Here is a 47,122-nt window from a genome sequence, read left to right on the forward strand (position 1 = left end):
CGTTAGCTCAGTTGGTAGAGCAGTTGACTTTTAATCAATTGGTCGCTGGTTCGAATCCAGCACGGCCCACCAATTCAGAGAAAAGCGCCTTTAGGCGCTTTTTTCGCATCTGTACTTCGGTAACCCTTTCCCCTCCCCTACTCCAGCTTAAACATCGGCACCACTTTATTGTGCAGCGCCGGGTTATCGCTTTCATCCTTCAGGTTCACGCCCGATAATTTGCGCTGAAACGATTGTTCGAGCAGCCATGCCAGCTTAAAAGCCGCCTGCGGATAGTTCAGTCCTTCCGGGCGCACATTCGAAATACAATTGCGTTCCGATTCCAGCCTTTTGGTGTGCGGCCCCCAGGTCATGTAAATCCCGAGACTGTCCGGTGAAGATAAACCCGGACGTTCTCCAATCAGAATCGCCACCGCTCTGGCTTTCATTGCCTGCGCGATGTCATCGCCCAGCGCGACCCGCGACTGATGTGCCAGCACCACCGGTCCTAATTTCAGCTCAAGGGTACGCAGATACGGCAATAACGCTGCAATCAGCGGCACAGCCTGCCGGTGAACAGCTTTTGATGACAACCCGTCGGCAATCACCAGTACCACGTCGGCGGGCTCCGCCGTCAGCCGCTGCAAAGCCTGACGGCTATTTTCGGACAATCTGCGCCCGAGATCTGGCCGGCACAGATACGTTGCCCTGTCAGGCGCAGCGCTGGCGACAGTCAGGGTTTCCAGTCCCAGTGCAAATAATTCCGGCTTGAGCGACTGGCTATCGAACGGCTGATGCACCGCGTCCCGCGCCTGCGCGTGAGCCAGACCAAAACGCAGCAGTTCATCCGTCGGCAGGCTCGAACCGGTTCGTCCCAGCGCAATACGTGCGGCGGTAAACTGGCGCAATGTCTCCCACGGGTTGTTATGCACCAGCGGCGATAACCCCTGCTCTTTTTCTTTCTTCATCAGCGCAGACCTCAGTTGAGTTGCGGTAACTGGCGCAGTAAAGGATGCGATGCGCGGGTATCCTGCAACGCGCCCTGCGGATCGATTATTTTCATTTTCTCCAGCCAGACGGCAAATTCCGGCGCATGTTTCAGCCCGAGTAATTCGCGGATGTACAGCGCGTCATGGAAAGAGGTGCTCTGATAGTTAAGCATGATGTCATCAGCGCCCGGCACGCCAATCAGGAACGTCAGCCCGGCGGCGCCCAGCAGCGTCAGCAAAGTGTCCATATCGTCCTGATCGGCTTCGGCGTGGTTGGTGTAACACACATCGCAGCCGAGCGGCACGCCCAGCAATTTTCCGCAGAAATGGTCTTCCAGACCGGCGCGGATAATTTGTTTGCCGTCATACAGATATTCCGGCCCGATAAAACCGACCACGGTGTTAATCAGCAACGGGGAAAAATGGCGGGCGATGGCGTAGGCACGCGCCTCGCAGGTTTGCTGATCGACCCCGAAATGCGCATTGGCGGATAAACAGCTACCCTGCCCGGTTTCGAAATACATCACGTTGTCACCCAGCGTTCCGCGTTTCAGGCTGAGCGCCGCCTGTTGCGCTTCCGCCAGCAGCGCCAGATTAATGCCGAAACCGCTGTTCGCCGCTTCCGTTCCCGCTATCGACTGAAAGACCAGATCGACCGGTGCGCCGCGCTCCACCAGTTTGATGGTATTGGTGACGTGCGTCAGTACGCAGGATTGCGTCGGGATCTCGAATCGCGAAATGATGTCATCAAGCATGTAATTGAGATTTTCCAGCAACGGCAAACTGTCACTGGCGGGATTGATACCAATCACCGCGTCGCCGGAGCCGTAAAGCAAACCGTCGAGCATGCTGGCCGCAATGCCCTGCAAATTATCGGTAGGATGATTGGGTTGCAGCCGCACGCTCATGTGACCCGGCAGCCCGAGGGTATTGCGGAATTTGGTGATCACCCGGCATTTTTTTGCCACCAAGATCAGGTCCTGATTGCGCATCAGCTTACTGACAGCCGCCGCCATTTCCGGCGTAATGCCCTTTGCCACGGCGGCCAGCGTGAAGCTGTCGGTTTTTTCACTGAGCAGCCAGTCACGGAAATCGCCCACGGTCAGATGGGAAATCGCGGCAAACGCCGTGACGTCGTGCGTATCAATAATCAGCCGGGTGACTTCATCCTCTTCATAAGGCACCAGCAGTTGTTGCAGGAACGTCTTGAGCGGAACCTCCGCCAGCGCCATTTTTGCCGCCATACGCTCTTCCGCGCTGGCGGCCGCCACTTCGGCCAGATAATCCCCCGACCGTGCGGGGGACGCTTTTGCCATCAGTTCGCGTAAATCCGCAAACTGATAGCGGCGGTGGCTCAATGTCGTCTGAAACATAGCACTCCTTAGCAGGCCGGATTATTTGCCATTTTTGGCCGGACCCGGCTGTAGCCCGCGTAATTGCAGATCTTCAGCGGCATCAGCGCGAGCCTGATGGGTCAGGCGGAACCAGGCGTAAGCCAGCAACATCATGGCGGCGAAGATCATAAACAATAAGGTGTTGTAGTAGATCATAGCGATAAGACAGACTACCGCCAGCACCAGCGCCAGTGCTGGCGCAAAAGGATAGAGTGGCGCACGGAACGGACGGATCAGGTTCGGTTCGCTGCGACGCAGTTTGAACAGCGCCGCCATCGAAATGATATACATCACAATCGCGCCAAACACCGACATTGTCACGATATTCGCCGTCAGCGGTTGCCCGCCAATTACAATCAGGGAATCAGAGAAAATCGCTGCAATGCCGACAATACCACCGGCAATAATGCCCAGATGCGGCGTCTGGAAACGCGCATTCACGCTCGACAGGCGTTTAGGCAGATAACCCGCCCGCGCCAGCGCAAAAATCTGCCGTGAATAACCCATGATGATGCCGTGGAATGACGCGATCAGGCCGAACAGCCCCAGCCAGACCAGCATGTGTAACCAGCCACTGTTGCTGCCGACAATCAGTTTCATCGCCTGCGGTAACGGGTCGTTGATGTTCGAAAGTTTGGTCCAGTCGCCCACGCCACCGGCAAACAGCATGACGCCCAGCGCGAGAACTGTCAGGGTCAGGATCCCGCCGATAAACGCTTTCGGAATGGTACGCTGCGGATCCTTGGCTTCTTCTGCGGCCATCGACGCGCCTTCAATTGCCAGAAAGAACCAGATGGCAAAAGGAATGGCGGCGAAAATGCCGGAGAATGCCGCCGGGCTGAAGGTATCGCTGCCCGCCCAGCCGCCGTGTACAAAGTTCGATATCTCAAAACCCGGTGCAACGACGCCCATAAAGACCAGCAATTCGAATATTGCCAGTAACGTCACCAGCAATTCGAACGTTGCCGCAATGCTGACGCCCAGTATGTTGAGCACCATAAAGACAATGTACGCGCCGACCGCCACCCATTTCGGTTCAATCGCCGGAAACTGCACGTTGAGATAGGCCCCAATCGCCATGGCTATCGCGGGCGGCGCAAAAACAAATTCCACCAGCGTGGCAAATCCGGCGACAAAACCGCCCGTCGGGCCGAATGCGCGGTAAGCGTAAGCGAAAGGCCCGCCCGCATGCGGAATCGATGTGGTAAGTTCAGTGAAACTAAAGATAAAGGCGCAATACATGGCGGCAATCACCAGCGCGGTAATAAGAAATCCCAGCGTGCCCGCCTGCGCCCAGCCGTAACTCCAGCCAAAATATTCGCCGGAAATAACCAGCCCGACGGCAATGCCCCAAAGTTTAAAACTGCCCAGCGTACGCTTTAAAACAGGTGTGACTTTCGTGGTTTGCATATGTGATCCCCTGCCCGGTGATAATGCAATTATTGTTCGAAGAGTATTTCAGCTGTTTTGCCCGCAGGGGATATTGCAAAGGCTGTACCACTTAAGAAAGGCAGAGCCGGCGCGGCCTGTAGCCTGGCCACGGGGCGGCTTGCTTCATTTTGGCGCGCCGAAGTAAAGGGCATTGCCCGAAACGGTGCGTGGGAAAATGTCATCCACAGACGCTACAATTTGAGCTCAACAAAACGGGAGGTTTCGCGTGACGGAAATGGAACAACAAATTACAACCTGGCTGGCAGAGGAGCCGCTGCACCTGAAAGCACTTTTGCAGGTCAGGGAGCTGGAACTCAATGATGCGTGGCTGGCGGCGGGATTCATCCGCAATCTGGTCTGGGACCGGCTGCATGGCCACGCGCAAGCCACGCCGCTCAATGACATCGACGTGGTGTATTTCAATCGCGAGGATTGCAGCGCGCAGGCTGACGAACGCTACGAACAGCGTCTGATGAAAGATTCGCCCGAATTACCCTGGTCGGTGAAAAATCAGGCGCGGATGCATGAGCGTCACGGGCACGCGCCCTATTCTTCCAGCGCAGAAGCGATGAGTCATTGGGTGGAAGTGGAAACCGCCATCGGCGCGAGAATTAACGCCGACGGGCAAATTGAACTGATCGCGCCTTTAGGGCTGGAAGCGCTGTTTGCCTTTATTATCACGCCGAATCCGCGCCACGCCATCCCTTCTGTTTTCGCGCAACGCGTGAATGACAAAGGCTGGCTGGCGTTATGGCCGGAGCTGAGAGTGCAAGAAATGCGTTAACACTGTAAGGAATATGAAAACTCAGTAAAGCCGGGCTGATGGCTGCCGATACCTGTTAAGCACTCTTACGTGCAAAATTTTATGGCAGCACCGTTATGACAACACAGTGAGGTATTATGACTACTATCAGCGCCACCAGCAGTTCGGTGAGCTCGGCGTCCACCAGTGACTCCGGCAGCTCAAGCCAGATTGCTCAGTTAACCAAACAGATTGCGAAGCTGACTGAACAGGTTAAAAACCTGAGCAGCTCAGGCGGCAGCACTGAAGATGTTCAGCAACAACAGGAACTTCTGCAACAACAGATCGAATTGCTGCAACAGCAAATTGCGCAAATCGAACAGCAGCAAGCTCAGAAAGCGCTTCAGCAGCAACAGCAGCAACAAGCCGCCGCTGAAACGAAGAAAGAAGGCGTGAACAAACCGTCCGACACGAACGCCATCGATATCTACGTCTGATCGCAGTAAATATCCAAACAGCCAGCAAGACGTCAGAAGCTGTAAACGCCCTGCTGGCTGCGTTTTTCCCTCAGTAAATCCGCCTGTTCTTTCACGACTTGCCAGATGGCCTGCGCCGCCGGCGAGAGCGAACGGTTTTTGCGTTTCACCAGCATCAGTACGCGGTTAATTTCCGGCACCAGCGGTTTTATGACCAGACGGCTGCCTTCTGGCATCGGCAGCGCCAGTGCGGGCAACACGCTGATTCCAATGCCTGCTTCAACCATCGGGAATAACGTGGCCGGATGACCAATTTCCTGCACGATTTCCGCCTTCACTTTCTGCGCTTTCAGCGCGCCGTCGATGAGTATCCGGCTACCTGAAGCGTAGTCCTGCAACACCAGTTTGCAACCGTTAAGCGACGGCCAGCCGACAGCCGTTTGTACGGCAAAAGGATGATCCTCGCGGCACAACAGCAAAAAAGGCTCATGCAAGATCGGCTCACAGTCGAGATCCGTGCTCTCACCAGGGTCGATCACAATGCCGAAATCCACTTCCGCATTTCTCACACTGCTCAGCACCAGCTGCTGCGCCTGGTCGCGCAGCAAAATGCGAATATCGGGATATTGTGCCTGCCCGCTGGAGATACATTGCGGCATCAGTTGCGCGGAAATGGTCTGGCTGGAGGCGATTCTGACGCGGCCATTGTGCTGTGTTCCGAAGCTCCGGGTATCGAGCAGCATTGCGTGCAGTTCATCGAGCAACGGCTCCACCCGCTTTGACAAACTCAGCCCCGCGCTGGTCAGCACAACTTCCCGCGTTGTGCGGTCCAGCAACCGGACGCCCATTTCGGCTTCCAGCTCTTTCATACTGTGGCTGACGGCAGACTGTGAAAGACCGATCGCTTCCCCTGCCCGGCTGAAACTGCCATAGCGCGCTACCGCAACAAAAACCCGAAGCTGTCTGAGAGAGTAATTCATGAATTTTCCACATCAATGCATTAAATAAATCAATTTTTTAATTGTATCGCAAGCGCCCAAAATAGCGGAATTCCATTACGACTTTTCAGAGAATCTGCATGCGCTTCTTACCCGATCGTTTCACCTTAACGCTGATCGCCACCGTTTTACTCGCCACATTCTTTCCTGCCAGCGGGATGTTTGTCGCCTTTTTCAACAATCTGACTATTTTCGCCATCGGCTTGTTGTTCTTTATGCACGGCGCCAAGCTGTCGCGCGCAGCCATTTTTCAGGGCAGCAATAACTGGCGGCTGCATTTGTGGGTGATGTTCAGCACCTTCATTCTGTTCCCGATCCTCGGCCTGCTGTTCCAGTGGTGGCATCCGGTCGATGTCAGCCCGCAGATTTACAGCGGATTTGTGTATCTGTGTATTTTGCCGGCGACCGTTCAGTCAGCTATCGCATTTACCTCTCTGGCGGGCGGAAACGTCGCGGCGGCGGTGTGCAGCGCGTCGGCGTCCAGCCTGCTGGGGATATTTGTATCGCCGCTGCTGGTCAGTTTGCTGATGCACGTTCAGGGCGAAACCGGTAATGGTCTGGCGCAGGTCGGGCATATCGTTCTGCAACTGCTGGTGCCGTTTATTGCCGGGCATTTGCTGCGTCCGCTGATCGGTGGCTTTGTGGAACGTCACCGTAAGATAATCGGTAAAACCGACCAGACGTCGATCCTTCTGGTGGTGTACTCCGCGTTCAGTGAAGCCGTCACGCAGGGGATCTGGCATCAGGTGGGTCTCGGTTCGCTGCTGTTTATCGTGGTATTCAGTCTGGTGCTGCTGGCCATTATTCTGGTGATCAATACCTACGCCGCACGCTGGCTGGGGTTCAGTAAACCGGATGAAATTACCATTGTGTTCTGCGGTTCCAAAAAGAGCCTGGCGAACGGTATTCCGATGGCCAATATCCTCTTCCCGGTCAGTGCGATTGGCATGATGGTTCTGCCGCTGATGATTTTCCATCAGGTGCAACTGATGACCTGCGCGGTGCTGGCGAAACGCTATCAGAGAAAGCAAAAGGAAGTGGCGCTCAGACAGGCGCAGGTGGCGGAGTAATGGCAAAAAAAAGGCGCTGAAATCAGCGCCTTTAGCATCAGCATGAAACGTTGTTATTCGTCCGTACCGCCCAAGCCCGGCCCGTTACGGCGCAGCGGATTAATCAGGCTTTGCAGCCCTTCGCTTTTAATCGCCAACGTCAGTTGCATCAGCTCGCCGAGTTTCCCCTCCGGAAATTCATCTTTGCGGGCGAACCACAGCAGATATTCCTCAGGCAAATCAATCATCACCCTTCCGGCATATTTGCCAAAAGGCATCACTGTATTGGCGATTTTAATCAGATCTTCTTTTTCCATTTTAGTCGCCCAGCAGGCGGATCATCTCCGCTTCGTCGATGACTTCGATGCCAAGTTCCTGCGCTTTCGCCAGTTTTGATCCCGCCGCTTCACCGGCGATCACCAGATCGGTTTTCTTCGACACGCTGCCGGACACTTTTGCCCCCAGCGCAGTCAGACGATCTTTCGCTTCATCGCGCGACAAAATGGACAACGATCCTGTCAGCACCACGGTTTTACCGGCAAACGGACTGTCGATTTCTTCCGGCACAATCACCTGCACTTCCGGCCAGTGAATGTTGATTTCGGGGCTTAACAGCTCATCAATCACCTGCTGGTTATGCTCTTCCGACAGGAAATTCACCACGTGTTTTGCGACCACTTCACCGACATCCTGTACGGTTTTCAGCGATTCAATATCTGCAGCCCGCAAGGCTTCCACCGAACCGTAATGCGCTGCCAGATTGGCCGCCGTGGCTTCGCCGACTTCACGAATACCGAGCGCGTAGAGGAATCGCCCCAGCGTAGTTTCTTTGGCTTTTTCCAGCGCATTCACTACATTTTGGGCAGATTTAGGCCCCATGCGATCCAGCCCGGTGAGCTTTCCTGCGGTCAGACGAAACAGATCCGCCGGGTTTTTGACGTACTCTTTTTCCACCAGCTGATCGATAATTTTGTCGCCCATACCGTCAACGTCCAGCGCGCGGCGGGAAACGAAATGCTTCAGCGCCTCTTTGCGCTGCGCGCCACAAATCAGGCCAGCGGTACAACGCGCTACGGCTTCGCCTTCGACACGCTCAACGTCTGAATGACAGACCGGGCAATGCGTTGGGAAAACCACTTCACGGGCATCCTCAGGACGTTCATCCAGCACGACACCCACCACCTGCGGGATAACATCACCGGCACGGCGGACAATCACAGTATCGCCTATACGCAGACCCAGCCGCTCGATTTCATCCGCATTATGCAGTGTGGCGTTACTGACCATCACGCCCGCGACCAGCACCGGCTCCAGACGTGCCACCGGCGTGATTGCGCCGGTACGCCCGACCTGAAACTCCACGTCTTTCACCAGCGTAATCTGTTCCTGCGCCGGGAATTTAAACGCCGTTGCCCAGCGCGGTGCGCGCGCCACAAAGCCCAGCGTTTCCTGAATATCCAGGGAATCAATTTTGACCACCACGCCGTCGATATCAAAACCGAGCGACGGGCGATCGGCTTCAACCTGACGGTAAAACGCCAGCACATCATCGCTGCCGGTGCACACACGGACACGGTCGCTGACCGGTAATCCCCAGGCTTTGAATTGTTGCAGGCGTTCATAGTGGCTGCGTGGTAGTTCACCGCCTTCCAGCAGGCCAACACCGTAGCAGAAGAAGGTCAGCGGGCGTTTAGCCGTGATACGCGGATCGAGCTGGCGCAAAGAACCTGCCGCCGCATTACGCGGGTTCGCGAACACTTTCCCGCCGGTGCGCCGTGCTTCCTCATTCATCGCTTCAAAGCCCGGCTGCGGCATAAAGACTTCGCCACGCACTTCCAGACGCTCAGGAATATTGTCACCGTGCAGGCGCAGCGGAATGGCGCGGATAGTGCGCACATTGGCCGTGATGTTCTCGCCTGTTGTGCCGTCACCCCGCGTTGCCGCCTGCACCAGTTCGCCATTCTCATACAGCAAACTGACCGCCAGGCCGTCGAGCTTCAGCTCACAGCAGAATGTCAGCGGTTCAGCGGTTTTCAGCCGGTCCTGAACGCGTTTATAAAACGCCAGATAGCTTTCTTCATCGAAAACGTTGTCCAGCGACAGCATCGGCACACGGTGTTTCACCTGCTCGAAAGCAGATAGCGGCGCGGCGCCCACGCGCTGAGTCGGCGAGTCAGTAGTAATCAGCTCAGGATGCGCGGTTTCCAGCTCGCGCAGTTCGCGCATTAAGCGGTCATATTCGGCATCCGGCACTTCCGGGGCATCCAGAACGTGATACTGATATTCGTGATGACGCAGCTGAGTGCGTAAATGATTGATCTGTTCTTCGATAGTGGCCATGACTCACCGTGGAGATAAAAAACCCCCGGCAAGCGGGGGTTAGGGGAATGGGTGTTTCACGAACGCCAGAATCAGGCGGTCGCCTCGAGGACCTCACGGATCCGCGCTTTGTACGTTTCAAGCTTCTGCGGCGTAATCATACGACGCTCATCATCAAGCACCATCGCACCGACATCATCGGCAATACGCTGGGCTGACTGCAGCAGCAATTTGAAGTTCTGATGCGCATCGCCGTAGCAAGGCACCATCATGAACAACGTAACGCCAGGGGTGGAGAAGTCGGACATATTGTCAGGATCAAACGACCCCGGTTTGACCATATTGGCCAGACTGAACAATACCGGACCGCTGCCAGCAGGGCTGACGTGACGATGGAAAATATTCATAGCGCCAAACTGGAAGCCGGACTGAAGCACGCTGTTAAGCAACACTTCTCCGCCAATCACGCCGCCCTGATGCGCTGCAACGTGCAGAACAAGAACGGTTTCTTTCAGTTTAGCTTTCTCTGCCGGCGCTTCTTCAGCAGGCGCAAAAGGCGCTGGCTGAGGTTCTGCTTTCGCCGCCGGTGCGGCCTCGGCATGAATCTCCTGCGGTGGAACCGGCGCGTGCGGTTTTACCTCAGGGGCAAAATCAGCGACAGGTTCGCGACGCGTTGCCTCAGGTTCAGCGGCGGAATAGCCACTGAGCAACGGGTCCTCCTGCACAGCATGTTGCTGCGGGCGAACCGGTTGTTGAGGACGGGCAACAGGCGCTGGCTGCGCAGGTGGAACCTGCGGCTGACGTGGCGGTGCAGTCTGTTCCGGCTCGTCGTCATACTGACCGAAAGTCGGTTCATCCTGAGGATAAGCAGGACGCACGCGCACTTCACCCACCCCATCGACAAAATCGTCAGACGGAGATTGCTCCCGTTCTTTTTTCACACGTTTAGCTGGGCGATCACGAAAAAGCGAAGAGCGTTCTTTACGGCTGGTCCACAAACCGTGTAACAACAACGCTATTATGGCGATCGCGCCAACAACGATTAATATCAGACGCAAATCCTGCATCATTGCTATCTCTGTTGTTCTAATTCATTGCCACCACGGCAAACATTCACAATATTAACTCTATTTGCCCACGTAGATAAGTGCAAGTCTCGACTCTACTTTCTGCTAATAAATAGGGTAGTTGCACCTTTTTTTGCTGTTTTTTCAGCCAATCAACCGCTAGCCAGTGGAAAATCATACCGATATGATAGCCCATGTCATTCAACTCAGAGAGAAAATTTCGTTTATGACTTCATCGCAAACCGCCAGACAGGAAAACGGCGTGCATTATTTCAGGCAGGGCTGGACGCTCATTTCCTTACCCGGGATACGACGTTTTGTGATTTTACCGCTGGCCGTGAACGTTGTCCTGATGGGCGGCGCGTTCTGGTGGCTGTTTACCAAATTGGGAGAGTGGATCCCGGCGATGATGAGTAAAGTCCCGGCCTGGCTCAGCTGGCTGGATTATCTGGTCTGGCCGATCGTCGTGCTTTCGGTGCTGCTGGTGTTCAGCTACTTCTTCAGCACGATTGCTAACTGGATAGCCGCGCCGTTCAGCGGATTACTCGCGGAACAGCTCGAAGCGCGCCTGACCGGCAAACCGCTGCCTGACAGCGGTATCTGGGACATCATGAAAGATCTGCCGCGCATCATGAAACGCGAATGGCAGAAACTGGCGTATTATTTGCCCCGCGCCGTGCTGTTGTTTGCATTGTATTTCATTCCGGTGATTGGCCAGACCATCGCGCCGGTGCTGTGGTTCTTCTTCAGCGCGTGGATGGTGGTGATTCAGTATTGCGACTACCCGTTCGATAACCATAAAGTCAGCTTTGCCGATATGCGCCGCTCGCTCGGCAGTAACAAAATCGACAACATGCAGTTTGGATCGCTGGTCAGCCTGTTCACCATGATTCCGGTGCTGAATCTGGTGATCCTGCCCGTCGCCGTTTGCGGGGCCACTGCCATGTGGTGCGACCGTTACCGCGTGGTGTATGTAAAAAATAATATCGACGTCAATACCACGCGAAAATAGCGGCACAATCCGCACTTCAACTGTATTTTTTCCTCAACAGCCGCCTCCGTGCGGCTGTTTGCTATGCTTGACTTTTTTATCCCAAACTTATTTCTTAATAACGGATCGGTATAGCAAATACCAAAACCTTACTTCACTCGGAAAGCCGTTCGCGTATGCTTTTCTGATTCCCACTAATTTCATAGTGTTGAAAGCTTCACACCGTGAATATTTCATACAGTTAAAGGACGGGTTATGAGCAAGATCTATGAAGACAATTCATTAACAATTGGCCATACGCCACTGGTTCGCCTGAACCGTATCGGTAATGGTCGTATTCTGGCTAAGGTCGAGTCACGTAACCCGAGCTTCAGCGTGAAATGCCGCATCGGCGCGAACATGATTTGGGATGCTGAAAAACGCGGCATTCTGACCAAGGATATCGAACTGGTTGAACCGACCAGCGGGAACACCGGGATTGCGCTGGCGTACGTCGCAGCCGCGCGCGGGTATAAACTCACGCTGACCATGCCGGAAACCATGAGCGTTGAACGCCGTAAGCTGCTGAAAGCGCTGGGTGCAAACCTGGTTCTGACAGAAGGCGCGAAAGGCATGAAAGGCGCGATTGCGAAAGCCGAAGAAATTCAGGCCAGCGATCCGGATCGTTACCTCATCCTTCAGCAGTTCAGCAACCCGGCAAACCCGGCGATCCACGAACAAACCACCGGCCCGGAAATCTGGGAAGATACCGATGGCGCGGTTGACGTGCTGATTGCAGGTGTCGGCACCGGCGGCACTATCACAGGTACTGGCCGTTATCTGAAAAGTAAAAAAAGCAGCGTCACGCTGGTAGCCGTTGAGCCAACCGATTCTCCGGTAATTACTCAAACACTGAATGGCGAAGAAGTAAAACCAGGCCCGCACAAAATTCAGGGTATCGGTGCCGGTTTTATTCCGGGCAACCTGGATCTGGAACTGCTGGATCGCGTCACGCTGATCACTAATGACGAATCAATCCAGATGGCACGTCGCCTGATGGAAGAAGAAGGCATACTGGCGGGGATTTCTTCCGGTGCAGCCGTTGAAGCCGCCGTGAAATTGTCAAAAGAACCGGAATTTGCCGATAAGACTATCGTCGTTATCCTGCCATCCTCCGGCGAACGCTATCTGAGTACCGCATTGTTTGCAGATTTGTTTACGGAAAAAGAATTGCAACAATAATGCCACATCCTTAAAAGCGATTAAAAAAGCACCTTTCGGGGTGCTTTTTTGTGGGCTACGTCAAAGTTTATACCACTCCATCATTGATTTTACGCGCCAGGTTTAGTATTTAACCGGACAATTATTTCGCTGCGTGAAATTAATCGCATCCATGACGCCGCCCGCTGAATCGATTTACCGATTTGTTACATGAGGGAAAAAAACGGCATAATGGCGGAATAACAGGAAAGCTTGGATCTAGGGCAAAGTGTTTTATCGCTGAGTGCGCTATTTTCTCTTTTCTGTTGCATCTGAACCTGCCCCTGAACCATAGTCAGGCGCTAATCTCTACAGGCTAAAGTGAAGCCTATAAGCTAAACTTTAGTCCCACAACATTACTTTAATAAGTTGGGGAAACAACAATGTTCCAGCAAGAAGTTACTATTACCGCTCCTAATGGTCTGCACACTCGCCCTGCTGCACAGTTCGTGAAAGAAGCCAAAGGTTTTGCTTCTGACATCACCGTGACTTCAAACGGTAAAAGCGCCAGTGCTAAAAGCCTGTTCAAACTGCAAACTCTGGGCCTGACCCAAGGTACCGTTGTGACCCTCTCAGCTGAAGGTGAAGACGAGCAAAAAGCCGTTGAACACTTGGTAAAACTGATGGCAGAGCTCGAGTAACAACAGCCGCTCTTATATAGTTTAAACCAGTCAAGAGAAAGGTAGGGTTATGATTTCAGGCATTTTAGTATCTCCCGGTATCGCTTTCGGCAAAGCACTTCTGTTGAAAGAAGATGAAATTGTCATCAACCGGAAAAAAATCTCTCCTGATCAGGTTGATCAGGAAGTTGAACGTTTCCTTGCTGGCCGTGCGAAAGCATCAGCCCAGCTGGAAGTGATCAAGACCAAAGCCGGTGAGACCTTCGGTGAAGAGAAAGAAGCCATCTTCGAAGGCCACATCATGTTGTTGGAAGACGAAGAGCTTGAACAGGAAATCATAGCCCTCATCAAAGACGAGCACGCTTCTGCGGATGCGGCGGCTTACTCTGTCATTGAAGGTCAGGCGAAAGCCCTGGAAGAGCTTGATGATGAATACCTGAAAGAACGTGCGGCTGACGTGCGTGACATCGGTAAACGTCTTCTGCGCAACATTCTCGACATGACCATCGTTGATCTGAGCTCAATCCAGGACGAAGTTATCCTGGTAGCGACCGATCTGACGCCGTCAGAAACCGCGCAGCTGAACCTGAACAAGGTTCTGGGCTTCATTACCGATTTGGGTGGACGTACTTCTCACACCTCGATCATGGCGCGTTCCCTGGAATTACCTGCAATAGTAGGGACCAGCGACGTGACCAAACAAGTCAAAAATGATGACTATCTGATCCTCGACGCTGTAAACAATAAAATCTATGTCAACCCGACAGCAGACGTTATTGATGAGCTGAAAGCCGTTCAGAACCAATACATTTCAGAAAAAGACGAACTGACTAAACTGAAAGATTTGCCAGCGATTACGCTGGATGGTCATCAGGTTGAAGTTTGTGCCAACATCGGTACCGTGCGCGACGTCGCCGGTGCAGAGCGCAATGGCGCTGAAGGTGTCGGCCTGTATCGTACAGAATTCCTGTTCATGGACCGTGACAGCCTGCCTACCGAAGAAGAGCAATTCCAGGCATATAAAGCCGTTGCTGAAGCTATGGGCTCACAGGCAGTTATCGTACGTACCATGGACATCGGCGGTGACAAAGACCTGCCGTACATGAACCTGCCAAAAGAAGAAAACCCGTTCCTGGGCTGGCGTGCAATTCGTATCTGTCTGGACCGTAAAGAAATTCTTCACGACCAGCTGAAAGGTATTCTGCGTGCTTCTGCGTTCGGCAAACTGCGCATCATGTTCCCGATGATCATTTCTGTTGAAGAAGTGCGTGAACTGAAAGCGGAACTCGAAATGCTGAAAGCTGAGCTGCGCGAAAAAGGCCAGGCATTCGATGAAACGATCGAAGTCGGCGTGATGGTTGAAACTCCGGCTGCGGCTGTGATTGCTCATCATCTGGCGAAAGAAGTCGATTTCTTCAGTATTGGTACAAACGATCTTACTCAGTATACTTTGGCTGTGGATCGCGGTAATGAGCTGATTTCTCATCTTTACAACCCAATGTCTCCGTCAGTACTTGGTTTAATTAAGCAAGTTATTGACGCATCTCATGCTGCCGGTAAATGGACAGGGATGTGCGGCGAGCTAGCCGGTGACGAACGTGCTACACTTCTTCTATTGGGCATGGGGTTAGATGAGTTCAGCATGAGTGCTATCTCTATCCCACGCATCAAGAAAATTATTCGCAATACAAACTTCGAAGATGTGAAAGCGCTGGCAGATCAGGCCCTGGCCCAACCTACGGCGCAAGAGTTGATGAACCTGGTTAACAAGTTCATTGAAGAAAAAACACTCTGCTAATTGCGCGATGCTGGTATAGCTGCCCAAATTAATGCTTAGGAGAAGATCATGGGTTTGTTCGATAAACTGAAATCATTGGTTTCGGATGATAAAAAAGACGTTGGCATCATTGAAATCGTGGCGCCGCTGTCTGGTGAAATTGTCAACATAGAAGACGTGCCTGACGTTGTTTTCGCTGAGAAAATCGTAGGCGACGGTATTGCTATCAAACCTGCGGGCAACAAAATGGTTGCTCCGGTTGACGGGACTATCGGTAAAATCTTCGAAACTAACCATGCTTTCTCAATCGAATCCGACAGTGGCATTGAACTGTTTGTTCACTTCGGTATCGACACCGTTGAACTGAAAGGCGAAGGCTTCAAACGTATCGCCGAAGAAGGTCAGCGCGTCAAGAAAGGCGATTTGGTAATCGAATTTGATCTGGCCCTGCTGGAAGAGAAAGCGAAGTCTACCCTGACTCCGGTTGTTATCTCTAACATGGACGAGATCAAAGAGCTGATTAAACTGACGGGTAGCGTGACTGTGGGCGAAACCCCAATCATCCGCATCAAGAAGTAATTCGCTCAGCGAGAAGTTAAAAACGGCGCCTAATCAGCGCCGTTTTTTATTGCCTGTTACTAACTGAATCTCTGCGGCTCGAATTATTAAGCGGATTTCCAGTGCGGCACCATCAGGCTGATCACCAGCCCGTGAGGTTGCGCATTACGGGCATCCACTTTGCCATCATGTGCCAGCATCACTTTGCGGGTAATCGCCAGCCCCAGGCCGTAACCTTTGCCAGACAGCGGTGATTTCACGCGTACGAAAGGGTCAAAGATACTCGACAGCTTATCCTCTTCCACGCCCGGCCCCTGATCGGCCACTTCAATCTGTAAATACTCTTCAACCTGTGCAAGAGAAACGCAGATGGTCTGCCCGCGCGCGGAAAAACGCAGGGCATTACGCACCACATTATCGACCGCGCGCCGCATCAGCTCAGCATTGCCCTTCACGGTATAATCCATTTCATCCGGAACTTCCGGGTGCATCGTGATATTCACGCCCGGCAATTGTGCTTCGTAACGGGCATCATTGACGACCGCTTCCACCAGCCCGTACATATCAAAATACTCTTCGTCCGGAATTTCGCTGTTTTCCGTTCGCGACAGCGCAAGCAGTTCGCCAATCATCTTATCCAGACGCCCTGCTTCGTGCTCAATACGGCTGAGAGAGGTTTCAACGTTAGACGGGTTTTGCCGCGCCAGACCAATCGCCAGCTGCAAACGGGCCAGAGGAGAACGCAGTTCATGCGAAACGTCGTGCAACAGCTCTTCACGCGCTTTAACCAGCACCTGCAGGCGTTCTGCCATCGAGTCGAAGTCACGCGCCACCTCGGACAACTCATCGTGCCGTTTGCCCATACTGGAAAACAGACGCACCGATAAATCGCCCTGTGCAACCCGCCCGAACGCTTTACGCATTTGCAGCATCGGTCTTGTCAGATTCCAGGCCAGAACCGCACTGAATAACAGACCGCCTAACCCGCCCAGCCAGAGCAACGGCGGCGGCATGTTCAGCAATTCCCGGTGTCTTCTTGGCCGGTACTCGTCCATCAGCCCGGCGACGTCGTAACGAAGCCTGTAACCTTGACCGTCCGGCCCTTGCACGAACTCAACCACTTCATGTGGTATCTTACCCGGCTCCAGATCCTGTATCGTGCTGCCTTGCGCAGGAAGCAGTGAAGGCGTTACCGAGAAGAATTGACGATCATCTTCCGGCCAGTCGGCCATCATAGCGTTTAGCGCGGGCAGGCCCCCGGAATGGAGCGTGGAAACTGCCGAGGTAATCTGTAGCTTTACAAAGCGCCGGGCAATGCCACTTTCCGGCGGTTCATGCGGATTATAGAAAGCAAAAACCACCCAGAGCCCCTGAGTGATTGCCACGAAGGTAAACCAGAATCCCAGGAGGATTTTCCAGAACAACCTTCCGCGCAGACGTTTAGCGGATTCGATAGCCAATGCTTCGCACCGTTTCAATAGTCAGAATATCGCCACCTTCCAGTGACCCCAGTTTCTGACGGATGTTACTGATGTGCACATCAATACTGCGGTCGTAAGCTTCACGCGGACGCCCTAAACCTTTTTCCGACAGCTCATCTTTTGACACCACGCGTTCAGGCGAACGCAACAGCAGTTCCAGCAGATTGAATTCTGAAGCCGTCAGGTCAAACGGAACACCGCGCCATTCGCTGCTGCGGGTCGCCGGATTCAGCGTCAGGTCGCCGTAGTTAACGGATGAGGAATCAGAATGCGATTCCTGCTGCTCTTCAACACGACGCAGCACCGCACGCAGGCGCGCCACCAGTTCACGCGGATAGCACGGTTTTGGCATATAATCGTCAGCGCCCATTTCCAGGCCGATCACGCGGTCAATATTGTCGCCTTTAGCCGTTAGCATGATAATCGGCAGACGGCTGTTTTTGCGCACCTGACGCAGTACATCAATACCACTCATATCCGGCAGCATAATGTCGAGGATCATTGCGGTATATTCGCCAGACATCGCGCCTTCCACACCCGCTTTACCGGTCAGCACCAGAGAGGCGTCAAAACCTTCTGCGATCAGGTATTCACTGAGCATGGTGCCTAATTCAAGATCGTCATCGACTAACAAAATTTTCATTCTTTATTTCCGCCTGGCTAAAATTTTGGTCATTTTTACCACTAAGCCTGCATTACGCAGCCGCTTTTACTCTTTTTTTACACAGTCTCTGACAGAATTTCATCCCGCAGAAAACCGAGTGTAAGGAATAAAGGTAACGTGTTTTACGCTATCACTATTATAGAAGATTAAAATCAATCTGTTAGCGTTTAACAGAAAGCAAAAGGCAGGCGCAAAGGCCTGCCTGTTAAATGTGACCACGCTTTACGTCAGGAGTTCTTAGTCAGAAAAAACGCCCGTCGAGAGATAACGGTCGCCGCGATCGCAGATAATCGCGACCACCACGCTGCCCGGATGGCTTCTGGCAACGCGCAGCGCGCCTGCTACAGCGCCGCCCGAACTCACGCCGCAAAAGAGCCCTTCCTCACGCGCCAGTGCGCGCATCGTGTCTTCTGCTTCGCCCTGCCCCATGTCCATCACTTCATCCACCAGCTCAGGATTGAAAATGCCGGGCAGATACGCCTGCGGCCAGCGGCGGATGCCCGGAATGCTGCTGCCTTCCGCCGGTTGCAGACCAATAATCTGCACGCCCGCATGCTGGCTGCGCAAAAAGCGGCTGACGCCGGTGATTGTGCCCGTAGTGCCCATGCTGGAAACAAAATGCGTGACGCGCCCGTGTGTTTGTTGCCAGATTTCCGGGCCGGTGGTGGTGAAATGCGCCAGCGGGTTATCCGGATTATTAAACTGATCCAGCACCTTACCCAGACCCTGCTTTTCCATTTCCAGCGCCAGATCGCGTGCGCCTTCCATGCCCTGCGCACGACTGACCAGCAAAAGCTCTGCGCCATAGGCGCGCATTGACGCCTGCCGTTCCAGGCTCATATTTTCCGGCATCAGCAATTTCAGCTTATAACCTTTGAGCGCGGCAATCATGGCCAGCGCGATCCCGGTATTTCCGCTGGTCGCTTCAATCAGCGTATCGCCCGGACGGATTTCACCACGCTTTTCTGCCTGTTCAATCATAAACAGCGCAGCGCGATCCTTGACCGAACCGGCAGGATTATTGCCTTCCAGCTTGACCCAAATTTCACTGTCCAGATCTTTGGGTAATCGCTGTAATCTCACCAGCGGTGTATTACCGATGTAATGTTCGAGCGTACTCACGGGGCTTGCCTTATATCAAAACGAACTATGAACTGATAAAAACTACATAAAGAGATATCAGACGATAAAAAGGGCGGCTCAGAGACCGCCCGGAGAAACCTGCTGATTAAAAAATATCAGGCGCTCTTCGCTAACGCAACGGGTTGTAGCGGCTGATCGCCCGCATACAGGCGTCCGTTCAGCCCGCCGACATAAAAACGATCGCCGCGCTGCGGAGCCGCGTTGCCGTGAGTATCAGAAAGTACCACGGAAAGCGGTTCGTCATGCCAGCCTTCGGCCTGCACAATCAGCTGCCAGAAGTGACCACGCGGGCTGACTTCCAGTACTTTCACCGGCAGCGGGCAACGTGGCGTACTCTGGGCGGTAATTTCCATTTCCCACGGACGCAGGAACAAATCCACCGCGCCCTGATGCAACGGCGGGTTCTCCAGCGGCCAGTGATGTGCGCCCACATACAGCTGTGATCCACGAATGTCGCCGCTGATTTTATTCACTTCGCCCATGAATTCCAGCACGAAGCGGGTCGCCGGTTCACGCCAGATTTCCTGCGGCGCGCCTACCTGCTCAATATTGCCCTGGCTCATCACCACGACGCGATCCGCCACTTCCATGGCTTCTTCCTGATCGTGAGTCACGAACACGCTGGTGAATTTCAGCTCTTCATGTAACTGACGCAGCCAGCGGCGCAGTTCTTTACGCACCTGCGCATCGAGCGCGCCAAACGGTTCATCGAGCAGCAGAATTTGCGGTTCCACGGCCAGCGCACGCGCCAGCGCAACACGCTGTTTCTGACCACCGGAAAGCTGCGCCGGATAGCGGTTTGCCAGATGGCTTAACTGCACCATCTCCAGCAATTTTGTCACTTTCTGTTTAATCGCTTCGGCGTTCGGGCGCTCGCGACGCGGCAAAACGGTCAGGCCGAAGGCAATATTGTCGAACACCGTCATGTGGCGGAACAGTGCGTAATGCTGGAACACAAAACCAACCTGACGATCGCGGGCATGCACGCGGGTCACGTCTTTGTCATGGAAACTCAGGCGACCGGCGCTCTGGTTCTCCAGACCGGCGATAATGCGCAGCAGCGTCGTTTTGCCGGAACCGGATGGCCCGAGCAGCGCAACCATCTCACCGGAAGCAATATCGAGCGAAATATCATTGAGCACCTTCGTGCGGCCAAAGTATTTGTTGATACCGTTAATTTCAATGCTCATGATTTTCCTCCCGCTCAAGACGGTCGTTGTGGCGCTTCAGACGCCATTGCAGGCCGCTTTTCAGAAACAGTGTGACAATCGCCATCAGGGTCAGCAGCGCGGCGGCAGTAAACGCGCCCGCGGTGTTATAGTCCTGATGCAGTAATTCAACCTGTAAAGGCAACGTGTAGGTTTCGCCACGGATAGAACCGGACACTACCGACACGGCACCGAACTCGCCAATCGCACGGGCATTGGTCAGCACCACGCCGTACAGCAAAGCCCAGCGGATATTGGGTAACGTCACGCGGCGGAACATCTGCCAGCCGGACGCCCCGAGCAACACCGCAGCCTCATCTTCGTGGCTGCCCTGGCTCAGCATCACCGGCACCAGCTCACGGATAACAAACGGACAGGTCACGAAAATCGTCACCATCACCATGCCCGGCCACGCGAACATAAACTGAATGTTGTGCGCATCGAGCCAGCCGCCGAGCGGGCCGTTGGTGCCGTAGAACAGCAGATATAGCAAACCGGCCACCACAGGCGAGACGGCAAACGGGATGTCGATCAGCGTCAGAAGCAACTGACGCCCCGGGAAGTTAAACCGCGCCACCAGCCAGGCCAGCAGCGTGCCGAAAATCAGGTTAACCGGCACGGTGATCAGCGCCATCAGCACGGTCAGCCAGATGGAATGCAACATGTCGGAATCTGACAAATTCTTCCAGACCGCCGCGATGCCGTCCGAAAACGCCAGCACAAAAATGCTGATCATCGGGATCACCAGCAGCAGAACACAAATCAGCACGCCGGTGCCGATAAGCAGCCATTTCACCCAGTCGATACGCTGGCGGGTTTCGCCTGCAAAAGCCGGAATATCAGACATTACTGGCCTCCCAGACGACGGCCATAACGGCTCTGTAAGGTGTTAATCGCAAACAGCAACAGCAGCGACGCCGCAAGGATCACCGACGCAATGGCGCTGGCCGCCGGATAATCAAATTCCTGCAAGCGGATGAAAATCATCAGCGAGGTTACTTCCGTTTTCCAGGCAATGTTTCCGGCGATGAAAATGACCGCGCCAAATTCCCCCAGACTGCGGGTGAACGACAGCGCCGTGCCCGCCAGCAGCGAAGGCATCACTTCCGGCAACACTACGCGGCGAAAACTCTGCCAGCGTGATGCGCCCAGTGTCTCGGCCGCTTCTTCATATTCCGGCCCCAGTTCTTCCAGAACCGGCTGCACGGTGCGCACCACAAACGGAATGCTGGTAAATGACATTGCCACGGCGATACCCAGCCAGGTGTAGGCCACTTTGATATCAAAATGCGCCAGCCACTGGCCGTAAAAACCGGTGGTGGAAAATAGCCCGGCCAGCGTCAGACCGGCCACGGCGGTCGGTAACGCAAACGGCAAATCCATCAGGCCATCAATCAGGCTTTTGCCCGGAAACTCATAACGCGTCAGGATCCAGGCCATCAGCATGCCGAATAAGCCGTTGAAAATACTCGCTACGCCCGCCGCCAGCAGCGTGACTTTATACGCCGCCACCACCTGACCATTGGTAATGACATCCCAGTATTGCGCCAGCGTCATTTGGGAAAGCTGCATCACCAGCGCACTCAGAGGCAGCAATAACACCAGACAGACGAACAGCAGGCTGCTGCCGAGGCTCAGGGTAAATCCGGGTAATACGCGTTTGCTCGTCAACAACATTACTGGTGACCTTGCTCTAACAGTTTGTCCAGCTCACCGCCGGTACTGAAATGGGTTTCCATCACTTGTGCCCAGCCGCCGAACTGGTCTTCAACCTTGAACAGTTTGGTGTCCGGGAATTGCCCTTTTGCCGCCGACATCGCCGTTTTGTCATACACGCGGTAATTAAAACTGGTGATGATTTTTTGCGCCTGAGGGCTCCACAAGTAATTCAGATAATCTTTTGCTGCCTTCTCCGTGCCGTTTTTCTCGACATTTTTGTCGACCCAGGCCACCGGGAACTCCGCCAGAATGTCGACCTTCGGCACAATGACTTCGTATTTGTCATCGCCATACTGCTTGCGGATGTTGTTCACTTCGGACTCGAAGCTGATTAACACATCGCCCAGACCGCGCTCCACAAACGTCGTTGTTGCGCCGCGACCGCCGGTATCAAACACCTGCACGTTTTTGAGGAAACTCGCCATTTTCGCGCGGGTTTGTGCGGTATTTTTGTTGTCTTCAATATTGTAAGCGCCCCATGCACCGAGATAGGTATAACGGCCATTGCCGGACGTTTTCGGATTCGGGAACACCAGAGCGACGCCGGGACGGGCTAAATCATCCCAGCTGTGGATGTTTTTGGGATTTCCCTTGCGCACCAGAAACGCCATGGTGGAATAGAACGGGGAACTGTTATTCGGCAGACGGCTTTGCCAGTCAGCGGGGATCAGATTGCATTTGTCATGCAGGATCTGGACGTCCGTCACCTGGTTGTAAGTCACCACGTCGGCTTTCAGACCCTGCAAAATGGCCAGCGCCTGTTTGGATGAACCGGCATGCGACTGTTTGATTTCCAGCTTGTCGCCGTTGTTCTGATCTGCCCACTGTTTCTGAAAAGGCGGATTCAGCGCGGCAAAAAGTTCGCGGGAAACGTCGTAAGAACTGTTCAGCAATTCGGTGGCAGACGCCGCCCCGCTGGTCAGCAACAATGCAGCCAGCGAACCTTTCAGCAAATTTCCAGCAAAATCCGTCGTTTTCATGCTCAGCCTCAGGTGAATGAACCGATATGCGGCGTCAAAAAAGCCGCTCAATATCACACAGTGTATTTATAACTGAGGTTCAGGCTGTAACGGTTTTATATACCATTTGGTGATTTTCAAGCATGAAAAGCTATAAGGCATTAACAAACGCAGGGAGAAACACGAAGGGAAGGAATAAAGCGCGCCCGGAAACGGACGCGCTGAACGCATATTTTTTACAGCACAGAGAGCTTACGGCAAAGAGAACTTACAGTGCAGCCAGACGGGTCAGGGACGGCGCGAAGAAATAGCTGCCGGTCACCGGACGGGTGAAACGCAGCATCGCGTCACGTTTGCCATCCAGATCGCCAAACATACTGAGCAGCTGTTTCTCAATGTTCCATAAACGCGCGGCATAGCTGATGAAATACAGGCCGTGCTCGCCGCTGGCGGTGCCATAAGGCAGGCTCTGGCGGAGTATTTTCAGGCCTTTGCCGTCTTCTTTCAGATCCACACGGCTGACGTGGGAAGTTTCAGGGCGCGTTTCCGGATCCAATTCTTCGTCGGTGTCCTTCGTGCGGCCAATCACTTCTTCCTGCTGCTGCACGGAGAAACGTTCCCATTGCACCAGATTATGTTTCCAGCGCTGAACCATCACGTAGCTGCCACCTGCATCCACAGAACCTTCAGGAATGATGGCAACCTGGGCGCGGGCGTCGGCTTTCGGGTTTTCAGTGCCGTCGACAAAACCGCTAAGGTCACGTTCTTCGAGGGCCCGGAAACCATGAGTTTCTTCCTGCACCGCAATCGCACCGCCAAACGCTTTCAGGGCGGCCTGTGCGAGTGCGAAGTTAACATCATGGCGCAATGACTGAATGTGCAGCAGCATGTCGCGCTGCGTGGCCGGAGCCAGCCCTTTGCCCAGCGGCTCAAAGTTTTTCAGCTCGTCTGTGCCCTGATTACCGGACAGGTCGCGCCAGACGTCGTGACCAAAAGCCACGACCGCACCCACATGTTCAGCGGGGAATTTTTGCTGCATATCGTTTAATGCGGCCACAAATGCACGGCAGCCCTGCCTGAGCGCATCCAGGTCGCCCTGAGCTTTCGCTTCAATGTAAATGGCGAAACGGCAATGTTCGGGCAAAATGCCGCTCTGAACCTGAGTCATTTTTCTCATCCTCGTTAAATTGACCGGCGCCATCATACCGGATGTCAATAAAAATGCCTTGCGCGAAGGCAAGGCATTGAGGACTTCTTTTGCAGGCTAAAGCGCCGGCAAGCGAAAAGCGGCGTTACTGCGTCTGACCGGTTTGCAGCGGATTCGCGCGCCAGACGATTTTGCTGACTTTCCAGTCTTTCAGGGCGTCGTCAGAAGGCATCAGGGATTCAGGGCCGTGCCAGATCCCGCTAAACACATAGGTGACATGCGCGCTTTGCGGCGCTTTACACTCCACGTTCTGCGCATCGTCGCCTTCACCTTTCACACACGAATCAAACGCTTTGGTATAGAGATCGCTGAACGACGTGCCAATTTTCACGCCCCACTCGCTCGCCACTTCAGGATCCATCACATCCACCCGCTGCACGTTACCTTTCGGCTCGCCGCTGACGGACAATTTCACGTCTTTGCCGTCCATCGCCTGGAAGAAGCTCAGCATTTTGCCATCACTCATCGACATACCGCTGCGCAGGGAATAGTTACCGTTAAGCCCGTCTTTGATGGCGGTTTCCGTCAGTGGCGTGCTGGCCGTGATACCGCCAACGCCCTGATCGGTCACGGTCAGGCTGCTGCCAAACCAGTTAAGCGGGTTCAGACCAGACCATGACATATGCGGCATGGACGGCATTGACGAGCAACCGGCGAGAAAAAGCGGTAACGCCAGCAACATCGGGCGGGCCCGTAAGCGAACAGTCATTCGGTACACTCCTTTCCTGCAAATTTCCGCAAACCGGGGCGGCCTGACGGATAAATCAGCAGCATATTTATTATTTGGAAATCGTTGTTAAGCGCCAGTTCGAGTACTTTCTTTCCGAAAAAGTTCAGCGCGGGCCGGGAAATGGCATCAGGCCAGACGGCGCGCGGCATCGAAACAGGCGCGCAAACGGCGGCTGAGCAACCAGTACGCCAGCGCGGCCGCATCGAGCAGCGCCAGTATGATATCCACCGCCGACAGCGTATCGGTACTTTGCCACACGCCTAAACCCTGCAAGGCAAAGGTCGCGAACATCCCCGCCAGCAATAGCCAGTACCCCGCCTGCCAGGTGCGTGGCCACAGATGCCGGCGTCCGCTCAGCAGGAAAACCAGTGCGGGCGGTAAACCCAGCAACATGCCGGACCAGAAACTCTGCGGATCAGGGTAAAACAGCGACAGCATATCGCTGCCCTGCTGGCGCGAGGCACCCGCCATGACGAACAGCAGCCACGTGCGGGCCTGCAAAATCAGGATTGTCCAGAACCACAGAGGTAACCGCAACATACCGTGATCGTTATAATCATCCGGATTCATAAACGTGAAACACATTCCTTCAAACAAAGTGAAATTGAACAATAATCAACGCAGCTTAAGAAACTGTTAAGAACAATCTGTTTTACTGTTTCTCAACGCGGCAACAGGCTTTAAAAATCTCACTGTTGCCGGAATGTACTCTGGAAACGTTAAATTAAGGACGACCTATTATGATGAAGAAGATCACTCTGGCAACCCTCATTACACTTTGTTCAACGACAGCGTTCGCACAACAAACAGGCGGGTTCAACGGCCCTTCCGCGCAGGAAGCCCAAACACAACCGGCGGCGCAGGGTGGATTCACCGGCACTACCGCGCTCAGCACAGTGAAAGATGTGCAGACGATGAAAGACGATCAGTGGGTGATGCTCGAAGGCTTCCTCGATCAGCGCGTCGATCACGACAAATATATTTTCCGCGACAGCACCGGTACGCTCAACGTGGAGATCGACGGTAAACGCTGGCAGGGCCAGAACGTCTCGCCAAAAGATAAAATCCGCATTGAAGGTAAAGTCGATAAAGACTGGAACTCTGTGGAAGTGGACGTCAAAAGCGTAAAAGTGATCAAGTAATCGCTCGTTAAGCATTTGACGTAAAAAAGCCCCGGCGGTGAGTCATCCGCCGGGGCTTTTTATTATCTGTTATTGCCGGAATTCAACGGGGTTTCAGTATTCCTGATCTTCAATCAGACGCTTGCCGAGCAATAACGTATCTGAAATCTCGTAACCCAGTTTTTCATACATGCTGACTACCGCATCATTTTCGGCACGCACCATTAAATTCATTTTCGGGCAGCCGCGCGCAATCAGTTTCTTTTCGAGACGATTCACCAGCGCGTTCGCAATCCCGCGCCCGCGATAATCCGGGTGAACTCCCAGATAATTCGCCGAGCCACGATGGCCGTCGTAGCCACCCATCAGCGTACCTACCACTTCACCACCGACTTCCGCCACCAGGAAAAACTCCGGGCTGTGGTTAATTTTGCGTTCAATATCCAGTTCAGGATCATTCCACGGACGCAGCAGATCGCAGCGCTCCCATAAGGTCAGAACTTCTTCGAAATCTTCTTGACGGTATACGCGAATTTCCATCACTGTTCGCCGCTGTTAATGAGGGTTTATTTAATTATCGCGTGATCTGCTTGATACGCAACATCAAAATCACAATCTGGAGGATAAACGACCGTATTTTATCGATGAATTTCACCGGTTATGGATCTTATAAGCCATTCACTGAACAGATATTTATTCGTCGAAATATTCATTCGCGACACATTATTCATAAAAAGTAATAGTTCTCAGATCGAAACTATAAAATAGATACTCTATAACATAAGGCATTCTGCTTTTTTCTGACGGTAATGGACTGATGTTAAACCCCTTGAACAAATTTTTGCATTTCCAGCCTCTTCCCGCTGCCGCCACCCGTCGCCAATTGTTGCTGTCCGGCCTGGGGCTTGCGATTGCCGCGTTTGGTTCCCGTTCCGCCAGCGCCGCGCAGCAGGAACACATCACGAAATCTGCCCCGGCACCGAAACCGCCAGGCGCTAAAAAGCTGGTGATGATTGACCCCGGCCACGGCGGGATTGATTCCGGTGCTGTCGGCCATGAAGGCTCAGAAGAAAAACATGTGGTGCTGGAAATCGCCAACTACGTGCGTGAATTCCTCGGCGATCAGAGCCACATTGAGGTCCGGCTGACGCGCGATTCAGACCACTTCATTCCGCTTTATCAGCGTGTGGAATTGGCACATCAGCATCAGGCTGACTTATTTGTCTCGATTCATGCCGACGGTTACACCAGCCCGAGCGCTTCCGGTGCATCGGTATTTGCGCTGTCAAACCGCGGTGCGAGCAGCGCCATGGCGCGGTATATGTCGAAAAAAGAGAACGATGCCGATCTGGTTGCGGGCGCGAAATACGCCAAAGAAGACAATAACTATCTGCAACAGGTGCTTTTCGATCTGGTCCAGACCGACACCATTAAAAACAGTCTGACGCTCGGCCATCACGTTCTCGAAAGGATCCGTCCAATCCACCATCTGCACAGCCAGCAGACAGAACAGGCGGCGTTCGCCGTGCTGAAATCCCCGTCAATTCCGTCGATTCTGGTAGAAACCTCGTTCATCACCAATCATCAGGAAGAACAGCTGCTCAGCACCACCGCGTTCCGCCGTGAAATCGCGCAGGCCATTTCTCAGGGAATTGTGAATTTCTTCAGCTATTTCGACGCCAACGAACGTAAGCCACGATAACCTTCCTGCTTCGCGCCGCAGATGCGCGGGTTGTTCTGGGCGATCCGACAGGTTTTGGGGTTATAATAACCACCACTTTTTTATCATTCAGCGCCCGCAAGGCGCTGAATGTCTTTTCAGTCAACGTCTGTGAGTTTGCCCGTGAGCCAATCGATCCCCGACATACAACAAGTCAAAACCTTCCTGCTCAAGCTTCAGGACCACATCTGCCAGCAGCTGGCTGCCGCCGATGGCAAAGGCCAGTTCGCGCAAGACCAGTGGGTTCGCGAAGAAGGCGGTGGCGGCCAGAGCCGGGTATTGACCAACGGCGCAGTCTTCGAACAGGCGGGGGTGAATTTCTCGCACGTTTCTGGTGCCACATTGCCCGCATCAGCCACCGCGCATCGTCCTGAGCTGGCAGGTCGCAGTTTCCAGGCAATGGGCGTTTCGCTGGTTATTCATCCGCTCAATCCTTACGTGCCCACCAGCCACGCCAACGTGCGTTTCTTCATTGCGGAAAAGCCCGGTGAAGCGCCGGTGTGGTGGTTCGGTGGCGGTTTTGACCTCACGCCTTACTACGGTTTTGAAGAAGATGCCCGCCACTGGCATCAGACCGCACAACAACTTTGTCAGCCGTTCGGCGACGACGTGTATCCGAAATACAAAAAATGGTGTGACGATTACTTCTTTATCAAACACCGCAATGAAGCGCGCGGCATCGGCGGATTATTCTTTGATGACCTGAATACGCCAGATTTTGACACCTGCTTTGCGTTCATGCAGGCGGTGGGCAACGGCTTCACCGACTCCTATCTGCCGGTCGTCGAAAAACGCAAAGCGATGCCGTGGGGAGAACGTGAACGCCAGTTCCAGCTTTACCGCCGTGGCCGCTATGTGGAATTCAATCTGGTGTGGGATCGTGGCACGTTGTTCGGCCTGCAAACCGGAGGCCGCACGGAGTCAATTCTGATGTCCATGCCGCCGCTGGTTCGCTGGGAATATAGTTATCAGCCGGAAGCAGGCAGCCCGGAAGCCGCGCTGTACACCTATTTTCTGCCGGTTCGCGACTGGCTGAACGGGGAGAAACGCTGATGCAAATCTGGGTTGATGCAGATGCCTGTCCGAACGTAATCAAAGAAGTGTTGTTCCGCGCCGCCGATCGCACCGGCATGATGGTGACGCTGGTGGCAAACCAGACGATCCGCACGCCACCGTCGAAATTCCTGCGAACCCTGCGCGTCGAAGCAGGTTTTGACGTCGCCGATAACGAAATCGTCAAACGCACCGAACCCGGTGATCTGGTGGTCACTGCGGATATTCCGCTGGCGGCGGAAGTCATCGAAAAAGGGGGCGTTGCGCTGAACCCGCGCGGCGAGCGTTACACCACTGAAACCATTAAAGAACGCCTGAACATGCGCGATTTTATGGACACCATGCGCGCCAGCGGCGTGCAAACCGGCGGACCGCCTGCGCTTAATCAGCGTGACCGCCAGCAATTCGCCAATGAACTGGATAAGTGGCTGCAACAGGCCAAACGCTAAAATCCGGTCAGAGGAACCTGCTGTACCACTACATTTAAAGGAATAATAAAAATGGTCAAAAAGATCATACTGGATTGCGATCCGGGGCACGACGATGCCATCGCGATGTTACTCGCCCACGGGAATCCCGATATCGAACTGCTCGCCGTCACCACCGTGGTCGGCAATCAGACGCTGGAAAAAGTCACCCGTAATGCGCTGGCCGTTGCCCGCGTCATCAACCTGACCGGCGTCCCGTTTGCCGCCGGAGCCACCCGCCCGCTGGTGCGGCAAATCGAAGTGGCCGACGAAATCCATGGAGAATCCGGCCTTGACGGCCCGGTTTTACCGGAAGCGGCCATCACGCTTGAACCCGTTCATGCCATCGACCTGATCATTGATTTGATCATGTCGCATCCGCCCAAAACCATCACGCTGGTCCCGACCGGCGGCCTGACCAATATCGCCATGGCCGTGCGAAAAGAACCGCGCATCGCCGAACGCGTGAAAGAAGTCGTACTGATGGGCGGCGGTTACCATGTGGGTAACTGGAGCGCCGTGGCTGAATTCAATATCAAGATTGATCCCGAAGCCGCGCACATTGTTTTCAACGAAAAATGGCCGCTGACCATGGTCGGGCTAGACCTCACGCATCAGGCATTAGCCACACCAGAAGTGGCCGCACGAATCGCCGCTGTCGGCACACAACCGGCGAAATTTGTCGGTGAGTTGCTCGATTTCTTCGGCCTGAGCTACAAAGATCGCCAGGGCTTTGACTCCCCGCCGGTTCATGATCCGTGCGCCGTAGCCTACGTCATCGACCCGAACGTAATGACCGTACAAAAAGTCCCGGTAGACATTGAGCTAACCGGCACCTTAACGCTCGGCATGACGGTTGCTGACTTCCGTTCACCGCCGCCGCCCGATTGCCATACGCAGGTCGCGGTAAAACTCGACCATCAGCGTTTCTGGGATTTAATCGTTGATGCGCTCGAGCGTATCGGCGAAGTGAAATACTGATTTACTTAGGAAGAAAGGCTTTCCCCTAAATCATTCGTGCTGCAAAAAGGCGGCAATTGAGCAAACCCGATGAGCTGACACAGGTCAGTGATTCGGGTTCACGAGTGCAGCCAACGCATCTGCAGCGCGAAGGATGACGGGGAAATTAAAGAGGCTCGGTTTGCGCTTCCACTACCGCTAAAGCCACCATATTCACAATGCGTCTGACCGAAGCGATCGGCGTCAGAATATGCACCGGTTTCGCCACGCCCATTAACACCGGCCCTACCGTGACCCCTTCCGAACTCGACACCCGCAGCAAGTTATAGCTGATACGCGCCGATTCCATGTTTGGCATGATCAGGATATTCGCCGCCCCCTTTAACGGGCTGTCCGGCATGATGTCCTGCCGGATACTTTCGACCAGCGCTGCGTCGCCGTGCATCTCGCCGTCTATTTCAAGCAAAGGTTCACGCGCATTCACCAGCTCCAGCGTCCGCCGCATTTTGAGCGCTGCCGGGCTGTCAGAAGTGCCAAAACTGGAATGCGACAGCAGAGCCACTTTTGGTTCGATACCAAACCGCCGTACCGTTTCCGCCGCCATTAGCGTGATTTCGGCCAGCTGTTCTGCGGTCGGATCATCATTGACGTAAGTGTCCGCAATAAACGTATTCCCGCTCGGCAGCAGCAACGCATTCATCGCGCCGGCAACGTGTGCGCCCTCGCGGAACCCGAACACTTTTTCAACGATATCGTAATGCTCGTGATAGGTACCGACCGTTCCGCAAATCATTGCGTCAGCCTCGCCGCGCAGCAGCATGATGGCGGAAATCAGCGTCGGATTGCCGATAACCGCCCGCCGCGCCTGCTCCTGCGACACGCCGCGCCGTTTCATCAGCTCATAGTATTCACGCCAGTATTCGTTGAAACGCGGATCTGATTCGTTATTCACCACTTCAAAATCCCGGCCAGCTTCAATCTGCAAACCGAGTTTCTTGATACGCATCTCGATCACGCTTGGCCGCCCGACCAGAATTGGTTTTGCCAATCCCAGAGAAATCAGCTCCTGCGTCGCCTGCAAAACGCGCTCCTCTTCCCCTTCGGCCATCACCACCCGACGGGCGTCTTTTTTGGCCTGAGAGAAAATCGGCTTCATAAACAGATTGGTTTTGTAGACAAACTCCGACAGCTTTTCGACATAAGCATCGAAGTCCGGAATCGGCCGCGTTGCCACGCCGGAATCCATCGCCGCTTTCGCTACCGCAGGCGCAATTTTCACAATCAGGCGCGGGTCAAAAGGTTTGGGAATGATGTAATCCGGGCCAAATGAAAGCTCTTCTTCCCCGTAAGCCGACGCGACCACATCGCTTTGCTCCGCCATCGCCAGATCGGCAATCGCGTGCACGCAGGCCAGCTTCATTTCCTCGTTGATGGTCGTAGCCCCGACGTCCAGCGCACCGCGGAAAATGAACGGGAAGCACAGGACATTGTTCACCTGATTCGGGTAATCCGAACGACCCGTGCAGATAATCGCATCCGGGCGCACCGCTTTCGCCAGCGGCGGCAGGATTTCTGGTTCGGGGTTTGCCAGCGCCAGAATCAGCGGGGATTTCGCCATGGTTTTCACCATGTCCTGTGTCAGTACGCCAGGGCCGGAACAGCCGAGGAAAATATCCGCACCCGGTATCGCATCCGCCAGCGTGCGCTGTCCGTTGTCCTCAATGGCATAGGCCGCTTTGGTTTCGGCCATGTTATCTTCGCGGCCCTGATAAATCACGCCGCGGGAATCACAGGCCGTGATGTTGTGGCGTTTCAGCCCGAGCGCTACCAGCAAATTCAGGCAGGCAATGGCCGACGCACCGGCACCGGACACCACCAGCCGCACATCCGAAATATCTTTCCCGACCACGCGTAAACCGTTGAGCACCGCCGCCGTACAGATGATTGCCGTCCCGTGCTGATCGTCGTGAAATACCGGAATATTCATCCGCTCACGCAGTTTGCTCTCAATGTAAAAACACTCCGGCGCTTTGATGTCTTCGAGATTGATACCGCCAAACGTCGGTTCAAGCGCGGCGATCACTTCGATCAGTTTGTCGGGATCAAGCTCGTCCACCTCGATATCAAAAACATCAATACCGGCAAATTTCTTGAACAAAACGCCCTTACCTTCCATCACCGGTTTTCCGGCCAGCGCCCCGATATTGCCCAGCCCGAGTACCGCGGTGCCGTTGGAAATCACCGCTACCAGATTTCCGCGTGCGGTGTATTTATAGGCCGCAAGCGGATCTTTGGCGATTTCCAGACAGGGCGCCGCCACGCCCGGAGAGTACGCCAGCGCCAGATCGCGCTGCGTGGCCAGAGGCTTGGTTGGCGAAACCTGAATTTTTCCGGGCACCGGAAACTCATGAAAATCGAGTGCGCTTTGCTTGAGTTGTTCGTCCATCGTAGGGTCCTTTTTTGTTTCTTATTTTTTGTAGAGACAGCAGGAAACGGATGCAACATCACCATCAGTTTTACCCGATGACAGTATAGATAACCTGCCACGATTAACGCCGGATAACGACCAAAACTTAGCCGTTACATTGTTTGCTTTTCGTTCACGGAAGACGTCTCGCAAATTTCGACTAAGCTTAAAGTTTGACCTTGCGCTTTCCTCTCTCGCCCCGCAGTCTGAGCTGCGACGAGGGCTGCCATTGTTATGACCCATCGCAACAATCAGAAAAAGCGCATTCAGTTTGTTAACCGAATGATGCAGGGTAGGAGCCCAACGAAATAGAGTCGTACGACCTTATTGCTGTATCGTTTTTTTCGCCAAGGAGCTAAGAGATGAACCAGTTAGACGCACTTAAAAAGGTAACGACTGTCGTTGCCGACAGTGGTGATATTGAATCTATCCGTCATTTCGAGCCTCAGGATGCGACCACCAATCCTTCGCTAATCCTCAAAGCCGCAGACCTGCCGCAATACCAAAATCTGATCAAAGACGCCGTCGCTTATGCCCGTAAACAAGGGGGCAGCAAAGACGATCAGGTGATTAACGCCACCGATAAGCTGGCCGTGAACATCGGCGCAGAAATTCTGAAAAGCGTGCCGGGGCGCATCTCGACCGAAGTCGATGCCCGCCTGTCATTTGACACCGAAAAATGCATTGCCAAAGCCCGTAAGCTGATCGGTCTTTATCAGGGACAAGGCATCGATAAATCGCGCATCCTGATCAAACTGGCTTCCACGTGGGAAGGTATCAAAGCCGCCGAAGCGCTGGAAAAAGAAGGCATCAACTGTAACCTGACGCTACTTTTCTCCTTTGCTCAGGCGCGTGCCTGTGCCGAAGCGGGGGTTTATCTGATTTCGCCGTTCGTGGGTCGCATCTATGACTGGTACAAAGCCAAAGAGCCGAACACCGCGTATGACGTTGAGAAAGATCCGGGCGTGAAATCGGTCCGTGAGATTTACGAATACTATAAAGCGCATGACTACAAGACCGTGATCATGGGCGCCAGCTTCCGTAAAGTGGAACAAATTCTGGCGCTGGCCGGTTGTGATCGCCTGACCATTTCACCAAACCTGCTTGAAGAGCTTAAAGCCAGCAGCGCGCCGGTTGAACGCAAGCTACAACCTTCGTCGCAGGGCAGTAAAAAGCCTGCGCCGCTGACTCAGGCTGAATTCCTCTGGGAACATCATCAGGACGCCATGGCCGTCGAGAAACTGGCCGAAGGCATCCGCCTGTTCGCCGTCGACCAGAAGAAACTCGAAGACATGTTGTCCGCTCAACTGTAATTTCATCCCCCCTTTTTTCGATGGTCGCTGCACAGAATCAGCGACCATTAACCGGAGAAAAATATGCCTTCTCGCAGAGAGCTAGCCAATGCTATCCGTGCACTGAGCATGGACGCCGTCCAGAAAGCAAACAGCGGTCACCCGGGTGCCCCGATGGGCATGGCGGACATCGCTGAAGTGCTGTGGCGTGATTACATGAATCACAACCCGGCCAACCCGAAATGGGCAGACCGCGACCGTTTCATTTTGTCCAACGGCCACGGTTCGATGCTGATTTACAGCCTGCTGCATCTCACCGGCTATGACCTGCCGATGACAGAGCTGGAAAACTTCCGCCAGCTGCATTCCAAAACGCCGGGCCACCCGGAATACGGCTACACGCCGGGCGTTGAAACCACCACCGGCCCGCTGGGTCAGGGCATTGCCAACGCCGTCGGCTTTGCGATTGCAGAACGCACGCTGGCCGCTCAGTTCAACCGTGATAATCACGACATTGTGAACCACCACACCTATGCCTTTATGGGCGACGGTTGCATGATGGAAGGCATTTCCCATGAAGCCTGCTCGCTGGCTGGCACCATGAAACTCGGCAAACTGACCGCGTTTTATGATGACAACGGCATCTCCATCGACGGCCACGTTGAAGGCTGGTTCACCGATGACACAGCTAAACGTTTTGAAGCCTATGGCTGGCACGTGATCCGGGGCGTTGACGGCCACAATTCAGATGCCATTAAAGCGGCGATTGAAGAATCCCATAAAGTCACCGACCGGCCTTCCCTGCTGATGTGCAAAACTGTGATCGGCTTTGGTTCCCCGCATAAAGCCGGTACACACGATGCGCACGGCGCGGCGCTGGGCGCAGACGAAGTGGCGGCAACCCGCAAGGCGCTGGGCTGGAATTATCCGGCGTTTGAAATCCCTCAGGATATTTATGCCGCATGGGATGCCAAAGAAGCCGGTAAAGCCAAAGAAAAAGCGTGGAATGATAAATTCGCGGCTTATGCCAAAGATCATCCTGAACTGGCGGCTGAATTTGAACGTCGCGTCAGCGGCGAACTGCCGGCTAACTGGGAAACCGAAGCGCAGAAATTTATCGAAGAATTGCAGGCTAATCCGGCGAATATCGCCAGCCGTAAAGCGTCCCAAAATACGCTGGAACGCTTTGGAAAAATTCTGCCTGAGTTCCTTGGCGGCTCCGCTGACCTGGCTCCGAGCAACCTGACCATGTGGTCCGGTTCAAAATCGCTCGGTGACGATCTGGCCGGTAACTACATTCATTACGGCGTTCGCGAGTTCGGGATGACCGCAATTTCCAACGGTATCACCCTGCACGGCGGTTTCCTGCCTTATTCCGCAACCTTCCTGATGTTCGTCGAATATGCCCGTAACGCGGTACGTATGGCGGCACTGATGAAAATCCGCAACATATTCGTGTATACCCATGACTCCATCGGTCTGGGCGAAGACGGCCCGACGCACCAGCCGGTTGAACAAATGGCCAGCCTGCGTGTGACGCCGAACATGAGCCTGTGGCGTCCTGCGGATCAGGTCGAATCCGCCATCGCCTGGAAAACTGCGATTGAGCGTAAAGACGGCCCGTCAGCACTGATCTTCTCCCGCCAGAACCTGACGCAACAACCGCGTACTGCCGGACAGCTGGCAAACGTGGCGCGCGGCGGTTATGTGCTGAAAGATTCCGATGGCACGCCGGAAATCATCCTGATTGCGACCGGTTCGGAAGTGGGCATTACGGTTGAAGCAGCGGACAAACTGACGGCAGCGGGCACCAAAGTGCGCGTGGTTTCCATCCCGTCGACCGATGTCTTCGACAAACAAGACGCGGCGTATCGCGAATCCGTACTGCCAAAAGCCGTGACCGCGCGTCTGGCGGTCGAAGCGGGTATTGCAGATTACTGGTACAAGTATGTCGGCCTGAACGGCGACGTTGTGGGTATGACCACCTTCGGCGAATCCGCTCCGGCAGAACTGCTGTTCAAAGAGTTCGGTTTTACCGTGGATAACGTGGTCGCAAAAGCACAGGCACTGCTGAAGTAATCTCCGGTACATTTCCCTCTCTGTAAAAAGAGGGGGAAATGCTGGCTAAAAATCTCACATCTGCCCCCTTCCTGCTTGATGAATCTGCCCCTCTCCGGTAAAGTCCCGTCCCTTCTTTGGCATGGGGATCAATAATGTTTATTGGATTTGACTACGGTACAGCGAATTGCTCAGTCGCAGTGATGCGCGATAATAACGCCCAACTTCTGGCGTTAGAAAATAATGATCCTTATTTACCCTCCATGCTCTGTGCGCCATCCCGTGAAGCTGTCAGCGAATGGCTGAACCGCCACGGACAGGTGCCGACAGGCAGTGATGAAAATCTGGCGCTGCTGCGTCGTAGTATCAGCTTTAACCGCGAGGAAGATATTCCGGTTAACGCCAACAGCGTGAACTTTGGTTTGCAGGCGCTGGCGACCTACATGGAAGATCCGGAAGAAGTGTATTTCGTTCGTTCTCCGAAATCGTTTCTTGGCGCAAACGGCCTGAAGCCACAGCAGATTGCCCTGTTCGAAGATCTGGTTTGCGCGATGATGTATCACATCAAACGTCAGGCAGAATCTGTTTTGCTGGAAAGCATTGAGCAGACGGTAATTGGCCGTCCGATCAACTTCCAGGGCATGGGCGGTGAGGAAGCGAACAGTCAGGCGCAAGGGATTTTACAGCGCGCCGCTGAACGTGCCGGTTTCCGTGATATTGCTTTCCAGTTTGAGCCGGTAGCGGCAGGTCTGGATTTTGAAGCAACCCTGACAGATGAGAAAACAGTGCTGGTCGTCGATATCGGCGGCGGAACGACCGACTGTTCCGTTCTGCTGATGGGCCCGCAGTGGCGTGATAAAGCGGAACGCCAGAACAGCCTGCTCGGCCACAGTGGTTGCCGCGTCGGCGGTAACGATCTGGACATCATGACCGCGTTTAAACAACTGACGCCTCAGTTCGGCATGGGCAGCGAAACGCAAAAAGGTATCGCGATCCCGGCATTACCTTACTGGAATGCGGTTGCAACCAATGATGTTCCTGCACAGCTGGATTTCTACAGCGTGGCGAATGGCCGCATGTTGCGTGATTTGATCCGCGACGCCGCGCAGCCGGATCTCATTAAGCGCCTGCTGAAAGTACAACAACAGCGCCTGAGCTACCGCCTGGTGCGTGCTGCCGAAGAAAGTAAAATTGCCCTCTCCGAGCGCGAAAGCGTCACGGCGGCAATGGACTTCATTGAATCCGGTCTGGCAGAAACCATCAGCCAGCAGCAGCTGAGTGACGCGATTTCTCAGCCGCTGGAACGCATTCAGGAACAGGTTGCTCTGGCACTGGCCAGCAGCGAAATTAAACCGGATGTGATTTATCTGACCGGTGGCAGCGCCCGTTCTCCGCTTTTACGTGCCGCATTGCAGGCACAGTTGCCGGGGATCCCGCTGGTCGGGGGCAATGATTTTGGCTCGGTCACTGCCGGTCTGGCGCGCTGGGCACAAACGCTGTTCCGTTAATTAACGGCTTCACAAAAACAAAAACCGCCTGATGTTAAGGCGGTTTTTTTGTTTATGGCGATACGGCAAATTACGTTTTACAAAGACTTCGTTACCATGCGCTGGCGTCGTTAAGCGTACGGATATCGGCATCATCGAGTTTCAGCGTAGCGGCCTGCGCCAGTTCATTGAGCTGTTGCAGCGAGGTCGCGCTGACAATCGGGGACGTGATGCTCGGACGGGCGATTTGCCAGGCCAGCGCAACCTGACCCGGCTGTGCGCCGTGTTTTTCTGCGACCTGATCCAGCCCCTGCAACACTTTCAGGCCACGTTCGTTCAGGCAACGAGCAACCACGTTTTCGCCACGTTTACTTTTGCTGGCGTCGGCTTTCGTACGGTATTTCCCGGTCAGGAATCCGGCAGCCAGCCCATAGAAATTGATCACGCCAAGGCCATTGTCCGTCACGACTTTTTCCAGCGCTTCTTCATACACTTTGCGGTCGTAAAGATTGTACTGAGGTTGCAGCGTTTCATAACGCGCCAGCCCGTTTTCCTTGCTGACTTTCAGCGCTTCGGCCAGACGTGGCGCGCTGTAGTTGGATGCGCCGATAGCGCGCACCTTGCCTTCTTTGATCAGCGCATCAAACGCGGCCAGACTTTCTGCCAGCGGCGTATCCGCATCATCGTCATGTGACTGATACAAATCGATATAGTCGGTTTGCAGGCGTTTCAAAGAAGCTTCCACCGCTTCTTTGATATAACGTGGCGACAGGCCAACTTTCCCTTCACCCATCGGTTTACCGACTTTTGTCGCCAGAATGATCTGGTCGCGCTTGCCGGTTTTTTTCAGCCAGTTGCCGATAATGGTTTCCGACTCGCCACCGTGGTTGCCTTCGACCCAGCTCGAATACACATCAGCGGTGTCGATAAAGTTAAGTTTATGATCCAGAAGAGCATCGAGCAGATTAAAGGATGCTGCCTGATCGACAGTCCAGCCAAACACATTGCCGCCGAAAGTCAGCAACGGCACCTGAATTCCTGAACGGCCCAGTTCTCTTTTACTCATCATTCTCTCCCTTTGAGAAGGTCAGATTAAACATGCTTTGCGTGCGAACGATTCGTGATCAAAGGTCAACCTTAGCATTTTGATATAAAATGTCAGGCTTAAACTCTATTCTTTATTGTCAGAAGAATTGTCAAAAAATGGGAAAGACTCTCCTTATTTCCTCCATTTTCTGCTGAAGCATTCTGGCTACACTGTAAGCCTGGTCTGAAGGTGGTACTCCCCCTGAAATGCCGCGACAATGATTGTGCTGATGCGAACCCATGAAATCTGAAAACATTGACACCTTACCGCCTTCCGCCCCGCTGCCACCGTCGGTACGCTGGCAATTGTGGATTGTCGCCTTTGGCTTTTTTATGCAGGCGCTCGACACTACGATTGTGAATACTGCGTTACCGTCCATGGCCCGCAGCCTGGGTGAAAATCCTCTGCATATGCATTCGGTGGTGGTCGCTTATGTGCTGACCGTCGCAGTGATGTTGCCCGCCAGCGGCTGGCTGGCGGATAAAGTCGGGGTGAAATGGGTCTTCTTTTCCGCCATCGTTTTGTTCACCGTCGGTTCACTACTCTGCGCGCAGTCCGAAAGTCTGCGCGAACTGGTACTGTCACGTATCGTTCAGGGGATTGGCGGCGCGATGATGGTGCCCGTCGGGCGGCTGACGGTGTTGAAAATCGTTCCGCGCAGCGAATACATGGCCGCCATGACCATGGTCACCCTGCCCGGCCAGGTCGGCCCGCTGCTCGGCCCGGCGCTGGGTGGTTTTCTGGTGCAGTACGCCAGCTGGCACTGGATTTTCCTGATCAATCTGCCTGTCGGTCTGGCCGGTTGTATTGCCACGCTGATGATTATGCCGAATTACAAAATGCAGACACGGCGCTTTGATATCAGCGGCTTTGTCATGCTGGCGGTTTGTATGGCGACGCTCACGCTGGCGCTGGAAGGCAGCCGCAGCATGGGCCTTAGCGCGCTTGAATTAGTGCTGCTGGTGGTCGTCGGTTTAGGCGCGTTAGGCGTTTACTGGATGCACGCCCGCGGCAATCTTTCCGCGCTGTTTTCCCTGCGCCTGTTCCACACGCCAACGTTTAAAATCGGCCTGATCGGCAGCCTGTTAGGCCGCATCGGCAGCGGAATGTTGCCGTTTATGACGCCGGTATTTTTACAGCTTGGGATGGGCTTTACGCCATTCCACGCCGGGCTGATGATGATCCCGATGGTGCTTGGCAGCATGGGGATGAAGCGCGTGGTCGTGCGGCTGGTGAATCAGCTCGGGTATCGCGCCGCGCTGGTGAGCGCCACTTTACTGCTCGCGCTGATTACGCTTATCTTCCCGCTGGTGGCGATTTACGGCGCTGTGTGGATGATTCCGGTGGTGCTGTTCTTCCAGGGCATGGTGAACTCCCTGCGCTTCTCCTCCATGAATACGCTGACGCTGAAAGATTTACCGCCGCGTCTGGCCAGCAGCGGCAACAGCCTGCTGTCGATGATTATGCAGTTGTCGATGAGTCTCGGGGTCAGCGTCGCCGGTTTGCTGATTGGCCTCTTCGCGCATCAGCAGGCCATAACACCTGACAGCAGCACCATGCACACTGCTTTCCTGTATTGCTATATGTCGATGGCGCTGGTGATCGCCCTGCCCGCCTGGGTCTTTTCGAAAGTGCCGCCGGACATGCAGAAAAATGCCGTTATTGATCGCCGCCGTGCCGCGGCCGGATCTCCCGACCCGATGAGAAAATCATGAAACCAGGTATTACCGCCAAACTGTTTATGGCTATTTTCTGCACCTGCGCACTGGTGTTAATCACCATGAACTGGGGCGTACGGATGAGCTTCGAACGGGGCTTTATCGATTACATACGCCAGAGTAATGAATCGCGCGTTGAGCTGCTGGCCGACACCTTGCAAGAGCAGTACAAACTGCACGGCAACTGGGATTTTCTGGAAAAAAATGACCGCCTGATTTATCAGCTGATGCGCTCATTTGATCAGAACAGCAGCCAGAAAATGCCGCCGCAGGGATGGCGGACAAAGTTCTGGATCCTCGACAGCCATGACCGTCGCATCGGCGGTTACGATCAACCGGTTCCTGCTGATCTTCAGGGGCCGCGCCGCGTGATGACCGTTGACGGTGTGATGATAGGCTCGGTGATTTCCACGCCTGCCGAGCGCCTGACCCGCGACGCAGACATCAATTTCGAGCACCAGCAAAGCCGCACCAGCTGGATTATCACGGCGTTTACCGCCCTGCTGGCAGCCGCCGTGACCTGGGTACTTTCGCGGGGAATGCTCGCGCCGGTTAAGCGTCTGGTCAACGGCACGCATCAGCTGGCCGCCGGGGATTTCAGCACGCGCGTTGAAGTCGACAGCGAAGACGAACTGGGCAAACTGGCGCAGGACTTTAACCAGCTGGCGATGACGCTGGAAAAAAACGAGCAGATGCGCCGCGCCTTTATGGCTGATATTTCCCACGAACTGCGCACGCCGCTGGCGGTGTTGCGCGGCGAGCTGGAAGCGATGCAGGACGGCGTGCGCAAAATGACGATGGGGTCGCTGGAATCCCTGCAATCTGAAGTCTCGATCCTCACGAAACTGGTGGATGACTTGCACCAGCTTTCGCTGTCGGATGCCGGTGCGCTGGCGTACCGCAAAGTCGAAACGGACGTGGTGCATCTGATTCAGCTGGCGGAAGCCGGTTCGCGCGACCGCTTCCACAGTAAACAGCTAACCCTGACCAGCCGTCTGCCGGAAAGCGCCGAAGTCTTTGGGGACCCGCAGCGTCTGTCGCAGCTCTTCAATAATTTGCTGGAAAACAGCCTGCGCTATACTGACCCCAACGGCGGCCTGGAAATTCTCGGCGAAATCCGTGATAAATCGCTGCATCTGAATTTCCAGGACAGCGCACCTGGCATCAGTGATGAACAGCTGGTACGAATCTTCGAGCGTTTTTATCGCACCGAGGGCTCGCGCAATCGCGCCAGCGGTGGTTCTGGTTTAGGTCTGGCAATTTGCCAGAATATTGTCGAAGCGCACGGTGGGCAGATAAGCGCCAGCCACTCTCCGGCGGGTGGCGTTCGCATAACGATTGTCCTGCCGCTTTCCATTCCACATGGCCCGAGAAACTGAATGAACGACTCTGTATTGTCCGGCCCTGCGCCGTTAAAAATTCTGATCGTGGAAGATGAACCGAAACTTGCCCAACTGCTGATCGACTATCTCGAAGCGGCGGGTTACGCGACACAATGGTTGCCCGACGGCCACGAAGTGATCGCGCAGGTGAAAACCAATCCCCCGGCGCTGATCCTGCTGGATCTGATGCTGCCGGGAAGCAGCGGCTTATCCATCTGCCGCGATATCCGTCAGTTTTCCGATGTGCCAATCATGATGGTCACGGCAAAAACAGAAGAAATCGACCGCCTGCTCGGGCTGGAAATTGGTGCCGATGATTACATCTGCAAACCTTACAGCCCGCGTGAAGTGGTTGCGCGCGTGAAAGTGATCCTGCGCCGCTGCGTGCGTCCTGACGAACATGTGACCAAAGAGACCGGCCTGCATATTGATGAAGCCCGTTTTCAGGCGACGTTCCAGGGGCATGAGCTTGAGCTGACGCCAGCGGAATTTCGTCTGCTGAAAACGCTGTCGGTCAAGCCCGGTTATGTCTTCACCCGTGAAATCCTGCTTAATAACCTGTATGACGATTACCGCGTGGTAACGGATCGCACCATTGACAGCCACATCAAAAACCTGCGGCGGAAACTTGAATCGCTGGACGGCGAGAAGGCGTTTATCCGCGCCGTCTACGGCGTGGGTTATCGCTGGGAAGCAGAGCCCTGCCATCTGGTGTAACGCGCAGGGTTGAATACCTGAAAGACCGGCAGCGCAGATTTGTAAAGTTACTGAAAGTCTGTCGGCCAGTTCACATTTAATGTCTTAAATACTCCCTTTCCCCGCGAAAAAGTTTCCCTTAACTACACTTATCTCTGGAAAAAACCCTTCTACTGGAGATTACCTTTATGGCTAACGGTCACTATGATCTGAAAAAAGCGAAGAATGGACAGTTTCACTTTAACCTGAAGGCCGGGAACGGAGAGATTATTCTCACCAGCGAGATGTATGCCAGTAAAGCGTCGGCGGAAAATGGCATTTCGTCGGTGCAGGCTAACGCGCCGCATGAGGCTCAATACGAAGTGAAACCGTCAAAAGACGGGCAATTTTATTTTGTGCTGAAAGCGAAAAACCACCAGGTTATCGGTGTGAGTGAAATGTACACCACGGAAAGCGCCGCGAAAAAAGGCATCCTGTCGGTTGTGAAAAACGGGCCAACGGCCGATATCCGCGATCTCACCCAGCAAACTGCCTGATTCCTCCTTTGCGGAGGTTGCGGCATTCTGCGCTGCAACCTCCCGATTCAAAAATTGATCTGACCCCATAAAAGCTGAAATACCCACACTAACCGGCTGCTTTTGATCAACTCAGACGTTACAATTCTGACCTTTCGTCGCCCCGCATCCGGGACGGCCCTGACCTGTGATCAGACTGAGATTGACTATGTTTACCCCCGATTCTTTTGTTCCGGAACTGCTTTCCCCTGCCGGCTCCCTGAAAAATATGCGTTACGCGTTCGCCTATGGCGCAGATGCCGTTTACGCCGGACAGCCGCGCTACAGCCTGCGTGTGCGCAATAACGAATTTAACCACCAGAATCTGGAAATCGGCATTAACGAAGCCCATGCTCTCGGTAAAAAATTCTATGTCGTGGTGAATATCGCGCCGCATAACGCCAAACTTAAAACCTTCATCCGCGATTTACAGCCGGTCATCGACATGGGGCCGGACGCGCTGATCATGTCCGATCCGGGCCTGATCATGATGGTTCGCGAAGCTTTCCCGCAGATGGATATTCATCTGTCGGTACAGGCAAACGCGGTGAACTGGGCGACGGTGAAGTTCTGGAAGCAAATGGGGCTGACGCGCGTGATTTTGTCCCGCGAGTTGTCGCTGGAAGAGATTGCGGAAATCCGCACGCAGGTGCCGGACATGGAAATCGAGATTTTCGTCCACGGCGCGCTGTGTATGGCGTATTCCGGCCGCTGCCTGCTCTCCGGTTACATCAACAAACGCGATCCGAATCAGGGAACCTGTACCAACGCCTGCCGCTGGGAATATAAAGTTCAGGAAGGCAAAGAAGACGCCATCGGCAATATCGTGCATCAGTACGAACCGATCCCGGTTCAGCAGGTCGACGCGCCGGAACCGACGCTCGGCATCGGTCAGCCGACGGATAAAGTGTTTATGCTCGAAGAAGCCATGCGTCCCGGCGAATACATGAGTGCATTCGAAGATGAACACGGCACGTACATCATGAATTCCAAAGACTTACGCGCCATTCAGCATGTTGAAGCGCTGACCAAAATGGGTGTGCATTCCCTGAAAATTGAAGGCCGCACCAAGTCATTTTATTACTGCGCGCGTACCGCACAGGTTTACCGCCGCGCCATCGACGACGCCGTTTCCGGAAAACCTTTCGACCCGACGCTGCTTTCCACCCTCGAAGGGCTGGCGCATCGCGGCTATACCGAAGGTTTCCTGCGCCGCCATACCCATGACGCGCAGCAAAACTACGAATACGGTTTTTCCGTCAGCGACCGTCAGCAATTTGTCGGCGAATTCACCGGCAACCGCGTGGACGGTTGGGCTGAAATCGACGTGAAAAATAAATTCAGCGTTGGCGATAGCGTGGAAATGATGACGCCACAGGGTAATATTCAGTTCAAGCTTGAAGCGCTGCGCAACAAGAAAGGCCAGCCGACGGAAGTCGCGCCGGGTAACGGGCATATTGTGTATGTCGCCCTGCCGGAAGACATCAGCCTGGAATTCGCCATTCTGCTGCGAAATCTGGAAGAAACGGATACACGCAATCCGCACCTGAAATAAGGCTTTTAGTGAAAATAAGAATCCGGTCACAACTCTTTTAATTTAAGTTGGCTAATATGCATTCGCAATTTACTTCGAATGCAAAATAATGCACCGGACTACACTAGGAACCACCTCCTTGGCCAGCTCAATCTCCCTTGAGCTGGCTTTTCTTTTTGTATTCAATCTCTTTCTTTTTTCCTGTTATTGAGAAGAATAACGTTTTACTTTCCCTTCACTTTAATTAACTCCCGCCCGATAAATACGCCATTTTTTGAATTAATTTAACCGAAATTATTTAACAGGCGATTAAATTATTAAGTGATTAATCCGATAGCCAAATACGGTCTTTATCATCTATTGTTAAAGCCTATGAATGATAAGGAGATGATATGAAGGACACGGGCGCTGCACTGCTGATCTTAAACGGAAAAGGGGCAGGGAATGAAGAACTGCGGGAAGCCGTCGGTGCGCTGCGTGAAGAAGGCGTGAAACTTAGCGTGCGCGTCACCTGGGAATACGGAGACGCCGCGCGCTATGTGGCAGAAGCCGTAGAGCTGGGCTGCGAGACGGTGATTGCCGGTGGCGGTGATGGCACGATCAACGAAGTCGCGGGCGCGCTGGCCCAGCTTGGCGCAGATGCACCGGCACTCGGTATTATCCCGCTGGGCACGGCCAATGATTTCGCGACAGGCTGTAATATTCCGCTCTCACCGGAACAGGCGCTTCAGCTGGCGGTGAAAGGCCGCGTCGTGGATATCGATCTGGCGAAAGTAAACGACCAGCACTTCTTTATTAACATGGCGACCGGCGGATTTGGCACGCGGATCACCACCGAAACGCCGGAAAAACTGAAAGCCGCACTGGGTGGCGTTTCCTATTTTATTCACGGACTTTTACGTCTTGATACGCTGAAAGCGGACAGCTGCGAAATCAAAGGGCCGGATTTCAGCTGGCAGGGCGACGCGCTGGTCATCGGTATCGGCAATGGCCGCCAGGCCGGTGGCGGGCAGCAAATTTGCCCGGACGCGCTGATTAACGACGGTCTGTTGCAGCTGCGTTTGCTGGCCTCCGAAGAGCTGTTGCCCTCTTTCCTGCGCAGCCTGATCAACAACGAAGAGAATAAGAACATCGTTTCCGCCAGTCTGCCGTGGCTGGAAATCAACGCGCCGCACGACATGACGTTCAATCTCGACGGCGAGCCGCTGACCGGAAAACGGTTCCGCATCGAAGTTCTTCCCAACGCGATTCAGTGCCGTCTGCCGCCAAACTGCGAGTTACTCGGCTAATTCCCCGAATTTCCCCTGCCCTGACTGCTCATTCTCTGTACTGTGATCTGCCTTACAGTACAGAGGAAATTTGCGTTTATTTTTGTGATCCCTTCCGATAAATCCTGATCCACATACTTGTATGGTAGATGCCAGTTGCCTAGTTTTATTCTGCTGACGCCAACGGATTTTTTATTCCTGAACGTCTGCGGCATCCCAATAAGTTTGTTTTCACGACTCTTACTTATCCGATATCGCCAAAAATAATACGGAACACAGGGGTATTATGATTAATCATCATAAAGAAAGACCGATATCACTCAAAAATATGCTGGCCTATGGCGGAGGAGATTTCTTCGGCGGTGGTTGTTTTGCGGTATTAGGTTTATGGATTATGTTTTTCTATACCACCTACGCCGGATTAAGCCCGGCGGAGGCCGGTGCTGTTATTGCTTCTGCCCGGTTGCTGGATGCATTTTTCGATCCGCTGATGGGATATGTGACCGATAATTTTTACCGTAATCCTCTGGGTAAAAAGTATGGCCGCCGCGGGTTCTTCTTCTTATTTGGCGCTCCGCTGATTATGGTGACCTACATTATTATGTGGATCAGCGGCATGGGATTCTGGTATTACCTGCTGACGTATATTTTATTTTACGCAGCTTACACGCTGGCGATTGTGCCTTATGAAACGCTGGCGGCTGAAATGACCTCCAGTTTTAAAATGCGCACCAAACTCACCGGCGTCAGAATGTTCTTTTCAACCGGCGCGGCAATATTAGCCGCCTGGCTTCCGGGACGAATTATTGCGTATCTCGGAGAAGATTCGTCTTCATCATTTCTGATTATGGGCGTGATATTTGGCGTGCTGTTCGCCGTGGTGATCCTGCTGCTCTATTTCTACACCTGGGAACGCCCGATCCCCGTTGATGTGGCCACGCCGAAATTGTCTTTCCGCCGTGACATGAAGCACCTGTTTAAATCCCTGGTTTCCACCATGAAAGTGCGGACTTTTCGCCAGCACGTCGGGATGTATCTGGGCGGTTATGTCGCGCTGGATGTCCTCGGTGCCGTTCTCGCTTACTACATTATTTTTGTCCTCGGGCAAAATGCCGTAACGGCGTCCAATGCGATGACGCTTATGACGCTGATTCAGTTTGTCTGCGTGGCCTTATTTATTTTCCTGTGTATGAAATTAGGTAACGGCTCAGCGTATCGGATTGCACAACTCTTTATGCTGGCGAGCGTCGGGTTATTTTTATCTATTCATCTGCTGCAACTGCCTTTTAATATGGCACTGATTTATCTCTCCGTTATTTTAATGGGCGTCGGACGTTCCGGGACCAGTTATGTCTGCTGGAATATCTACAGTTTTATTCCTGATGTCGATGAAATGCTGACAGGGAAACGCCGAGAAGGTATTTTCGCCGGCGTGATGACTTTTGTGCGGCTTTGTTGAATAAATCGAACTTTTGGCCGTAATCAGGATCAGATCACCACATTCCCGATCCTGTAGCG

Annotated in this window: 43 protein-coding genes; 23 read left to right on the forward strand and 20 right to left on the reverse strand. The window is 53.8% G+C overall.

Annotated features, from left to right (window positions below):
- Positions 1–137: 137 nt before the first annotated feature.
- Genes eutC through eat form a run of 3 tightly spaced genes read right to left on the reverse strand, consistent with a single transcriptional unit; the run spans position 138 to position 3,772 of the window.
- Complete coding sequence (eutC, locus tag J8X26_RS14945; RefSeq protein ID WP_208951286.1) at positions 138–947, reverse strand: ethanolamine ammonia-lyase subunit EutC; 810 nt, start codon at positions 945–947, stop codon at positions 138–140.
- A gap of 11 nt (positions 948–958) precedes the next feature.
- Complete coding sequence (locus tag J8X26_RS14950; protein WP_208951287.1) at positions 959–2,341, reverse strand: ethanolamine ammonia-lyase subunit EutB; 1,383 nt, start codon at positions 2,339–2,341, stop codon at positions 959–961.
- Between the two features lie 21 nt (positions 2,342–2,362).
- Positions 2,363–3,772 (reverse strand): ethanolamine permease, encoded by a 1,410-nt coding sequence (gene eat, locus J8X26_RS14955; RefSeq protein ID WP_208951288.1) that lies wholly within the window; start codon positions 3,770–3,772, stop codon positions 2,363–2,365.
- A gap of 256 nt (positions 3,773–4,028) precedes the next feature.
- Here eat and J8X26_RS14960 point away from each other — a divergent pair, with 256 nt between their 5' ends.
- Both J8X26_RS14960 and J8X26_RS14965 read left to right on the forward strand, forming a co-directional pair.
- Entirely contained in the window at positions 4,029–4,577 is a 549-nt protein-coding gene (locus tag J8X26_RS14960; RefSeq protein ID WP_208951304.1) for a nucleotidyltransferase family protein, read from the forward strand.
- A 116-nt stretch (positions 4,578–4,693) separates the two neighbouring features.
- Complete coding sequence (locus J8X26_RS14965; RefSeq protein ID WP_152324507.1) at positions 4,694–5,032, forward strand: FlxA-like family protein; 339 nt, start codon at positions 4,694–4,696, stop codon at positions 5,030–5,032.
- A 32-nt stretch (positions 5,033–5,064) separates the two neighbouring features.
- Here J8X26_RS14965 and J8X26_RS14970 read toward each other — a convergent pair whose 3' ends face one another.
- Positions 5,065–5,991 (reverse strand): LysR family transcriptional regulator, encoded by a 927-nt coding sequence (locus J8X26_RS14970; RefSeq protein WP_208951289.1) that lies wholly within the window; start codon positions 5,989–5,991, stop codon positions 5,065–5,067.
- 98 nt (positions 5,992–6,089) lie between these two features.
- Here J8X26_RS14970 and J8X26_RS14975 point away from each other — a divergent pair, with 98 nt between their 5' ends.
- Positions 6,090–7,079: a bile acid:sodium symporter family protein gene (locus tag J8X26_RS14975; protein WP_208951290.1), complete on the forward strand. Its 990-nt coding sequence runs from the start codon at positions 6,090–6,092 to the stop codon at positions 7,077–7,079.
- 53 nt (positions 7,080–7,132) lie between these two features.
- On the opposite strand, the gene J8X26_RS14980 is transcribed toward J8X26_RS14975, so the two are convergent.
- From J8X26_RS14980 to zipA, 3 genes are all read right to left on the reverse strand, one after another.
- On the reverse strand, positions 7,133–7,375 hold the full coding sequence (locus J8X26_RS14980; protein ID WP_208951291.1) for a DUF3820 family protein: 243 nt from the start codon (positions 7,373–7,375) through the stop codon (positions 7,133–7,135).
- A 1-nt stretch (position 7,376) separates the two neighbouring features.
- Positions 7,377–9,398 (reverse strand): NAD-dependent DNA ligase LigA, encoded by a 2,022-nt coding sequence (ligA, locus tag J8X26_RS14985; RefSeq protein ID WP_208951292.1) that lies wholly within the window; start codon positions 9,396–9,398, stop codon positions 7,377–7,379.
- 71 nt (positions 9,399–9,469) lie between these two features.
- A complete protein-coding gene (gene zipA, locus J8X26_RS14990) occupies positions 9,470–10,447 on the reverse strand; it encodes a cell division protein ZipA (protein ID WP_165058432.1) in 978 nt (325 codons plus the stop codon).
- A 223-nt stretch (positions 10,448–10,670) separates the two neighbouring features.
- Here zipA and cysZ point away from each other — a divergent pair, with 223 nt between their 5' ends.
- From cysZ to crr, 5 genes are all read left to right on the forward strand, one after another.
- A complete protein-coding gene (gene cysZ, locus J8X26_RS14995) occupies positions 10,671–11,456 on the forward strand; it encodes a sulfate transporter CysZ (RefSeq protein WP_152324513.1) in 786 nt (261 codons plus the stop codon).
- Positions 11,457–11,690: 234 nt separating this feature from the next.
- A complete protein-coding gene (gene cysK / locus J8X26_RS15000; RefSeq protein WP_152324514.1) occupies positions 11,691–12,656 on the forward strand; it encodes a cysteine synthase A in 966 nt (321 codons plus the stop codon).
- 401 nt (positions 12,657–13,057) lie between these two features.
- Positions 13,058–13,315: a phosphocarrier protein Hpr gene (gene ptsH, locus J8X26_RS15005; RefSeq protein WP_013574433.1), complete on the forward strand. Its 258-nt coding sequence runs from the start codon at positions 13,058–13,060 to the stop codon at positions 13,313–13,315.
- A 49-nt stretch (positions 13,316–13,364) separates the two neighbouring features.
- Positions 13,365–15,092, forward strand: coding sequence for a phosphoenolpyruvate-protein phosphotransferase PtsI (gene ptsI, locus J8X26_RS15010; protein WP_152324515.1), 1,728 nt, complete (start codon positions 13,365–13,367; stop codon positions 15,090–15,092).
- 48 nt (positions 15,093–15,140) lie between these two features.
- Positions 15,141–15,650 carry a PTS glucose transporter subunit IIA gene (gene crr, locus J8X26_RS15015; RefSeq protein ID WP_152324516.1) on the forward strand — a complete coding sequence of 170 codons (510 nt, stop codon included), beginning with the start codon at positions 15,141–15,143 and terminating at the stop codon, positions 15,648–15,650.
- A gap of 86 nt (positions 15,651–15,736) precedes the next feature.
- Here the strand turns inward: crr and J8X26_RS15020 are convergent, their stop codons facing one another.
- The 10 genes from J8X26_RS15020 to J8X26_RS15065 all read right to left on the reverse strand — a co-directional run bounded on the left by J8X26_RS15020 (position 15,737) and on the right by J8X26_RS15065 (position 25,310).
- On the reverse strand, positions 15,737–17,089 hold the full coding sequence (locus J8X26_RS15020; RefSeq protein WP_208951293.1) for an ATP-binding protein: 1,353 nt from the start codon (positions 17,087–17,089) through the stop codon (positions 15,737–15,739).
- On the reverse strand, positions 17,070–17,753 hold the full coding sequence (locus J8X26_RS15025) for a response regulator transcription factor (protein ID WP_101076260.1): 684 nt from the start codon (positions 17,751–17,753) through the stop codon (positions 17,070–17,072). Before J8X26_RS15025 ends, J8X26_RS15020 begins: the two co-directional genes overlap by 20 nt.
- Positions 17,754–18,011: 258 nt before the next feature.
- Positions 18,012–18,896 carry a cysteine synthase CysM gene (gene cysM / locus J8X26_RS15030; protein ID WP_152324518.1) on the reverse strand — a complete coding sequence of 295 codons (885 nt, stop codon included), beginning with the start codon at positions 18,894–18,896 and terminating at the stop codon, positions 18,012–18,014.
- 116 nt (positions 18,897–19,012) lie between these two features.
- Entirely contained in the window at positions 19,013–20,107 is a 1,095-nt protein-coding gene (gene cysA, locus J8X26_RS15035; protein WP_165058434.1) for a sulfate/thiosulfate ABC transporter ATP-binding protein CysA, read from the reverse strand.
- On the reverse strand, positions 20,097–20,972 hold the full coding sequence (gene cysW, locus J8X26_RS15040; RefSeq protein ID WP_152324520.1) for a sulfate/thiosulfate ABC transporter permease CysW: 876 nt from the start codon (positions 20,970–20,972) through the stop codon (positions 20,097–20,099). The genes cysA and cysW overlap by 11 nt, the downstream gene beginning before the upstream one ends.
- Positions 20,972–21,802 (reverse strand): sulfate/thiosulfate ABC transporter permease CysT, encoded by an 831-nt coding sequence (gene cysT / locus J8X26_RS15045; RefSeq protein ID WP_101076275.1) that lies wholly within the window; start codon positions 21,800–21,802, stop codon positions 20,972–20,974. Before cysT ends, cysW begins: the two co-directional genes overlap by 1 nt.
- On the reverse strand, positions 21,802–22,824 hold the full coding sequence (gene cysP, locus J8X26_RS15050; protein WP_208951294.1) for a thiosulfate ABC transporter substrate-binding protein CysP: 1,023 nt from the start codon (positions 22,822–22,824) through the stop codon (positions 21,802–21,804). Before cysP ends, cysT begins: the two co-directional genes overlap by 1 nt.
- A gap of 247 nt (positions 22,825–23,071) precedes the next feature.
- Entirely contained in the window at positions 23,072–23,971 is a 900-nt protein-coding gene (locus tag J8X26_RS15055) for a Dyp-type peroxidase (protein ID WP_208951295.1), read from the reverse strand.
- Between the two features lie 124 nt (positions 23,972–24,095).
- Positions 24,096–24,719, reverse strand: coding sequence for an RpoE-regulated lipoprotein (locus J8X26_RS15060; protein ID WP_208951296.1), 624 nt, complete (start codon positions 24,717–24,719; stop codon positions 24,096–24,098).
- Positions 24,720–24,866: 147 nt separating this feature from the next.
- A complete protein-coding gene (locus tag J8X26_RS15065; protein ID WP_152324524.1) occupies positions 24,867–25,310 on the reverse strand; it encodes a DUF2919 domain-containing protein in 444 nt (147 codons plus the stop codon).
- Positions 25,311–25,483: 173 nt separating this feature from the next.
- On the opposite strand from J8X26_RS15065, the gene J8X26_RS15070 reads away from it, so the two are divergent.
- Positions 25,484–25,882, forward strand: a complete 399-nt coding sequence (locus J8X26_RS15070; protein ID WP_208951305.1) for a YgiW/YdeI family stress tolerance OB fold protein — start codon at positions 25,484–25,486, stop codon at positions 25,880–25,882.
- A gap of 93 nt (positions 25,883–25,975) precedes the next feature.
- On the opposite strand, the gene J8X26_RS15075 is transcribed toward J8X26_RS15070, so the two are convergent.
- Entirely contained in the window at positions 25,976–26,401 is a 426-nt protein-coding gene (locus J8X26_RS15075; RefSeq protein WP_013574419.1) for a GNAT family acetyltransferase, read from the reverse strand.
- Positions 26,402–26,678: 277 nt separating this feature from the next.
- Here J8X26_RS15075 and amiA point away from each other — a divergent pair, with 277 nt between their 5' ends.
- The 4 genes from amiA (at position 26,679) to J8X26_RS15095 (ending at position 30,082) form a co-directional block, all read left to right on the forward strand.
- Positions 26,679–27,563 (forward strand): N-acetylmuramoyl-L-alanine amidase AmiA, encoded by an 885-nt coding sequence (gene amiA / locus J8X26_RS15080; protein WP_165058446.1) that lies wholly within the window; start codon positions 26,679–26,681, stop codon positions 27,561–27,563.
- A gap of 108 nt (positions 27,564–27,671) precedes the next feature.
- Positions 27,672–28,634: an oxygen-dependent coproporphyrinogen oxidase gene (gene hemF / locus J8X26_RS15085; RefSeq protein ID WP_208951297.1), complete on the forward strand. Its 963-nt coding sequence runs from the start codon at positions 27,672–27,674 to the stop codon at positions 28,632–28,634.
- Positions 28,634–29,083: a YaiI/YqxD family protein gene (locus J8X26_RS15090; RefSeq protein WP_208951298.1), complete on the forward strand. Its 450-nt coding sequence runs from the start codon at positions 28,634–28,636 to the stop codon at positions 29,081–29,083. Before hemF ends, J8X26_RS15090 begins: the two co-directional genes overlap by 1 nt.
- 51 nt (positions 29,084–29,134) lie before the next feature.
- Positions 29,135–30,082 carry a nucleoside hydrolase gene (locus J8X26_RS15095; protein ID WP_104921112.1) on the forward strand — a complete coding sequence of 316 codons (948 nt, stop codon included), beginning with the start codon at positions 29,135–29,137 and terminating at the stop codon, positions 30,080–30,082.
- 145 nt (positions 30,083–30,227) lie between these two features.
- Here J8X26_RS15095 and maeB read toward each other — a convergent pair whose 3' ends face one another.
- A complete protein-coding gene (gene maeB / locus J8X26_RS15100) occupies positions 30,228–32,507 on the reverse strand; it encodes an NADP-dependent oxaloacetate-decarboxylating malate dehydrogenase (protein ID WP_208951299.1) in 2,280 nt (759 codons plus the stop codon).
- A 383-nt stretch (positions 32,508–32,890) separates the two neighbouring features.
- Between maeB and tal the strand changes: the two genes are divergently transcribed.
- From tal to yegD, 3 genes are all read left to right on the forward strand, one after another.
- Positions 32,891–33,841, forward strand: a complete 951-nt coding sequence (gene tal / locus J8X26_RS15105) for a transaldolase (protein WP_208951300.1) — start codon at positions 32,891–32,893, stop codon at positions 33,839–33,841.
- 63 nt (positions 33,842–33,904) lie between these two features.
- Entirely contained in the window at positions 33,905–35,899 is a 1,995-nt protein-coding gene (gene tkt / locus J8X26_RS15110) for a transketolase (protein WP_152324530.1), read from the forward strand.
- A 134-nt stretch (positions 35,900–36,033) separates the two neighbouring features.
- Entirely contained in the window at positions 36,034–37,386 is a 1,353-nt protein-coding gene (gene yegD / locus J8X26_RS15115; RefSeq protein ID WP_208951301.1) for a molecular chaperone, read from the forward strand.
- 91 nt (positions 37,387–37,477) lie between these two features.
- On the opposite strand, the gene J8X26_RS15120 is transcribed toward yegD, so the two are convergent.
- Positions 37,478–38,431: an aldo/keto reductase gene (locus J8X26_RS15120; protein ID WP_152324727.1), complete on the reverse strand. Its 954-nt coding sequence runs from the start codon at positions 38,429–38,431 to the stop codon at positions 37,478–37,480.
- A 260-nt stretch (positions 38,432–38,691) separates the two neighbouring features.
- On the opposite strand from J8X26_RS15120, the gene mdtD reads away from it, so the two are divergent.
- The 7 genes from mdtD (at position 38,692) to J8X26_RS15155 (ending at position 47,063) form a co-directional block, all read left to right on the forward strand.
- Complete coding sequence (gene mdtD, locus J8X26_RS15125; protein ID WP_208951302.1) at positions 38,692–40,167, forward strand: multidrug transporter subunit MdtD; 1,476 nt, start codon at positions 38,692–38,694, stop codon at positions 40,165–40,167.
- Positions 40,164–41,549 carry a two-component system sensor histidine kinase BaeS gene (baeS, locus tag J8X26_RS15130; protein ID WP_165058452.1) on the forward strand — a complete coding sequence of 462 codons (1,386 nt, stop codon included), beginning with the start codon at positions 40,164–40,166 and terminating at the stop codon, positions 41,547–41,549. The genes mdtD and baeS overlap by 4 nt, the downstream gene beginning before the upstream one ends.
- Positions 41,550–42,269, forward strand: coding sequence for a two-component system response regulator BaeR (gene baeR / locus J8X26_RS15135; protein WP_152324534.1), 720 nt, complete (start codon positions 41,550–41,552; stop codon positions 42,267–42,269). It abuts the gene before it with no gap.
- A gap of 167 nt (positions 42,270–42,436) precedes the next feature.
- Complete coding sequence (locus J8X26_RS15140) at positions 42,437–42,784, forward strand: YegP family protein (protein ID WP_152324535.1); 348 nt, start codon at positions 42,437–42,439, stop codon at positions 42,782–42,784.
- Between the two features lie 187 nt (positions 42,785–42,971).
- Positions 42,972–44,357 carry a tRNA 5-hydroxyuridine modification protein YegQ gene (gene yegQ / locus J8X26_RS15145; RefSeq protein WP_152324536.1) on the forward strand — a complete coding sequence of 462 codons (1,386 nt, stop codon included), beginning with the start codon at positions 42,972–42,974 and terminating at the stop codon, positions 44,355–44,357.
- A gap of 371 nt (positions 44,358–44,728) precedes the next feature.
- Positions 44,729–45,625, forward strand: coding sequence for a lipid kinase YegS (gene yegS / locus J8X26_RS15150; protein WP_208951303.1), 897 nt, complete (start codon positions 44,729–44,731; stop codon positions 45,623–45,625).
- Between the two features lie 265 nt (positions 45,626–45,890).
- Positions 45,891–47,063 carry an MFS transporter gene (locus J8X26_RS15155; protein ID WP_244370603.1) on the forward strand — a complete coding sequence of 391 codons (1,173 nt, stop codon included), beginning with the start codon at positions 45,891–45,893 and terminating at the stop codon, positions 47,061–47,063.
- The last annotated feature ends 59 nt before the right edge of the window (positions 47,064–47,122 follow it).

The sequence above is a fragment of the Rahnella sp. ChDrAdgB13 genome, assembly GCF_017655185.1.
GTDB classification, from domain to species: domain Bacteria; phylum Pseudomonadota; class Gammaproteobacteria; order Enterobacterales; family Enterobacteriaceae; genus Rahnella; species Rahnella contaminans.

Bases quoted from the DNA above. Each gene is read 5' to 3' on its own strand.
- cysZ (WP_152324513.1), top strand. From the start codon at position 10,671: ATGACTTCATCGCAAACCGCCAGACAGGAAAACGGCGTGCATTATTTC.
- ptsI (WP_152324515.1), top strand. From the start codon at position 13,365: ATGATTTCAGGCATTTTAGTATCTCCCGGTATCGCTTTCGGCAAAGCA.
- maeB (WP_208951299.1), bottom strand. From the start codon at position 32,507: ATGGACGAACAACTCAAGCAAAGCGCACTCGATTTTCATGAGTTTCCG.
- J8X26_RS14970 (WP_208951289.1), bottom strand. From the start codon at position 5,991: ATGAATTACTCTCTCAGACAGCTTCGGGTTTTTGTTGCGGTAGCGCGC.
- baeR (WP_152324534.1), top strand. From the start codon at position 41,550: ATGAACGACTCTGTATTGTCCGGCCCTGCGCCGTTAAAAATTCTGATC.
- J8X26_RS15065 (WP_152324524.1), bottom strand. From the start codon at position 25,310: ATGAATCCGGATGATTATAACGATCACGGTATGTTGCGGTTACCTCTG.
- J8X26_RS15120 (WP_152324727.1), bottom strand. From the start codon at position 38,431: ATGAGTAAAAGAGAACTGGGCCGTTCAGGAATTCAGGTGCCGTTGCTG.
- tal (WP_208951300.1), top strand. From the start codon at position 32,891: ATGAACCAGTTAGACGCACTTAAAAAGGTAACGACTGTCGTTGCCGAC.
- J8X26_RS15155 (WP_244370603.1), top strand. From the start codon at position 45,891: ATGATTAATCATCATAAAGAAAGACCGATATCACTCAAAAATATGCTG.
- hemF (WP_208951297.1), top strand. From the start codon at position 27,672: ATGTCTTTTCAGTCAACGTCTGTGAGTTTGCCCGTGAGCCAATCGATC.
- J8X26_RS14980 (WP_208951291.1), bottom strand. From the start codon at position 7,375: ATGGAAAAAGAAGATCTGATTAAAATCGCCAATACAGTGATGCCTTTT.
- J8X26_RS15075 (WP_013574419.1), bottom strand. From the start codon at position 26,401: ATGGAAATTCGCGTATACCGTCAAGAAGATTTCGAAGAAGTTCTGACC.
- zipA (WP_165058432.1), bottom strand. From the start codon at position 10,447: ATGATGCAGGATTTGCGTCTGATATTAATCGTTGTTGGCGCGATCGCC.
- J8X26_RS15060 (WP_208951296.1), bottom strand. From the start codon at position 24,719: ATGACTGTTCGCTTACGGGCCCGCCCGATGTTGCTGGCGTTACCGCTT.
- J8X26_RS14975 (WP_208951290.1), top strand. From the start codon at position 6,090: ATGCGCTTCTTACCCGATCGTTTCACCTTAACGCTGATCGCCACCGTT.
- yegS (WP_208951303.1), top strand. From the start codon at position 44,729: ATGAAGGACACGGGCGCTGCACTGCTGATCTTAAACGGAAAAGGGGCA.
- J8X26_RS15140 (WP_152324535.1), top strand. From the start codon at position 42,437: ATGGCTAACGGTCACTATGATCTGAAAAAAGCGAAGAATGGACAGTTT.
- J8X26_RS15095 (WP_104921112.1), top strand. From the start codon at position 29,135: ATGGTCAAAAAGATCATACTGGATTGCGATCCGGGGCACGACGATGCC.
- cysW (WP_152324520.1), bottom strand. From the start codon at position 20,972: ATGTCTGATATTCCGGCTTTTGCAGGCGAAACCCGCCAGCGTATCGAC.
- yegD (WP_208951301.1), top strand. From the start codon at position 36,034: ATGTTTATTGGATTTGACTACGGTACAGCGAATTGCTCAGTCGCAGTG.
- eat (WP_208951288.1), bottom strand. From the start codon at position 3,772: ATGCAAACCACGAAAGTCACACCTGTTTTAAAGCGTACGCTGGGCAGT.
- crr (WP_152324516.1), top strand. From the start codon at position 15,141: ATGGGTTTGTTCGATAAACTGAAATCATTGGTTTCGGATGATAAAAAA.
- J8X26_RS15025 (WP_101076260.1), bottom strand. From the start codon at position 17,753: ATGAAAATTTTGTTAGTCGATGACGATCTTGAATTAGGCACCATGCTC.
- J8X26_RS15055 (WP_208951295.1), bottom strand. From the start codon at position 23,971: ATGACTCAGGTTCAGAGCGGCATTTTGCCCGAACATTGCCGTTTCGCC.
- cysP (WP_208951294.1), bottom strand. From the start codon at position 22,824: ATGAAAACGACGGATTTTGCTGGAAATTTGCTGAAAGGTTCGCTGGCT.
- eutC (WP_208951286.1), bottom strand. From the start codon at position 947: ATGAAGAAAGAAAAAGAGCAGGGGTTATCGCCGCTGGTGCATAACAAC.
- baeS (WP_165058452.1), top strand. From the start codon at position 40,164: ATGAAACCAGGTATTACCGCCAAACTGTTTATGGCTATTTTCTGCACC.
- cysA (WP_165058434.1), bottom strand. From the start codon at position 20,107: ATGAGCATTGAAATTAACGGTATCAACAAATACTTTGGCCGCACGAAG.
- J8X26_RS15070 (WP_208951305.1), top strand. From the start codon at position 25,484: ATGAAGAAGATCACTCTGGCAACCCTCATTACACTTTGTTCAACGACA.
- amiA (WP_165058446.1), top strand. From the start codon at position 26,679: ATGTTAAACCCCTTGAACAAATTTTTGCATTTCCAGCCTCTTCCCGCT.
- J8X26_RS14950 (WP_208951287.1), bottom strand. From the start codon at position 2,341: ATGTTTCAGACGACATTGAGCCACCGCCGCTATCAGTTTGCGGATTTA.
- cysK (WP_152324514.1), top strand. From the start codon at position 11,691: ATGAGCAAGATCTATGAAGACAATTCATTAACAATTGGCCATACGCCA.
- tkt (WP_152324530.1), top strand. From the start codon at position 33,905: ATGCCTTCTCGCAGAGAGCTAGCCAATGCTATCCGTGCACTGAGCATG.
- yegQ (WP_152324536.1), top strand. From the start codon at position 42,972: ATGTTTACCCCCGATTCTTTTGTTCCGGAACTGCTTTCCCCTGCCGGC.
- ligA (WP_208951292.1), bottom strand. From the start codon at position 9,398: ATGGCCACTATCGAAGAACAGATCAATCATTTACGCACTCAGCTGCGT.
- J8X26_RS14960 (WP_208951304.1), top strand. From the start codon at position 4,029: ATGGAACAACAAATTACAACCTGGCTGGCAGAGGAGCCGCTGCACCTG.
- J8X26_RS14965 (WP_152324507.1), top strand. From the start codon at position 4,694: ATGACTACTATCAGCGCCACCAGCAGTTCGGTGAGCTCGGCGTCCACC.
- J8X26_RS15090 (WP_208951298.1), top strand. From the start codon at position 28,634: ATGCAAATCTGGGTTGATGCAGATGCCTGTCCGAACGTAATCAAAGAA.
- ptsH (WP_013574433.1), top strand. From the start codon at position 13,058: ATGTTCCAGCAAGAAGTTACTATTACCGCTCCTAATGGTCTGCACACT.
- cysT (WP_101076275.1), bottom strand. From the start codon at position 21,802: ATGTTGTTGACGAGCAAACGCGTATTACCCGGATTTACCCTGAGCCTC.
- mdtD (WP_208951302.1), top strand. From the start codon at position 38,692: ATGAAATCTGAAAACATTGACACCTTACCGCCTTCCGCCCCGCTGCCA.